51 protein-coding genes and 1 pseudogene (2 of these 52 running past the window's edge) are annotated in these 57082 nt (G+C 71.2%); 22 read left to right on the forward strand and 30 right to left on the reverse strand.

What is annotated here, in order from left to right; genetic code table 11:
• Both JKJ07_RS03270 and JKJ07_RS03275 read right to left on the reverse strand, forming a co-directional pair.
• Positions 1-77 carry the beginning of a sugar porter family MFS transporter gene (locus JKJ07_RS03270; RefSeq protein ID WP_202989686.1) on the reverse strand. It extends 1348 nt beyond the left edge of the window, so 77 of the gene's 1425 nt are visible here — the first part of the coding sequence; its start codon is at positions 75-77; its stop codon lies off the left edge, out of view.
• Between the two features lie 42 nt (positions 78-119).
• Entirely contained in the window at positions 120-3122 is a 3003-nt protein-coding gene (locus JKJ07_RS03275) for an AfsR/SARP family transcriptional regulator (protein WP_202989687.1), read from the reverse strand.
• Positions 3123-3318: 196 nt separating this feature from the next.
• Between JKJ07_RS03275 and JKJ07_RS03280 the strand changes: the two genes are divergently transcribed.
• The 5 genes from JKJ07_RS03280 to JKJ07_RS03300 all read left to right on the forward strand — a co-directional run bounded on the left by JKJ07_RS03280 (position 3319) and on the right by JKJ07_RS03300 (position 7917).
• Complete coding sequence (locus JKJ07_RS03280; protein WP_202989688.1) at positions 3319-3834, forward strand: peptidase M23; 516 nt, start codon at positions 3319-3321, stop codon at positions 3832-3834.
• 197 nt (positions 3835-4031) lie between these two features.
• The gene (locus JKJ07_RS03285; protein WP_307834102.1) at positions 4032-5003 is read left to right on the forward strand and encodes a glycosyltransferase family 2 protein; all 972 of its coding nucleotides are present in this window, start codon (positions 4032-4034) and stop codon (positions 5001-5003) included.
• On the forward strand, positions 5000-6163 hold the full coding sequence (locus JKJ07_RS03290; protein ID WP_202989689.1) for a mannosyltransferase family protein: 1164 nt from the start codon (positions 5000-5002) through the stop codon (positions 6161-6163). The genes JKJ07_RS03285 and JKJ07_RS03290 overlap by 4 nt, the downstream gene beginning before the upstream one ends.
• Positions 6164-6211: 48 nt before the next feature.
• Entirely contained in the window at positions 6212-6874 is a 663-nt protein-coding gene (locus JKJ07_RS03295) for a response regulator transcription factor (protein ID WP_202989690.1), read from the forward strand.
• On the forward strand, positions 6874-7917 hold the full coding sequence (locus tag JKJ07_RS03300) for a sensor histidine kinase (protein ID WP_202989691.1): 1044 nt from the start codon (positions 6874-6876) through the stop codon (positions 7915-7917). Before JKJ07_RS03295 ends, JKJ07_RS03300 begins: the two co-directional genes overlap by 1 nt.
• Positions 7918-7921: 4 nt before the next feature.
• Here the strand turns inward: JKJ07_RS03300 and JKJ07_RS03305 are convergent, their stop codons facing one another.
• Both JKJ07_RS03305 and JKJ07_RS03310 read right to left on the reverse strand, forming a co-directional pair.
• Positions 7922-8059, reverse strand: a complete 138-nt coding sequence (locus JKJ07_RS03305; RefSeq protein ID WP_202989692.1) for a hypothetical protein — start codon at positions 8057-8059, stop codon at positions 7922-7924.
• Between the two features lie 81 nt (positions 8060-8140).
• Positions 8141-8641 carry a DUF2510 domain-containing protein gene (locus JKJ07_RS03310; protein ID WP_307834103.1) on the reverse strand — a complete coding sequence of 167 codons (501 nt, stop codon included), beginning with the start codon at positions 8639-8641 and terminating at the stop codon, positions 8141-8143.
• A 126-nt stretch (positions 8642-8767) separates the two neighbouring features.
• On the opposite strand from JKJ07_RS03310, the gene JKJ07_RS03315 reads away from it, so the two are divergent.
• Entirely contained in the window at positions 8768-9574 is an 807-nt protein-coding gene (locus JKJ07_RS03315) for a hypothetical protein (RefSeq protein ID WP_202989694.1), read from the forward strand.
• Positions 9575-9698: 124 nt separating this feature from the next.
• Here JKJ07_RS03315 and JKJ07_RS03320 read toward each other — a convergent pair whose 3' ends face one another.
• Entirely contained in the window at positions 9699-10205 is a 507-nt protein-coding gene (locus JKJ07_RS03320; protein ID WP_202989695.1) for a DinB family protein, read from the reverse strand.
• Positions 10206-10288: 83 nt separating this feature from the next.
• Entirely contained in the window at positions 10289-10756 is a 468-nt protein-coding gene (locus JKJ07_RS03325; protein WP_202989696.1) for a winged helix-turn-helix transcriptional regulator, read from the reverse strand.
• Positions 10757-10841: 85 nt separating this feature from the next.
• Between JKJ07_RS03325 and JKJ07_RS03330 the strand changes: the two genes are divergently transcribed.
• The gene (locus tag JKJ07_RS03330) at positions 10842-11717 is read left to right on the forward strand and encodes an aldo/keto reductase family oxidoreductase (protein ID WP_202989697.1); all 876 of its coding nucleotides are present in this window, start codon (positions 10842-10844) and stop codon (positions 11715-11717) included.
• A 79-nt stretch (positions 11718-11796) separates the two neighbouring features.
• On the opposite strand, the gene JKJ07_RS03335 is transcribed toward JKJ07_RS03330, so the two are convergent.
• Together JKJ07_RS03335 and JKJ07_RS03340 are read right to left on the reverse strand one after the other, a co-directional pair.
• A complete protein-coding gene (locus tag JKJ07_RS03335; RefSeq protein ID WP_202989698.1) occupies positions 11797-13317 on the reverse strand; it encodes a M1 family metallopeptidase in 1521 nt (506 codons plus the stop codon).
• Positions 13318-13353: 36 nt separating this feature from the next.
• On the reverse strand, positions 13354-15570 hold the full coding sequence (locus tag JKJ07_RS03340) for a bifunctional glycosyltransferase/CDP-glycerol:glycerophosphate glycerophosphotransferase (RefSeq protein WP_202989699.1): 2217 nt from the start codon (positions 15568-15570) through the stop codon (positions 13354-13356).
• A 173-nt stretch (positions 15571-15743) separates the two neighbouring features.
• Between JKJ07_RS03340 and JKJ07_RS03345 the strand changes: the two genes are divergently transcribed.
• The 7 genes from JKJ07_RS03345 (at position 15744) to JKJ07_RS51580 (ending at position 23681) form a co-directional block, all read left to right on the forward strand.
• Complete coding sequence (locus tag JKJ07_RS03345; RefSeq protein ID WP_202989700.1) at positions 15744-17285, forward strand: phenylacetate--CoA ligase family protein; 1542 nt, start codon at positions 15744-15746, stop codon at positions 17283-17285.
• On the forward strand, positions 17282-17728 hold the full coding sequence (locus JKJ07_RS03350; RefSeq protein WP_202989701.1) for a DUF4188 domain-containing protein: 447 nt from the start codon (positions 17282-17284) through the stop codon (positions 17726-17728). The genes JKJ07_RS03345 and JKJ07_RS03350 overlap by 4 nt, the downstream gene beginning before the upstream one ends.
• 53 nt (positions 17729-17781) lie before the next feature.
• The gene (locus JKJ07_RS03355) at positions 17782-18771 is read left to right on the forward strand and encodes a GNAT family N-acetyltransferase (protein WP_307834104.1); all 990 of its coding nucleotides are present in this window, start codon (positions 17782-17784) and stop codon (positions 18769-18771) included.
• Positions 18768-19688 (forward strand): nitroreductase family protein, encoded by a 921-nt coding sequence (locus JKJ07_RS03360; protein ID WP_202989703.1) that lies wholly within the window; start codon positions 18768-18770, stop codon positions 19686-19688. The genes JKJ07_RS03355 and JKJ07_RS03360 overlap by 4 nt, the downstream gene beginning before the upstream one ends.
• Before the next feature lie 191 nt (positions 19689-19879).
• Positions 19880-21265, forward strand: a complete 1386-nt coding sequence (locus tag JKJ07_RS03365; protein ID WP_202989704.1) for an alpha/beta hydrolase family protein — start codon at positions 19880-19882, stop codon at positions 21263-21265.
• A gap of 1205 nt (positions 21266-22470) precedes the next feature.
• A complete protein-coding gene (locus JKJ07_RS03370; RefSeq protein WP_202989705.1) occupies positions 22471-22977 on the forward strand; it encodes a hypothetical protein in 507 nt (168 codons plus the stop codon).
• A 194-nt stretch (positions 22978-23171) separates the two neighbouring features.
• On the forward strand, positions 23172-23681 hold the full coding sequence (locus JKJ07_RS51580) for a TIM barrel protein (protein ID WP_202989706.1): 510 nt from the start codon (positions 23172-23174) through the stop codon (positions 23679-23681).
• On the opposite strand, the gene JKJ07_RS03380 is transcribed toward JKJ07_RS51580, so the two are convergent.
• Together JKJ07_RS03380 and JKJ07_RS51000 are read right to left on the reverse strand one after the other, a co-directional pair.
• Positions 23656-25695, reverse strand: a complete 2040-nt coding sequence (locus JKJ07_RS03380) for an amidohydrolase family protein (RefSeq protein ID WP_202989707.1) — start codon at positions 25693-25695, stop codon at positions 23656-23658. The two genes, JKJ07_RS51580 and JKJ07_RS03380, sit on opposite strands and share 26 nt — an antisense overlap.
• Before the next feature lie 371 nt (positions 25696-26066).
• Entirely contained in the window at positions 26067-28208 is a 2142-nt protein-coding gene (locus JKJ07_RS51000; RefSeq protein ID WP_268919049.1) for a serine/threonine protein kinase, read from the reverse strand.
• Between the two features lie 246 nt (positions 28209-28454).
• On the opposite strand from JKJ07_RS51000, the gene JKJ07_RS03390 reads away from it, so the two are divergent.
• From JKJ07_RS03390 to JKJ07_RS03400, 3 genes are all read left to right on the forward strand, one after another.
• Entirely contained in the window at positions 28455-29795 is a 1341-nt protein-coding gene (locus JKJ07_RS03390) for a ricin-type beta-trefoil lectin domain protein (protein ID WP_236028210.1), read from the forward strand.
• A gap of 122 nt (positions 29796-29917) precedes the next feature.
• On the forward strand, positions 29918-30946 hold the full coding sequence (locus JKJ07_RS03395; protein WP_202989709.1) for a YncE family protein: 1029 nt from the start codon (positions 29918-29920) through the stop codon (positions 30944-30946).
• Between the two features lie 46 nt (positions 30947-30992).
• Positions 30993-31808 (forward strand): aldo/keto reductase, encoded by an 816-nt coding sequence (locus JKJ07_RS03400; RefSeq protein WP_202989710.1) that lies wholly within the window; start codon positions 30993-30995, stop codon positions 31806-31808.
• Between the two features lie 200 nt (positions 31809-32008).
• On the opposite strand, the gene JKJ07_RS03405 is transcribed toward JKJ07_RS03400, so the two are convergent.
• The 3 genes from JKJ07_RS03405 to JKJ07_RS03415 form a co-directional block, all read right to left on the reverse strand.
• Positions 32009-32581, reverse strand: a complete 573-nt coding sequence (locus JKJ07_RS03405; RefSeq protein ID WP_202989711.1) for a TIGR03086 family metal-binding protein — start codon at positions 32579-32581, stop codon at positions 32009-32011.
• Positions 32582-32661: 80 nt separating this feature from the next.
• Positions 32662-33036, reverse strand: a complete 375-nt coding sequence (locus tag JKJ07_RS03410; RefSeq protein WP_236028212.1) for an SRPBCC domain-containing protein — start codon at positions 33034-33036, stop codon at positions 32662-32664.
• Positions 33033-33371 carry an ArsR/SmtB family transcription factor gene (locus tag JKJ07_RS03415; RefSeq protein WP_202989712.1) on the reverse strand — a complete coding sequence of 113 codons (339 nt, stop codon included), beginning with the start codon at positions 33369-33371 and terminating at the stop codon, positions 33033-33035. Before JKJ07_RS03415 ends, JKJ07_RS03410 begins: the two co-directional genes overlap by 4 nt.
• Positions 33372-33456: 85 nt before the next feature.
• Here JKJ07_RS03415 and JKJ07_RS03420 point away from each other — a divergent pair, with 85 nt between their 5' ends.
• Positions 33457-35073, forward strand: coding sequence for a phospholipase D-like domain-containing protein (locus JKJ07_RS03420; RefSeq protein WP_202989713.1), 1617 nt, complete (start codon positions 33457-33459; stop codon positions 35071-35073).
• Here JKJ07_RS03420 and JKJ07_RS03425 read toward each other — a convergent pair.
• Entirely contained in the window at positions 35028-35627 is a 600-nt protein-coding gene (locus tag JKJ07_RS03425) for a dihydrofolate reductase family protein (RefSeq protein WP_202989714.1), read from the reverse strand. The genes JKJ07_RS03420 and JKJ07_RS03425 overlap by 46 nt on opposite strands.
• A gap of 66 nt (positions 35628-35693) precedes the next feature.
• The gene (locus JKJ07_RS03430) at positions 35694-36533 is read right to left on the reverse strand and encodes a helix-turn-helix domain-containing protein (protein ID WP_202989715.1); all 840 of its coding nucleotides are present in this window, start codon (positions 36531-36533) and stop codon (positions 35694-35696) included.
• A 29-nt stretch (positions 36534-36562) separates the two neighbouring features.
• Here JKJ07_RS03430 and JKJ07_RS03435 point away from each other — a divergent pair, with 29 nt between their 5' ends.
• A complete protein-coding gene (locus JKJ07_RS03435) occupies positions 36563-36727 on the forward strand; it encodes a hypothetical protein (RefSeq protein WP_202989716.1) in 165 nt (54 codons plus the stop codon).
• On the opposite strand, the gene bla is transcribed toward JKJ07_RS03435, so the two are convergent.
• The 15 genes from bla to JKJ07_RS03510 all read right to left on the reverse strand — a co-directional run bounded on the left by bla (position 36687) and on the right by JKJ07_RS03510 (position 54300).
• Entirely contained in the window at positions 36687-37619 is a 933-nt protein-coding gene (bla, locus tag JKJ07_RS03440) for a class A beta-lactamase (protein WP_202989717.1), read from the reverse strand. The genes JKJ07_RS03435 and bla overlap by 41 nt on opposite strands.
• A 379-nt stretch (positions 37620-37998) precedes the next feature.
• A complete protein-coding gene (locus tag JKJ07_RS49560; protein ID WP_307834118.1) occupies positions 37999-38199 on the reverse strand; it encodes a DoxX family protein in 201 nt (66 codons plus the stop codon).
• 35 nt (positions 38200-38234) lie between these two features.
• The gene (locus JKJ07_RS03450) at positions 38235-39149 is read right to left on the reverse strand and encodes a cation diffusion facilitator family transporter (protein WP_202989718.1); all 915 of its coding nucleotides are present in this window, start codon (positions 39147-39149) and stop codon (positions 38235-38237) included.
• An 80-nt stretch (positions 39150-39229) separates the two neighbouring features.
• The gene (locus tag JKJ07_RS03455) at positions 39230-39724 is read right to left on the reverse strand and encodes a flavin reductase family protein (protein WP_202989719.1); all 495 of its coding nucleotides are present in this window, start codon (positions 39722-39724) and stop codon (positions 39230-39232) included.
• 26 nt (positions 39725-39750) lie between these two features.
• Positions 39751-41496, reverse strand: coding sequence for an ABC transporter ATP-binding protein (locus JKJ07_RS03460; protein ID WP_202989720.1), 1746 nt, complete (start codon positions 41494-41496; stop codon positions 39751-39753).
• The gene (locus JKJ07_RS03465; RefSeq protein WP_202989721.1) at positions 41493-43376 is read right to left on the reverse strand and encodes an ABC transporter ATP-binding protein; all 1884 of its coding nucleotides are present in this window, start codon (positions 43374-43376) and stop codon (positions 41493-41495) included. The genes JKJ07_RS03460 and JKJ07_RS03465 overlap by 4 nt, the downstream gene beginning before the upstream one ends.
• An 88-nt stretch (positions 43377-43464) precedes the next feature.
• Complete coding sequence (gene nikE / locus JKJ07_RS03470) at positions 43465-45474, reverse strand: nickel ABC transporter ATP-binding protein NikE (RefSeq protein WP_202989722.1); 2010 nt, start codon at positions 45472-45474, stop codon at positions 43465-43467.
• Positions 45475-45649: 175 nt separating this feature from the next.
• Positions 45650-46519, reverse strand: coding sequence for an ABC transporter permease (locus tag JKJ07_RS49565; protein WP_307834106.1), 870 nt, complete (start codon positions 46517-46519; stop codon positions 45650-45652).
• Positions 46516-47481 (reverse strand): ABC transporter permease, encoded by a 966-nt coding sequence (locus tag JKJ07_RS03480; protein ID WP_202989723.1) that lies wholly within the window; start codon positions 47479-47481, stop codon positions 46516-46518. The genes JKJ07_RS49565 and JKJ07_RS03480 overlap by 4 nt, the downstream gene beginning before the upstream one ends.
• Entirely contained in the window at positions 47478-49103 is a 1626-nt protein-coding gene (locus JKJ07_RS03485) for an ABC transporter substrate-binding protein (RefSeq protein ID WP_202989724.1), read from the reverse strand. Before JKJ07_RS03485 ends, JKJ07_RS03480 begins: the two co-directional genes overlap by 4 nt.
• Positions 49100-50251: an acyl-CoA dehydrogenase family protein gene (locus JKJ07_RS03490; protein ID WP_202989725.1), complete on the reverse strand. Its 1152-nt coding sequence runs from the start codon at positions 50249-50251 to the stop codon at positions 49100-49102. Before JKJ07_RS03490 ends, JKJ07_RS03485 begins: the two co-directional genes overlap by 4 nt.
• Entirely contained in the window at positions 50248-51420 is a 1173-nt protein-coding gene (locus JKJ07_RS03495; RefSeq protein WP_202989726.1) for an LLM class flavin-dependent oxidoreductase, read from the reverse strand. The genes JKJ07_RS03490 and JKJ07_RS03495 overlap by 4 nt, the downstream gene beginning before the upstream one ends.
• A complete protein-coding gene (locus JKJ07_RS03500; protein WP_202989727.1) occupies positions 51417-52535 on the reverse strand; it encodes an LLM class flavin-dependent oxidoreductase in 1119 nt (372 codons plus the stop codon). The genes JKJ07_RS03495 and JKJ07_RS03500 overlap by 4 nt, the downstream gene beginning before the upstream one ends.
• Positions 52532-53275: an alpha/beta hydrolase gene (locus tag JKJ07_RS03505; protein ID WP_202989728.1), complete on the reverse strand. Its 744-nt coding sequence runs from the start codon at positions 53273-53275 to the stop codon at positions 52532-52534. Before JKJ07_RS03505 ends, JKJ07_RS03500 begins: the two co-directional genes overlap by 4 nt.
• A gap of 182 nt (positions 53276-53457) precedes the next feature.
• Positions 53458-54300, reverse strand: coding sequence for a LysR family transcriptional regulator (locus JKJ07_RS03510; protein WP_202989729.1), 843 nt, complete (start codon positions 54298-54300; stop codon positions 53458-53460).
• A gap of 130 nt (positions 54301-54430) precedes the next feature.
• On the opposite strand from JKJ07_RS03510, the pseudogene JKJ07_RS49570 reads away from it, so the two are divergent.
• From JKJ07_RS49570 to JKJ07_RS03520, 3 genes and pseudogenes are all read left to right on the forward strand, one after another.
• Positions 54431-55576, forward strand: a pseudogene (locus JKJ07_RS49570) (ketopantoate reductase family protein); the annotation flags it as partial.
• A gap of 348 nt (positions 55577-55924) precedes the next feature.
• Positions 55925-56728 (forward strand): sulfurtransferase, encoded by an 804-nt coding sequence (locus tag JKJ07_RS49575; RefSeq protein WP_236028387.1) that lies wholly within the window; start codon positions 55925-55927, stop codon positions 56726-56728.
• Positions 56729-56802: 74 nt separating this feature from the next.
• Positions 56803-57082 carry the 5' portion of an FAD-binding oxidoreductase gene (locus JKJ07_RS03520; RefSeq protein ID WP_202989731.1) on the forward strand. Its footprint extends 992 nt past the window's final position, so 280 of the gene's 1272 nt are visible here — the first part of the coding sequence; the start codon lies at positions 56803-56805; its stop codon lies off the right edge, out of view.

A 57082-nucleotide genomic window follows, 5' to 3' on the forward strand; every position in this document is an offset into this window, starting at 1 on the left:
ACCACCGAGCCGGTGAGCCGATCGCCGCTGGTCGCCTGACGCGTTCCCGCGTCGTCGTGACTGGTTCCACCCACCATGAACCAGCCTGTACCCCAATGATCGATGTCTATGCAGCCGGTTCAGCGGCCGCCGGTCTCCTCGCGCAGCCGATCGGCCTCCTGCCGGGCCAATTCCGCCTCGGCCGGGCGGCCCAGGCGGCGGTGGAGCGCCGACAGCACGGTGAAGGCGCGGGCCAGCAGCACCCGATAGCCGCCCGCGCGGGCCCGCTCCACCGCCCGGTCGACGGCCACGGCGGCCGGGGCCAGATCGCCCCGGGACAGGTGGGCGGCGGCCAGGCCGGTCGTGGCGTCGATCTCGACGTAGACGTCGGAGGCCTGCGCGGCCAGCCGCACCGCCGCCTCGTACTGGGTGATCGCGTCGTCGGTGCGGCCCAGGGCCAGATAGGCCGGGGCCAGCGCGTTGCGGGCCTGGCACTCGCCGCCGACGTCGCCGGCCGCCGAGCTCACCTCGGCCGCCTGTTCGGCGTGCCGCCGGGCCTGCTGCGGGTCGCTCGTCGCGGTGGCCAGGGACACCCGGGCCACGGTCTCCAGCAGCGGTTCGTCGAGCTCGCGGGCCAGGCGCAGCGCCTCGGTGGCCTCGGCCACGGCCTCGTCGGCGGCGCCCTGCTGACTCAGCACGAGCGCCAGGTTGCCGCGGGACAGAGCCACCGCCGTACGGGCGCCGCCCTGCTCGGCCAGGGCGATGGTCTGCCGCAGGTAGTCGTGGGCGGCGGCGAGCCGGCCCAGGCTGAAGTGGGCGCCGGCCAGCATGTTGAACGCGTCCCCGGCGGGCGCCCCACCGGTGCGGCGGGTGACGTCGAGGCTGCGCTCGATGTGCTCGACGGCCTTCTCGAAATCGCCCCGCATGAAGGCCAGCGACCCGATCGCGCTCTCGGCCACCGCCTCGGCCTCGGGCCAGCCCGCCTCCCGGCTCAGGCGCAACGTCTCCACGTACTGGACGTGGGCGGCGGGCGCGTCGTGCTGGCGCTGGTAGTAGTTGCCCAGGCTCAGCGTGGCCATCGTCCGGGCCGGCAGGTCGTCGGCGGCCGACGCCGCGGTGGCCACCGCCTGCCACTGCTCGCCGAAGCCGCGGCCCCAGAACCAGCCGCGCAACAGGTCGGCCACGTGCCAGGCGCCGGGCTGCAGGGCCACCGCGACCAGGTTGTGCAGCTCGGCGTTGAGCCATGCCACGACCTCACCGACGGGGGCCGGCTCGGGGTCGCGCGGGTGCTCCGCGGGGTAGGGCAGGCGGATCATCTGCGGATACATGGCCCTTGCGGCACTGTCGCAGCGGCGCAGGTAATACGCGTACAGGCCGGTGGCGGCGGCCTCGGTCTCGGCGGGCTCCGCGCACCCGCGGGCGTATTCACGCAGCAGGTCGTGCGGCGCGAACCGGCCGGCGCCGCGCGCCTCGACGAGGTGGGCCCGGGCCAGCCTGCGCAGCCGGCGCCCGGCCACGTCGACCGGCTCGCCGGTGGCGGCCGCGACCGATTCCGGGGTGAAGTCGTGGCACGGCAGCACCCCGAGGGTCCGGAAGGTGCGTTGCTCCGCCTCGTCGAGGCTCTCGTACGACAGGTCGAAGGTGGCCGCCACCCGCAGGTCGCGCTCGCCGTCCACCTCGAGCGCGGCGAACCGGTCGAGCCGCAGGTCGGACAGGTGGGTCGCGATGTCGCGCCGGCCGTCCTCGGCCAGGTTGGCGGCGGCGATGCAGACCGCGAGCGGCAGCCGGTCGCACGCCTCGACCAGGCCGGCCGCCGCGGCGGGCTCCTGGGCGACCCGGGTGTCGTCGAGGAACCGGCCGAGCAGGTGCACGGCCTCGGCGGGCGGCAGCGGCGGCACTGTCAGCAGGCGGGCCCCGTGCCCGGCGACCAGGCCGGTCAGCCGGTTGCGGCTGGTCACCACGGCCGTCGCCGACGGGCTGCCGGGCAGCAGGTCGCGCACCTGCTCGGTCGAGCGGGCGTTGTCGAGCACGATCAGGATGCGCCGGCCCGAGACCATCGACCGGTACAGCTTGACCGCGTCCTCGTAGTGGGCGGGCACGGCCCGGGCCTCGACGCCGAGCGAGATCAGCAGATGCCCGACCGCCTCGGCCGCCGGCATCGGCCGCTCCCGGTGGAAGCCGTGCAGGTCGATGAAGAGCGCGCCGTCCGGGAAGCCGGGCGCGGCGTCGTGCGCCCACTGCACCACCAGCGCGGTCTTGCCGACGCCAGGCGGACCGACCACCGCCACCACGGGCAGGGCGGGCCGCTCGGCCGACGACACCAGCTCGTCGAGGCGCTTGAGCTCGGTCGTGCGGCCGGTGAAGCAGGCCACGGCCGGGGGCAGCTCGGCCGGCGGGCAGGCCGCGGCGTCGGCGGGCTGGTCGCGCAGGATCGCCTGCTGCAGCTCGGTCAGCTCGGCGCCGGGTTCGATGCCCAGGTCGGTCACGAGCGTGTCGCGCAGCTCCCGGAACACCTTGAGCGCGTCGGCCTTGCGCCCGGAACCGCTCAGCGCCCGCATGAGCTGGCCGTGCAGGCGTTCCCGGTACGGGTTCTCGCTGGTCAGCACGGTCAGCTCGACCACGATGGCGGACCCGGCGCCCAGCTCGAGCTCGACGTCGAACCGGCGCTCCGACGCGGACAGCCGCAGCTCCTCGAGGCGCAGCCCGTACGTGGCGAGGGCGGGCTCGTCGGCCAGGGCGCCGAACGGGCGGCCCTTCCAGCGGGCCAACGCCGTACGGAAAAGGTCTCGGGCTTTTTCGAGCTCACCCCGCGCGGCGGCCTCGTCGGCGGCGGCGATCTCGGCCTCGAACTCGCCCGCGTCCACCGTCGACGGCTCCGCGACCAGGCAATAGGTCACGCCCTGGCGAACGACGGCGGCACGCCCGAGCGTACGGCGCAGCTGGTGCACGTAGTTGCGCAGGTTCTCCACGGCGGACGCCGGCGGCTGCTCACCCCAGACGGCATCGACCAGCTCGGGCACCGGGACCGGCTCGTTGAGCCGGCTCAGCAGCACGGCGAGCAGCAGCCTCGGCTTGCCCGGTGACAGCCCGAGGGGCCGGCCCTCGTCCTCGACCTCGAAACCGCCGAGGATCCTGAACCTCAAAACCGTCCCCTGTCGCAGGCGTCCGTTCATTCACCCGCAACGATAGAAAACGCATGCTTTCCGGGTCGCGGCGCAGCGATCGATATCACTTCACCGTGCGGGCGGAACACGGCCGTCCATCCTGATGTGCTGGGCCGTTCCACCGAGGGGCGTTCGGATCAATCGACAATCACCGCTCCCGGTAGCGTCCGCCGTCGTGCGTGCGTTGTTCGTGGTTGCCGTGGCCGTGCTGGCCGGCTTTGTCCTCAGTCCGATGTTGAAGGCCGACGCCGAGTGTGCCTCGGCGGCCGCGGCGCCGGCGCCCAAGGGCTGGAACAAGGAGCAGGTGGCCAACGCGCGCCTGATCGTCACCGTCGGCCACGACCGGCGGGTGCCCGGCGCGGCCCAGGTGATCGCGGTGGCGACCGCTATCCAGGAATCCAGCCTGCGCAACCTCAAGGGCGGCGACCGCGACTCGATCGGCCTGTTCCAGCAGCGGCCCAGCCAGGGCTGGGGCACGCCGAAGCAACTGTCCGATCCGGCCTATCAGACCAACAAGTTCTACGACAAGCTGCTGCGGATCGACGGCTGGCAGAAGATGCGGGTCACCGAGGCCGCCCAGGCCGTGCAGATCTCCGCCTTCCCCGAGGCCTACCAGAAGCACGTCCCGGCGGCCACCAGCCTCGTCGGCTCCTTCAGCGACGACCAGGAGCCCTGCACCGCGAACTCTTGAGTTTGACCTCAAGCGTGCCGCGGCCGCCGACGCCCTGCCCGGCCTGATCGACAATGTCGCCTCGCTGACCGCCGACAACGCCGCGCAGCAGCAGCGGATCGCCGACCTCCGGCCGCTCGTGCACGCCCTCTCCCGGTTTCGTGCCACCTCGTCCGGCTTTATCCGGGCCTTATCGGCGCCTGATCATCGTCTTTCTCGTGAAGTCTTACGAGGGAATCCCGCAACTGTCGGTAGTCGTGCCGGTCTTCAACGAGGAGGACGTGCTGCCGCTGTTCGCCGAGCGGCTGCGTCCCGTGCTCGACGGCCTCGAGGTGCCGTACGAGGTGCTCACGGTCGACGACGGCAGCCGGGACGCCACCCCCGCGGTGCTGGCGCGGATGCGTCAGGAGTGGCCGCAGTTACGCGTCGTCCGGTTGCGCCGCAACGCCGGGCACCAGAACGCGCTCACCGCCGGCCTGCACCGGGCCCGCGGGCGGTATGTGGTCAGCATCGATGTCGACCTGCAGGACCCGCCCGAGGTCATCGCCGACATGCTGCGGCTGGCCGAGAGCGAGGGGCTCGACGTCGTCCACGGCGTACGGACCGACCGCAGCACCGACAGCCCGTTCAAGCGCTGGACGGCCGGGCTCTACTACCGGCTGATCCGGCGGGTGGTCGGCGCCGCCGTGCCGCACAACGCCGGCGATTTCCGCCTGCTCAGCCGTACGACCGTGGACGCCCTGACCGAGTTGCCGGAGCAGCTGCCGGTCTATCGCCTGCTCGTGCCGTGGCTGGGGCTGCCCAGCGGCGAGGTGCCGTACGCCCGGCAGGTGCGCGCGGCCGGTCGCTCGAAGTATCCGCTGGCCAAGATGATCCGGCTGGCGCTGGACAGCATCACCGGGTTCTCGGCCGCGCCGCTGCGGGTGGCGACGTGGCTGGGCTGCGCGGGCATCGCCCTCTGTTTCGTGATGGCCGCGGCCGTGCTCGGGGCCTACCTGTGGGGCAGCGTGGTGCCCGGCTGGACGTCGATGTTCGTGGCGCTGGTCTTCCTCGGCGCGCTGCAGCTGCTCTGCCTGGGCCTGCTCGGCGAGTACGTGGCCCGCATCTTCACGTCGGTGCAGGGCCGCCCGCCGTACGTCGTCACGTATGACTCCGCGGTGACCCGTCGCCCGGCTGGAGTGTCGTCATGACCGCGACGCTCATCGTCGAACCCGACCTCGTCATCAGGGCTCGCAGTCCCTGGCGATCGGCGGCGCTGGCCGCCCTCGCGGTCTGGTCGGCCACGGCCGCGGTCCACCTGCTGGTCGGCGCGTTCGCGTGGCTCACCTATCGGGGCGCCGGGCCCGCCCCCGACTTCTGGTCAGGGTTCCTCGGCTGGAACAACTGGGACGCCCAGCACTACGTGCGGATCGCCGAGCACGGCTACGCCGGCCTCACCGCCGGCTACCCGGCGTTCTTCCCGCTGTATCCCCTGCTGATCAACCTCGCCGGCGGCGGCATGATCGGCGCCCTCCTCGTGGCCAACGCCGCCGCCATCGGGGCCCTGGCCGTGCTCTATCGGCTGGCCGACCACGAGTTCGGGCCGCGGGTGGCCCGGCGCGCGGCCTGGTATCTCGCCGTCTTCCCGATGGGGTTCTTCCTGTTCATCGGCTACAACGAGTCGCTGTTCCTGCTGCTGATGGTGGGTGCGCTGTACGCCGCGCGCCGCGGCCACTGGTGGCTGGCGGGCACGCTGGGCGCGTTCTCGTCGGCCACCCGGCTGTTCGGCCTGCTGCTGGTCCTCCCGCTGGCCGTCGAATACGTGCGCCAGGTCGGCTGGCGGCCCCGCCGGGACGTGCTGGCGCTGGGCCTGGTGCCGCTGGGCGTGGTGGCGTACAGCGTCTATTGCCTGATCGAGCTGGGCAACCCGCTGCAGTTCAGCATCGCCCAGGACGAGTGGGGCCGGAAATACACGTTCCCGGGCGGGGCCTGGCTGAGCTCGGTCACGCAGATCTTCGGGCACGGGCCGCTGCACAAGGACACCCTCGGCGCGCTCCTCGACGCGGGCACGATCCTGCTCGCGATCGTGCTGCTCGTCATGTGCGTCAAGGGCCCGTTCAAATTCCGGCCGGACCAGCGCTACCTGGTCGTGCAGGGCGCGATCACCCTGGTCATGCTGATGTCGACCGAGGTCGCCGGCCGCTCGATGCAGTCGGCCGCGCGCTACGCGATGGAGGCGGTGGCGATCTTCCTGGTGCTGGCCCGGATGGGCGCGAACCAGACGCTCGACCGTACGGTGCTGGTGGTCGGGGCGGGTCTGCACACGCTGCTGCTGGTGGTCTTCATGGCCGGCACCTTTCTGGTGGCCTGATCCGTGACCTTATCGTCGCCTTATCCCGATCATGGCAGCATGGCCCGCGTGCGAGTTCTGGTGGCGGACGACGAGCGGCTGCTGGCCGACACGATCGCGGTGGGTCTGCGGCGCGCGACGATGGCGGTCGACATCGCCTACACCGGCGGCCAGGCGATCGAGAAGATCCAGGTCAACCGGTACGACGTCGCGGTGCTCGACCGGGACATGCCGAACGGGACCGGCGACGACGTGTGCCGCTGGATCGCCGACCACGGGCTCGGCACCCGGGTGCTGCTGCTCACCGCGGCGGTCGGCGTCTACGACCGGGTCGAGGGGCTCGGGCTGGGCGCCGACGACTACCTGACCAAGCCGTTCGCCTTCGCCGAGCTGGTGGCCCGGGTGCAGGCCCTGGCCCGCCGTACGGCCCCCGCCCTGCCCCCGGTGCTCGAGCGCGACGGGGTCGTGCTGGACGTGGCGACCCGCACGGCCAGCCGGGACGGCCGTGCGCTCGACCTGACCAACAAGGAGTTCGGCGTCCTGCACACGCTGATGCGCGCCCAGGGGCAGGCCGTCACCACCGAGGACCTGCTCGAACAGGTCTGGGACGAGAACACCGACCCGTTCACCAACGTCGTCCGGGTGACCGTCTCGACGCTGCGCCGCAAGCTCGGCGAACCGCAGGTCGTGCAGACCGTGCCCCGGGCCGGATATCGCGTCGGGCAGTCCTGATGGGCCTGCGGGCGCGGCTGGCCGTCGCCATGTCAGTCACCGTGACCTGGGTCTTCGTCGCCCAGTTCATCGTTTCCGAGCTGCCCTGGCCGCTGCCGTCCTACTACCCCTGCTACGACAACATCGACGGCATGGGCTGCCGGATCACCCGCAAGATCCCGATCGACAACCTCGTGGAGTCGGGCGTCATCCTGGCCGCCACGCTCCTGCTGTTGCCGCTGCTGATCTGGTGGGTGCTGGTGCCCCTGCGCCGCGTGTTGCCGATCATCGCCCAGGTCGGCCCGCAAAACCTCGGCCACCGGATCCGTCCCGGTCAGGGCCGCGACGAGATCAAGCGGCTGGGCCGGGCCCTCGACACGATGATGAACGGCATCGCGGCCGGCTACGAGGGCCAGCGCACCTTCGCCGCCAACGCCTCGCACGAGTTGCGCACCCCGCTGGCCCTGCAGCGCACGCTGATCGAGGTCGGCATGGCCGAGCCGCTCACGCCGGAGCAGTCGGCCCTGCTCGCGAGCCAGTTGCTCGAGACCAACGCCCGCAACGAGCGCCTCATCGAGGGCCTGCTGGTGCTCAGCCAGGCCGACCAAGGCCTAGCCGTACGGACCCCGCAGGCGCTCGACCGCATCACCCTGGCCGTCGCCGATGCCCACGCGGGCGCCGCCGCCGAGGCCGACGTCAAAATCAAGACCGAGACCAGCCCGTACGAGGTGGAAGGCGACGGTGTGCTGCTGGAGCGCCTCGTCCGCAACCTCGTGCACAACGCCATCAAATACAACCGCCCCGGCGGCACGGTCGTCGTGACCGTCGGCGCCGCCCTGATCGTCGAGAACACCGGCCCACTCGTGCCGGCCCAGGACGTGACCCGCCTGTTCGAGCCGTTCACCCGCCTGGCCACCGACCGCATCGACCACAGCGGCGGCAGCGGCCTGGGCCTGGCCATCGCCCGCTCGATCGTGCAAGCTCACGGCGGCACGATCACCGCCACCCCGGTCGAGGGCGGCGGCCTGCGCATGGCCGTCCACCTGCCCCGAGCCACCACCTGACGGCTCAGACAAAAAAGGCGTTGATCGCCTGAACAATCGCCTCGACGATGGTGCCGAACCGCCCCCGCCGCCCGTGCAGGGCCCGGTGAGCCCGCATGTCAGACGGCCGGACGGGACGCTCGAGCTGAATATCCGAAGTCATGCCCGTCAACCTATGAGCTCACCCCGGGCGCCCGCGTGAGCTGCCGTACTCAACTGGCCTGAGCCCGTGCGCGGTCCGTCGCTAGATGAGGAATCCTTTGACCAGGATCGTCGCCAGCAGGCCGACAGCACCGAGAACGAGGCCTGCGAGGGCCTGACCCTTGCCGACAGGTCCAAGCCCCGCGGCCGTGAAGGCGCCGGAGCGTCTGATGCCGACGATCCCCCAGACGATTGCCACGATCGCCGGCAGGCAGAACGGGTTCACGACGAGCGAGATGATGCCGAGGACCAGCGCGTTACGAGCCGGCGTGTTCCGCCCACTACTCAGATCGCCCGCGGCGTCGTACGGGTTGTAACGCTTGGACTTCGACTCTGTCGACTGCGGCAGCGCGGTGGTCGCCGGCTGCTGCGCTGCCGCAGCCGAGTGCACGTGCTGAGTCCAGCCCCGGCCGTCCCACCACCGCAGATTCGCAGGACCGTTCGGGTCGCTGTACCAGCCGGGCGGAGTAATTGTGGGCGGCCTCACCGCGTTCTCCAACATTCGCGCTCCGATCCGTTCGCTCAGTTCGTGTGCCCTGACCATCGACGCGCCGCATCGCCCCCTGAGCAGAACTTTCCGTAGTTATCTACTAACCCTGAGTAGCTGAGCGCCGATCCTCCCAGTGCGGCTGACCATCAGCCCAGTCAGCCCACGACCGAGGAGCCTGGATTGTCGTACCCGCCTTCGTCCGACCCGCAGCAGCCGTCGCTCTGGCCGCAGGCTCCGGGCCAGTCGTCACCGCAGCCCACGACGCCGTGGCTGCCGGTGTCCGCTGAGCCGCAGCCGACGTTCCAGGCACCGCCGCCGCCTTACGCGCAGCCGATGGGTTACGGCCAGCCGATGCCGCAGGGTCCGAAGAAGCGCAAGAAGCTGCCGTGGGTCCTCGGCGGCGTGGGCGCCGTCCTGATGCTGTGCATGGGCGGCACCGCCATCGCCGCGATCGCCGGCAGTGACACCAGCACGAACGGGGCTGCCGCGACTGCCGAGAGCGGGGAGTCCGCCGCGCCGGCCGTCGAGGCGACGGCGAAGACCACGAAACCCGCCACCACAGCGTCGAAGAAGCCGGCCACGGCGGCACCGGCAGCCACCGCCAAACCAGTGGCCACCGCCAAACCAGTGGTCACCAAGGCCACTTCGGACACATACGCGAAGCTGTCGATCCGCCAGTGGCGCCTCATCACCAAGAACCCGGACGGTCACGCCGGCGAGAAAGTCGTGGTCTACGGCGTCGTCACCCAGTTCGACGCGGCCACCGGAACCGAATGGTTCCGGGCGAGCGCCGGCGCCACCAAGAACGAGGACGCGTCGGATACCAACACCGTTTTCGAGGGCTCGGCCGATGTGCTGGCCGATCTCGTCGAGGGTGACGTGTTCCGCGCGGAAGCGGTCGTCGTGGGCGCCGAGGACTACGACATGCAGAACGGCGGCAGCACCACCGCCCCGAAGCTGCAGGTCGTCTCGATCAAGGTCCTCTAGACCAGAGCCGCACCACTGGACCTCGCCTGTCAGCTGCGACAGGCGGGGTCCGGCTCGCGTTTCCGGCCGAAATGGCCCTAATCGATCCGCCGCCGAGCCCGGTTCAGCTCGACGACTTCGCCGGCTACTCGCCGGTTTCGCCGTCGATGCGTTCGCGGAGGAGGTCGGCGTGGCCGTTGTGGCGGGCGTATTCCTCGATCATGTGCAGGTAGATCCAGCGCAGCGTGTAGTCCTCGCCGGGGCTGCGGTCGTCGAGGCTGCGTCCGGCTACGGCGGCTCGTGAGCGGGCGACGCTGGCCTGGTAACTGGCGAGGTCGTCGGCGGCTCGGGTGATGTCGACGTTGTCGGAACGGTTCTTGGAGCCTGGGAGGTAGTCCCAGAAGAACTGGTGGTCCGGTTGTTCGTCGTAGGCGTGGAACCAGGCCTCGACCGCGGACAGGTGCCGGACCAGGCCGAGCAGTGACAGCCTCGATGGTGGCACCGACCGCAGCGCCAGTTGTTCCGGTTTCAGCCCACCGCATTTGAGCAGCAACGTCGTGCGCTGAAATTCGAGCCGATCGTCAAGGGCGGCCCGCTCGTCGACCGGGTCGACCGGCGGCTCGAGGCGGTCGGGTTTGATCCAACGCGACATGCCGACACCTTACGTATACGTCGATCCCCCTGGCCGACCAGTTAGGAGGCGAGCATGCGCGCGGCTTGGGAGGGGGCAGCTCATCAGGTAGGGCGTGCCGGCTTCGGCCCTGACGGAGTGACTCGAACCGAGGCGCGGGCGTCATGTTCGGCTCGGTGGGCGAAGACGTCATCCATGTTCTCCTGCGCCCAGGTTTTGAGGCCGCGCATCATCTCGTGCAGGGAGAGGCCCAGGCCGGTCAGCTCGTAGGTGACCGTCACGGGCACCGTGGGGGTGACTGTGCGGGTGACCAGGCCGTCGCGTTCCAGGTTGCGCAGGGTCTGGGTGAGCATCTTCTCGCTGATGCCGGCCAGCTGCCGTAAGAGCTCCGAGTAGCGCATAGGCTGAGGTTCCCCGTCGTGGTGGGGGCCCAGGCCCAGCGCGGCCAGGATCAACGTGACCCATTTGTCGGAGATCCGGTCAAGCAGCTGGCGACTGGGACATCCGGCCAGGAAGGCGTCGTATTCGGCCTTGGCCTGCGCCTTCTTCTGGGCCGCGGTCATGGTTGCCATCGCCTGCTCCTCGAACCCTCAGGTGCTCTACGAACTTGGAAGTGCGTACTTCCCGACAGTAAGTTACTCCCCGACAGTAGGGTGCATGAGTTCATCTTCACTACCCGGCGGTCTGTGGACGCTGGGCGATCTGTCCGTCACCCGGTTCGGCTACGGCGCCATGCAGCTCGCCGGGCCCGGAGTCATGGGGCCGCCGGCCGACCACGACGGCGCGCTTGCTGTGCTGCGCGAAGCGGTCGAGCTGGGCATCACGCACATCGACACGGCCGGTGTCTACGGGCCGCACATCGTCAACCGGCTCATCCGCGAGGCGTTGCACCCGTACCCGGACACGTTGCACATCGTCACCAAGGTGGGCGCGAACCGCGACGCGCAGGGCGGCTGGCCGCCGGCCCGCAAGCCCGACGAGCTGCGCCGGCAGGTGCACGAGAACCTGAAGGAACTCGGCGTCGACGTGCTCGACCTGGTCAACCTGCGCCTGGGCAACGCTCAGGGCGTCGTTCCGGGTTCCCTTGCCGAGGCGTACGAGACGCTTGTCGAGCTGCAACAACAGGGGCTGATCCGGCACCTCGGGGTCAGCAACGCGACCGCCGAGCAGGTCGCCGAGGCGCAGTCGATCGCGCCGATCGTGTGCGTGCAGAACATGTACAACCTGGCCCACCGCGACGACGACAAGCTCATCGACACACTTGCCGAGCAAGGCATCGCGTACGTGCCCTTCATCCCGCTGGGAGGCGGCTTCAGCCCGTACCAGACGTCCGCGCTGGCGGCCGTGGCGGCCCGGCTCGGTGCGACCCCGTTGTCGGTCGCGCTCAGCTGGCTCCTGCGCCGGTCGCCGAACATGCTGCTGATCCCGGGCACGTCGTCCGTGGCGCACCTGCGCGAGAACATCGCCGGCGCGGCCCTCGAACTCTCCACCGATGACCTGGCCGACCTCAACGAGATCGAGCTGACCAAGTAACCCGGAGGCCCAGCGCGAGCGGCCACAAGGCGGTGGGCGAGAGGGCGAGCCCGGGACCTGGTCCCGGGCTCGCGATCGGTTACCGGTGGGCCAGAGCCGGCGCCGGGGCGGGAGTGCCGACCGGCAGCGTGGTCCAGTCGGCGTGGCCGGGCATGGCCGGGGTCTTGGTGCCGTAGAGCCAGTCGTTCAGGAAGCCGCGCAGATTCTGGCCGGAGACTCGCGAGGCCAGGGCCACGAAGTCAGCCGTAGAGGCCGACCGGCCCTCATACACGGACACCCAAGCGCGCTCGATTCGCTGGAACGTTGCGGCGCCTACCTTCTGGCGCAGGGCGAACAGGACGAGGGCGCCGCCGTCGTAGACGTTGGGGTTGAAGACGTCCCAGATCGAGGTGGACTTGAGCGGGCGAGCCACCGGGCCGTAGCGGGCACGATACTGGTCGCCGCGGGAGTACACGCGCTTGTAGTACGCGTCGAGGTCGGCGACACCGGCGTACTGCTGCAGGTTGCCGGTCTCGTACGAGTAGAGCACCTCGTACCAGGTGGCGTGGCCCTCGTTCTGCCACACGTCGCTCCACTCGTACGGCGCGACGCTGTCGCCGAACCATTGGTGGGCCAGCTCGTGGTTCATGATCGGGTCGAGGATGTACGACGGGATGCTGAACAGGCCGGTGTCGTACAGGGAAAGGGTCTGGGTCTCGAGGGCGAAACCGAGGTCGGCGTCGATGATCAGGGAGCCGTAGTTCTCGAGTGGGTAACGCCCGACCTTGCCCTCCATCCAGGCCAGCTGCGACCGCTCGACCTCGGCCTTGGGCAGCAGCGTGGCGGCGAGCCGGCGGGGCACGACGTCGCGGATCGGCACGCCGTTGACCGGCGCCCGCTTGTGCACGACGAAGTCACCCACCGCGACCTGCACGAGCTCGCTGGCCATGGGCTCCGACTCGCGATAGGTCGACGACACGTACCCGCCGTGGGCCTTGTCGCGCAGGTGGCGGCCGTTGGCGACGCCGATCCAGCCGGTCGGCGCGGTCAGCGTGATCGTGTACGTGGCCTTGTCGCGCGGGTGGTCGTTGCTCGGGAAGAGCTGGTGGGCCGTGTTGGGCTGCGCGGCCAGCACGGTGCCGTCGGGGGTGCGCACGAAGCCGGCCGGCGAGTCGGCGTTGGGCGGCACCGGGGTCGCGGTGAAGCCGCTCACGGTCACGCGGAACTTCTTCTTCTTGGCCAGTGTCCGCTTGGGAGTGACGACCAGTTCGTCCCCCGTACGGGTGAAGGTCGCCCGGTGCCCGTCGACGGTGACCGCGCCGACCGTGCCGCCGCCGAAGTCCAGGTTGAAGCGGGACAGTGCCTGCGTGGCGCGGGCCGTGATGGTGACCTCGCCGGTGATGCTCTGGGCCGGGTCCTTCGCCGGATAGCGCAGGCTCAGGTCGTAGTTCTGGACGTCGTAGCCGCCGTTGCCCAGCAACGGATAGAGCCGGTCGCCGAGTCCGGCGGCGCCCGGCGTGCCGCTGCTGCCGGCGTAGGCGGGGGTCATGGTCCCCGCGACCATGACCAGCACCGTGCCGGCAGCCGCGGCCCATAGACGCTTACCTGTGAAAGCTGTCATGGGCCGGAGGCTACGCCCGGAACGCGTTGATCGATATCAGATAATCGCGTCGGCATTCTGTCTGACGCGTTGTCGCGGTACGACCACAGCGGCGGCGGTTGCGAGCGCCTCGTCGGAGAACACACGGCGCACCACCCGCTCGGACGCGTGGCCGTCGTCGAGGTGACAGAAGCGCTTGCGGAAGAGGGCCCGGGCGCTCGTCGCCGCCGGGCCGGTGACCGCGCCCGAGACGAACATGTCGGCCAGCTCGTTCTCGTCGTCGGTGGCGACCCCCGGGCCCTCGGTGAAGACGTCGAGGTAGGCGCCGCGGGTGGCCCGGTATTTGTCCCAATCGGCCGCGTAGATCGCGATCGGCCGGTCGAGCACCGCGTAGTCGAACATGACCGACGAGTAGTCGGTGATCAGCATGTCGGCGGCCAGATAGACGTCCTCCACCCGTGGGTGGTCGCTGACGTCGAGGATCCGCGGGTGATCGGCCGGCACGTGCGAGCGGTCGAAGTGGTGCACCCGCACCAGCAGCACCGTGCCGGCCGGGAGCCGGTCGGCAAAGCTTTCGACGTTGAGCAGGGCGTCGCGGCCGAACTCGTAGTCGCGGTAGGTCGGCAGGTAGGCCACGGCGACCTGACCGGGCTCGAGGCCGAGCCGTTCGCGGGCCGCGGCCACGTCGGCGGCGGTCGCGTTGACCAGCTCGTCGTTACGCGGGTAGCCGGTTTCGAGCGTCTCGTAGTTGCACGGGTAGGCCCGTTCCCAGATCTCGCTCGTGTAGGCGTTGGGGCTGATGCTGTAGGTCCAGCGGTCGCTCCGCCTGAGCAGCTTGTCCATGTCGAGGTCGCCCAGGCCGGCCGGGAACTTGAGCTGGTCGACGCCCATCGCCTTGGCCGGGGTGCCGTGGTTGGTCGACAGGTGGATCGCGCCGTCGCGCTTGGCCACCCAGTTGTGGAAGTTGACGTTGGTGATCAGGTATTTGGCCCGGGCCAGCGCCCGGTAGTGCGCCCTCGTGCCGATCGTCACCGTCTCGACGCCGGCCGGCACCTCGGCCTTCGCGCCCGGCTTGATCTCCCACACACCCCGTACGCCGGGTGCCAGCTCGGTCATCCTCTCGTAGACCGCGCGCGGGTTGCAGGCGTAGCCCTTGCCCCAGTACGCCGAGTAGACGGCCAGCTGCTCGTCCATCGGCCGGCGCAGCTGGAACCGGTAGTAGAGCATGTTGAGCCGGGTCCGCAGCCGGACCTGGTTGCGCAGCTCGAGCAGGCGGGGCTTGGCCGCGCCGGCCAGCTGCAGGCCGTTGTGAAGGGCGCGCCACTGCGTCCATGAGCCGCGGGCGGCGACCTGGTGCCGGACGCCCTCCCAGCCTGCGGGGAACTGGTAACCGCCGGCCGGGACGTGTCGCCGGTAGGCCCGCACGATCGCGCGGAAGAACTCCTTGCGGTCGGACCGGGCGATCCGCTCGGGGTTCTCCAGCACCAGCAGCAACTGGTAGAGCATGCGCTCGAAGACCAGGTTGCGGAACGGCGCGGCGCGCTCACCGATCGCGTCGAGCCGCTCGAAGAGCTGGTCCCACTGGTCGAGCACCTGGAAGTGCCCGCGGCCGGGGGTCGACGTGATGGCCCCGCGGCGGCGCTGGCGGTAGTACACGCAGACCCGGTCGAGGACGCTGATCCGATCGGCCAGCATCAGCACCGGGTAGCCGACCGGCACGTCCTCGTAGAGGCCGGTCGGGTAGGTGATGTCGTGCTTGAGCAGGAAGTCCCGGTTGTAGACCTTGTTCCAGGCGACGTGGAAGATCCTGATCGCCCGGGGCTGCTCGGCCAGCGTGAACGTACGCGGGAAGTTCGCCGAGGCCACCAGGGCCGAGAGCTTGCTGTGCCGGGTCGTGGTGTCCCACCACACCTTGGCGTAGTCGACCACCAGCACGTCGGGTTCGGCCGTCCGCAGCCGGTCGGCGATCGCGGCCAGCGCGCCCGGCGCGAGCCAGTCGTCACTGTCGACGAACCAGACGTACCGGCCGAACGCGTGCCCGAGGCCGGCGTTGCGGGCCTCGCCCAGGCCGACGTTGTGCTCCAGGTGCACCACCCGGACCCGGCTGTCGCGCGCGGCGTACTCGTCGAGGATCGCGCCGCTGTGGTCGGGCGAGCAGTCGTCGACCGCGATCACCTCGAAGTCGGTGAACGTCTGCTCGAGGATCGAGTCGAGGCACTCCCGGAGGTAGGCCTGCACCCGATAGACGGGAAGGACAATACTCAGCAGCGGCATGCGTCTGACCTCGCGACAGGGGGAACGGCGGCGTGACGCTACCAGGTGGATCGATGCCAGTCAGATACGCGTAATGCGTTGTTTACCTTCAGCCCGGCTGAGGTCGCGTACTCAGACAGGTTGAGTAGCTGCTGGGAAGCGCCGGCCACCTGGGAATTCATAGCGTCTAACCCGTGATCTCGACCTTCCGGCAATGGACGCTGCGGCTCGGCAGCCACGCGCTCAGCGGCATCTACGCCCTCTATCGGGCGCACCCGGCGGTGTGGCGCTTCATGGCCCGCCACTACCGGCCGCGGATGGCCGCCTTCGCCCGGCTCAACGCCTGGATGACCTGCCAGTTCGCGGCGCTCGACGTGCCCGCGTACGGGGATTTCCTGCGCCGCCACGGGTGGGAGTTCCGCTGGTTCGACCTCGGCAGCTACCCACCCACCACGAAGGCGTCCTACGTGAAGGCGTACCCGGAGCACGAGCGCTGCCGCCACGGCCGGCTCGAGATCGAGGGCAGCGTGGTCGACGAGTCGTCGGGGTCGTCGGGGCAGCCGTTCAACTGGGTCCGCAGCCGGGCCGAGCTGCAGGCCGTGCATCGCAACCTGGCCGCGTACGCCACCATGATCTTCCCGGCCGAGCGGCGGTTCGTGATCAACGCGTACTCGATGGGCGCGTGGGCGACCGGCACCAACACCGGCATCGCGATGAGCCGGATCGCCATGGTCAAGAACACCGGACCCGACATCCGCAAGATCGTCGACACGTTGCGGCATTTCGGCCCCGATTTCGAGTACGTGGTGACCGCGTATCCGCCGTTCCTCAAGCGCCTGCTCGACGAGCTGGACGCCGAACGGTTCCCGTGGGACGAATACCGCATCTCCGGCCTGGTCGGCGGCGAGGGGATGACCGAGGCGCTGCGCGACTACCTGGAGAAGCGCTTCCGCAAGGTTCGCTCCGGCTACGGCGCCAGCGACCTCACCATCGGCATGGCCGGCGAGACCGAGCTCAGCGTCTGGGTCCGCCGCCGGCTGCGCACCGACACCGAGCTGCGGGGCCGGCTGCTCGGCCCGGACGAGGAGCGGCTGCCGATGGTCTTCCAGTACAACCCGCTGGAGACGTACCTGGAAACGAACGCCGACTCGGAGCTGCTCTGTACGATCAACTCGACCTCCGTGGTCAACCCGAAGGTGCGCTACAACATCGGCGACGAGGCCCGGCTGACCACGCTGCCCGAGGTGCTCGCGGCGATCGGCGATCCGGGGGCGCGGGCCGAGGCCGAGGCGGCGATGCGGGTCGACGGGATGCGGCTGCCGCTGCTGTTCCTGTTCGGCCGCAAGGACAGCACGATCTCGTACATGGGGGCCAACATCTACCCCCAGGACATCGAATACGGGCTGTACGACGGGAACCCGTACGCGCATCTGCTCGAAGGTTTTTGTCTCGAGCTGGTGGAGGACGAGCGGTTGGAGAGCCGTCCCACGATCCACTTGCAACTGCGTTCCTCCGTACGGGTGGAGCCCGCGCAACGGGAGCTGCTGGCCGACTCGTGTCAGGCCGGCGTGCTCGCGCACCTGACCCGGGCCAGCCGGGACTTCGCCGAGTCGCTGGCCGAGGACCCGTCGGCCGCCGACGTGCGGATCGCCGTGCACGACCACGGCACCGGGCCGTTCGCCGGCGCCGCCGCCAAGCTCAAGAACGTCTACCTCGTCAAGGGAACAGCCGCATGAGGACCACCGACTTCACCGCCGCCCCGCCGCAGGGGCAGGCGACCGCCATGTTCATCGGGGCCACCAAATACACCGGGCCGCTCGCGATGCTGCACACGATCCGCACGTGGTTCCCGATGGTGCGGCAGATGAAGCGGATGTCCGGCTACCGCTGGCACACCGTGTACTACCAGTTCCCGTACACGATCGGCACCATCGCCTTCTTCGAGGACCAGGACGCGATGCTCAAGTTCGCCCGCAGCCGCCACCACCGCGACCTGATGTGCTGGCTCACCGACGAGGGCGCGAACAACGCGACCGCCGGTTTCATCCGCTTGTTCAGCGCCCAGCCGCACGGCTACAGCAACGGCTCGTGGCGCGCCGAGGACGGCAGCATGTCGCACATGCCGACGTGGACGCCGCTGTCCACCGAGAGCGCCGGCCCGCCGGTGCACCGCTCATGAAAGCCTCGCCCGTTCTGACTTCCGCGGATCTCCGTGACTTCCAGTCGTTTCCCGTGCGGCTGCATCCCCGGGACCTGTATGTGCCCCTGCCGGCCCCGGTCATCGCTCGCCACAGCAAGACCGCTTCCCTGTACGTGGTAAGAGACGGCACCGGGCACGTGGTCGGCCGCACGAGCACCTACCGATACGGCACGTGCCAGCTTTTCGGGCACACGGAGTTCACCGACGACGACGCCGTTTTCGCCGCGCTGATGGACGTCGTGACTCAAGAGGCCGAGGGCCGCCCGCTCTTCGGCCCGGTGGCGTTGCTGCCCAACCAGACCGGCGGCGTCATCACCAGCGGCTTCGAGTCGCGCGGGTTCGTCGACTCGGCGTGGAACCCGGCCTACTACCCGGCCATGTACGAGCGGCACGGCTTCACCCGCCGCTTCGAGGCCGACACCTGGGCGATCGACGTGCCCGGATCGGCCGGCGCGTACCAGTTCGACGACAGCCGGATCGCCGCCGAGCAGCTGGTCATCCGGCACGGCACCCGCCGCGGCCTGCACCACCAGCTGCCGATCCTGCGTTCGATGCTCAACGCGAGCTTCGCCCAGCTCGGCTACTACACCGAGATCTCGGCCGCGCAACTCGCCGAGCAGACCGACGGGCTGGCCTTCCTGCTCGACGAGGGTCTGCTCGTCTGGCTCGAGAGGGCGGGCCGGCCGGTGGCCTTCGTCGTGGCCGTTCCGGACATCTCCGAGTTCCTGATGCGTACGGGTGGCAAGCTCGGCCTGCTCGACCAGGTGCGGCTGCTGGCCACCCGGTCGCGCTACCGCCGGGACGCGGTGCTGGTCATCAAGGGTGTCATTCCCGAGGCGCAGGGCCAGGGTTACATGACGCTGCTGAGCCGGGAGGTGCACCGCCACCTGGAGGCGAGCGGCTATCGGACGTTGCGCAGCACCTTCGTGGAACGGTCGAACACGGCTTCGGCCGCCTCCTACCGCCGGGCCGGTGGCCGGCCCCTGCACGGGTACACCTTCTACGAGCGGGGTGCGGCATGAGCTGGGTTTCCGTTCTGCGCGAGCGCGAGTCGCTGTTCCGGCGGGCGCCCAGCGCGCACAACACGCAGCCGTGGACGATCGACTACCGGGCCGACGAGATCGTCATCGGCGCCGACCCGGCCCGGTCGCTGCCCGATTCCGACCCGACCGGCCGGGACTTGGCGCTCGGCCTGGGCGCGTTCACCGAGACCTGCCTGATCGTGGCGGCCGACGCCGGCCTGTCCGTGGGCTGCGACCTGAGCGACCCGCGGCGGATCCGGCTGGTGCCGGCGGCGCGACCCTACGAGACAATCTTCCACCGCGCCGACGTCGACGCGCGGCGGGTCGCTCGGGGATCGTACGAGGAAGGCCTTTTGGATCTGGTGATTCTGGCCGCCCTGGAACCGGGGATCACGCACGTGCGCAGCCGCGCCCTGGCCGGTGACCTGGCCGTCGCCGACCGCTGGATGTTCGGCACCCCGCCGGTGGCCCGTGAGCTGCGCGACTGGCTGCGCCTCGACCCGCGCGACCCGCGCTATCACCGCGACGGGCTGACCGACCGCGCGCTCGGCCTGGGCCGGACCGAGGCACGAGTTCTGTCCGGCGCGCTGCATGCCTACCCGCTGACCCGCCGGCTCGGTCTGCCCCACTTGCTCGCGGCGAGCGGCCGAAACCTGCTCCGGTACGACGGCAGCGTGCTCGTGCTGACCGGCTCGGAACGCGACCTGCGGCAGTCCGGCCGCCGCCTGCTGCGCACGTGGCTGCTGCTGGGCCGCTTCGGGCTGGCCGTCCACCCGCTAAGCCAGCTGCTCGACTGCCCCGCCACCGCGGCCCGCCTGGCCGACCGGGTCGGCGCTACGCCGCTCGCCGTCTTCCGGGTCGGCCACCCGGTGCACGAGCCGGACCGCTCCGCCCGACTCCCCGCCTCCGCGACTTGACGCCGCCCTCCGGCCCCCGCCGGGCCGCTTCCTCGCCTCCTGCGACTTGACGCCGCCCTCCGGCCCCCGCCGGGCCGCTCCTCGCGGCTGCGTCTTGACGCCGCCCTCCGGCCCCCGCCGGGCCGCTTCCTCGCGGCTGCGTCTTGACAACGGTCGATGCCGGGCCTTGTATGTTACCGGGAGGTAACGCCATGATCCGGTGTCGTGCCGCAGTCGTCGCCCTAGCCCTGCTCGTGTCGATCTTCGCCGCTCCCGCCGCGCACGCGGCCGTCTGTGCCGCTCCGGCCCTCAGCTCGACCCAGCCCGGCTACCTGGTCGCCGATCCCGCCTGCAACCTCGACGGCACCCCGTTCGCCGCCCTGCCCGGCGCGAAGGTCCACACCGGCATCACCGGCGGCGCCGCCTACCGCATCGAGGTCCCCGGCGCCTGGAACGGCGGCCTGGTCGTCTTCGCCCACGGCTACCGCGGCACCGGCACGACCGTCTACGTCGACGATCCCGGCCTGCGCGCCCACTACGTCGCCCGGGGCTACGCGTGGGCCGCCTCCAGCTACGCCACCAACGGCTACGACGTCGGCCAGGGCGTACGCGACTCGGTCGCCCTGATCGACGTCTTCCGCCGCGTCACCGGCACCAGGGCCCGCTCGGTCATCATGTCCGGCGCGTCGATGGGCGGCCACGTCACCGCCGTCGCCATCGAGGAACATCCCCGCGCATTCGTCGGCGCCATGCCCTACTGCGGCGTCCTCGGCGACACCGCCCTCTACGACTACTTCCTCGACGCCAACGTCACCGCGGCCGCGCTCGCCAACGTCAAAATCGAGTTCCCCCGTACGCCGGACGCCTCCTACCAGCAACGCTGGCGCGACCAGGTAGGCCGCATAGTCCCCGCCCTCGGCCTGCCCACCGGCTCCACCCCCGCCGGCCGCGCCTGGTCCGCGGTAGTCGAACGCCGCAGCGGCGGCGACCGCCCCGGCTTCGACAGCGCCTTCACCTACTGGAACGCCGCCCCCTCCCTGCCCCCACTAGCCGACCTGCCGTTCCTGTTCGGCCTCTATCCCGGCCTGCAGGGCGGCACCGCCGGCATCGCCCCCGGCAACGTCACCGACAACCGCCACACGCTCTACCGCACCACCGACCGCCTGTGGCCCACCCCCGCCGAATGGCAACTCAACCGCGACGTCCTACGCGTCCGCCGTACGGCCTCGGCCGACCCCGGCCTCTCCGGCATCCCCCGCGTCGACGGCCGCCCACCCGTGCCAGTCCTCTCCCTGCACGACATCGGCGACCTGTTCGTGCCGCTCTCGATGGAACAGAAATACGCCACCGAGGCCGCCCGCAACGGCCGCTCCCACCTCTTCGTCTCCCGAGCCATCCGCGGCGTCGGCCACTGCGACTTCACGGCCCCGGAACTAACCGAAGCCTTCGACGCCCTCACCACCTGGATCCACACCGGCCACCGCCCCGCCGGCGACGCCATCCTGAACCGCCGGGCGGTCGCCGATCCGGCCTTCGGCTGCCCCTTCACCCGAGGCACCCACCGCAACTTCGTCGCCCCGCCATGCCCGAGTACCTAGCTGGAAGCGGTTCATGACCGAAGCCTCGGCATCGGCGTCACCACGAACCGGCCCCGGACCTTGGGTGCGACCGGGCTCACCTCCCTTCATTTCCGGCGTGTTGCCACCGCTTGGTTTCAGGCGAGCACCTGTCGACTTTTGTTGAGAGCAGCAGCCGAAGCGCCTCGAGACAATCACCTCTTGTGGTGCCTGGTCAGGACCGCTAGTGCGGCTTTCGAGGCGCAGACAGAGTGATCGCTAGGGAGTTCGTTCGATACCGTTAGAGCCGCATTTGGCGCCAACGTTGCAGGTCGAGGACCACTTCGACCGTTTAGGCGTGATCGAATGGTGCTCGACTCCGGTGCGCCATCTGAACTGTGAGCACGTGGCCACGCGGCTTGTACAACGCACTTGGTCAACACCTGGAGTCGGCACGGCTGACAGTGCGATCTGCGACTGCGCTCGGGTGCCGACGGTGGCGCCAGGGGCACAGAACGTGAAGACATCCGCCACCCCGCGGCTTGGCGGGGGGGCACGCAGTATGGCGCGCGTATCGACTCGGTCGGCTGGTCACGTCTGGACATCACAGCTAGCCGACTCCCGTACCGTCGCTCCTCGGACGAGGCCGCGCCTCGAGACCGTTGACGGCCTTTGCGGGTCTGCTCGGTCACCAGCATCGATGATGAGCGAGGTGTGCCGTCCAGGCTAAGTTTGCCCCGACGGCCAGGGTGTCGCCGGCGGCGTCCGTCGAGCACCTGGTCCAAGAGCCTGCCGGGTGCGATCGGTCGGCAAACACTCCCCGACGGGCACCTGAAACACGGCCCATGGCGCGCCGAGCCGGCCACTCCGAGAACTGCCTCTCCGCCTGACACGTGGCGGCGGGCACGCAGGGTGGACGTCGCGGATGTCAGCGGTCTTGGCGCCGATGAACAGGTTCGGCAGTGACCAGAGGACAGGTGAGTCAGGGCCAAGTGGGCGACACTCGCTGTCGGGATGGTGTTTGTGGGTGACCACCGGGAACATCCCGGTCGCGCGCTACGGCCTTGACGCCCGTGGTGGCCGCGGGAGACTCCCGGTTCTGTCCTATTGCGGTTGGGGGCTCGACGTGGCGTACGGAAATCCGGGTTTGACCGTTACGATTCCGTGACCTGATCACGAGAACTAAGGCGCCAGGGACCGCATCGCACCAAGTAACAGAGTCACATGAGCTATGAACGGGGTTTGAGATGCGTAAGTCCTTCCTGGTCGTTGGTGCCGCCGCCGTCGTCGTGCTGAGTGGGTGTTCCGGCGGCGTCGAGCGGGTCGACGGCGTGGCGGCGCCGGTTGCCGCGCCGGCCACGTCCGCTCCAGCCGCCACCGCCACCACCACGCCGCCGGCTACCACCGCGACGAGCCCGGCGAGTGCGATCTCCGCGCCCACCCGCCGGACGTCGAAGCCGACGGCCAAGGCCTGCCCGGTGACCAACGCCCAGCTGCAGAAGGCCCTGCGAGCCAAGCCCGACGACGGCGTGTTCCCCGACTCCACCTTCACGAAGATCGTCTGCTTCGAGGGGTACGCGGCGACCACGGTGCCCGAGCGGTCCAACTCCGACGAGTCGTACGTGGTCTGGAAGCACTCCGCCGGTTCCTGGTCGGTTCTGAGCAGCGGCACCGCCGACATCTGCCCAGGCGTCCCGGCCGACGTGGTCCGGCACTTCCGCGCGGCCCGTTACGGCGCCTGCGGCCAAGGCTAGGACAGAGCGTCGATAGGTGCTGCCCGGGCGGCCCGCCGGCCGGGGAGCACCGAGGCGAGTACGCCGGCCAGCAGGGCCACCGAAGGTCATGAGCCTTGACCGGTACGGTCACCGAGCCCGACGGTCCGGTCAGGGTCACCCGGGTCCCGTCCCGGACGCCGGCGTCGGCCAGCAGGTAGGGGCCGGCCAGCACGGTGTTCCGCGACGACGGCACCGCGATCGGCGCCAACGCCAGCGCGTCCGGGCCGGGGCTGTGCACGACGACGTCGGTGGGGTGCCCGCGCAGGGCGGCCCGGGCCCGTGTCGAGGGCAGCGCCGCCACGCCTTCGACCCCGGCCACCCCGGCGACGTCTCGGATCGTGCGCTCGGGCAGCGCACCGCTGAACACGGAAACCGTCACGTCCACCGGGAACTGTTCGCTCAGGTTGCGTTCCGACGTGGCGGTCATGCTCGCCGCGCCGACTTGCAGGGTGACCGCGGTGCTGGCCGAGGCGGGCTCGCTGGTCGACTACGTGCAGATCGCCGACGTGCCGGTCCGGAGTGAACCGGGCAGCGGAAGCCTCGACTGGCCCGCACTGCTGGCGACGCTGCACGACGCGGGCTATCGCGGGCCGATCGGGCTGGAATACGTCCCCGCCACCGACACGGTCGCGTCGGTGGCGGGGATCCGTGCTGTTGTCAGGAGCGTGCCTTCTCCCACATGACCGTGTACGCCTCGGCTCCGCTGAGCAGTTGGCGGCGGAGCTGGGCGGCGTCCGGGCCGGCCTGGTTGATCAGGTCGGTGATCCAGTCGGCGTACAGGCCGTACTGGGCCACGCCGTCGGTGTTGAGGTCGAAGGTGCGGGAGCCGTAGACCTGCTTGCTGACCCGGGTGCCGTTGGTCGCGGTGAACGGGTAGACCAGCGGGCGGGAGGCGGCGTCCTGGCGCGGGGCGGCCTGCGTGCCGAGGCCGTTGACGTCGGTGCCGACCCCGTAGCCGATGATCTTCGAGCCGTTGGCCAGCCCGTTGTTGGTGCGCCACTCCTGCAGGAAGGTGGGCGTGTCCTGGCCGTCGGGGGTGGCCGAGAACGCGTAACCGGCGACGAAACCGCCGACCCCGAGCATCCGGTTGATCATCGACGGGTCGGACCAGCTGTGCACCGACGCGACGCCCGGATAGTTCGCCTGCTGGGCCATGTCGAGCACGGCCGAGGCGGCCTTCACGCTCATGTGGTCGATGTGGATGATCATGCCGCGGTCCATCATCCGCTCGACCAGGTAGCGGCCGAGGTCGGTCAGGCCGCGGACGTTGCAGATCTTGCCGCTCGGGTAGACCGGCAGGATCGCGCCGGCCGGCAGGTTCACCCCGAGCTGCAGCAGCCGGGCGAAGTCGTCGCTGACGATCGGCTGCTCGTTGTCGGAGGGGCCGGTGCACGAGGTCGCCTGCCACCAGTGACCGGTGGAGATCAGGTTGCCGACGTTGACCGCGGCGCCGGTGACGCCCTCGTCGAAGCGGGTGCCGCCGAACGCGTTGTCGAACTTGTGCACGGGATAGAGGCCGCTGACGCCGATCGCGGCCAGCTCGTCGAGGCCCGCGTCGATCTGCGCCTTGGTGCACTGCGGCACGTCGTTGACCTCGCGGCAGCCGAAGATCTCGGAGTTCTCGACGCCGATGGTGACGGCCAGCTTGCCCTGGGCGGCGATCTGGCGCACCTGGGCCGGGGTGGTGGCCAGCCGGAACCAGCCCTTGCCGGGGCCGCCGCTGCGGGCGTCCACATAGTCCTGCATCTTGCGCAGATAGTCGGCCTGGGCCCGGATCTGGTCCATCTCGTCGCACGAGGTGTGCTCGAGGGTCAGCCCGCAGATCACCCGGTTGGCCACCAGCAGCACGTTGAGCACCCGCTGGCCGGACTGCCAGGCGCGCTCGAGGCTGCGGAAGTAGGAAGCCTCGTGCAGCATCGTGTCGTACTGCGGCCAGTCGCCGAAGGTGGGCCAGCCGTCCTCGGCCGAGTTGATCGGGTCGGTGCCCGCGATGATCGCCTCGAGCAGCGCGCCCCAGCCCAGGGTCGCGTGCGACGGGCAGCCCTTGAGCGCGACGGGGGCGCCGCCCGGGGCGTACGCGTCGCCGCAGTGCAGCGAGCCGCCGAACGCCTCGCCCGCGGTGATGTGCGCGTGGGCGTCGATCCAGCCGACCAGCTTGCCGTTGGCATCGACGCCCGGGGCCGGGGTGCCGGTGACGCCGGTGGCGATGTCGGGCACTGCGGCGCAGCCGGTGGCCGGGGCCAGCGCGACGGTCGAGTTGCTGTTGCCCGCGCCCAGCCCGCCGAGATAGACGCCGAGCTGCTGATTGGTCGCGGTGGAGAGGAAGCGGTACTTGCCGTCGGCGGCGCTCACGGTCCAGTCGGCCCGATCCCCGTACGAGTCACCGGCCCAGACCCAGCCGACCACGGTCTGATAGATCGGCTTGCCCGTGGCGTCGCGCAGCATGTACCGGCCGAGCTGCGTGGCCTCGAACCGGAACGGCTCGGCGCCCGACGCGGTGCCGGTGAAGCCGTAGCCGACGGAGTCACGCTTGACGTAGCCCTTCGACGTCGTGCCGTCGAAGACCTGGAGCGTCGCGCACAGACCTTCCAGGTCCTGCGCGGGACTCCAGGCCGGGGCCGCGGAGACGGGCGCGGGCGCCGCTCCGACAAGCCCGGCCACCAGTAAGGCCGCCGCCAGTTTGCGCCATCTCGCCACCGGTAAAACCCCCTCCGATTGATCACCGTCGGGCGAGTGTAAGAAGAGTCACACGCTATTCATAGATGTAAATGTGAAATTTTCTCTCAGCCGCACTCTCAACTGCACCAAGTGGCACATCAGGCCGAGGCGGGCGGCCTCGTGCCAGCGGTGCAGGGCGACGGCGGTCGCACGCGGCTAGGCCAAGCGGCGTTGACCAAGCAGCCTCATCAGGGCGCGGTGCCGAGCGACGGCGGCGGCGCTCTCGAGCGGGCCAAGCAGCACGTCGGGACGTGTGCCGGCCGACGGCGGCCGCGCCCTCAACCGGGCCAAGCAGCACGTCACGGCGCGGCGGGCCCACCCACAACCGGGGCCGAGTGGCGTGCCAGAACCTAGGCGACGGCCCTCGCGTCGAAGGCGGACCAGCCGCCCTCCTTCAGCAGTGCGCCGTCCTCGCTGCGCAGGGCCGTGTGGGCGCCCCGCACCTCGAACAGGCCCGAGTCGCCGGCCGGGGTCAGCGTCCACGCCTGGGTGGCGTCGCCCGGGCGGCAGGGTTGCATTCGCAGGACGGTCTCGCGGATGTCGGTGAGGCAGGTCGGCGTCCCGGCCGCGGGCACCTTGGGCGTGGCCACGATCTGGACCTGGTTCTGGTTCGCCTCGGAGCGCTTGCGCACGCGGGCCGGCTTGATGGTCATCCGGGTCGACTCGGTGACCCCGGTGCCGGTCAGGTCGACCGATCCGTCGGGGTGTGAGCGCAGGTGGTGGGAGCCGCCCGAGTCGGCGGTGAGGGTGATGACGACCGGGACGCCGAGGGCGACCCCGAGGTTTTTCAGCACGGACACGTCGGCGTCGACGAGCTTGGGGCCGCTGGGGGCCACCGTCGACGGTTTCGGGGCGGCGGGCGCCGATGTGGACGCCGGGGGCTCGCCGCGGTCGACGAGGGTGTATTTGTCGGCGTACCGCGGCTCGCCGATCTCCTCGACGCTCGTGCGCCGGGCCTGCGCGTTCCACTGCAGGAACCCGTAGTCGTTGCCGATGCTGAAGGCGGGCCGCCCGGCGGCGTCGCGGCCGGCCTCGATGAGCGAGAACAGCGTGGCCTTGGTCGGGGTGCACGCCGTGCCGACCAGCGGGGCGATCGGCTCGTCAGGGTCGATCTTGACGCCGAGGCAGACCGGCGCGGCGGCGTACCCCTCGTTGGTCAGCGACTGAATCATGTAGTCGACGCCCACCGGCTCCAGCACGAACTGCGAGCGCGAGCCCGTGCCGTCGGAGAGCTCCAGCTCGGCGGGGGCGTCCTCCAGCATGAAGAACCGGTCGGACTCGCTGAGCTGCATCGAGAAGCGCCGGTTGCCGGCAAGGATCGCGGTGAGCGGGTCGACGGGGGCCGGACCCGACGACGCGGCGGGGCCGGCCGCGCCGGTCGAACCGGTCGCCCGGTTCGCGCTCAGCATGTGCCCGCCGACCAGGCCGGCGGTCAGCAGCGTGGCCAGGGCCACCCCGGCCACCGCCCACTGGCGCACCCGGCTGCCGGCTTTGCGGTGCGGCGCCGGCTCCGGGGGCAGGGCTGAGCCCGGGGGCAGGGCTGAGTCCGAAGCGTGGGCTGAGTCCGGGCCCCGGTCCGGGTACGGGTGAGGGGTCCGGGCCGAAGTCCGGGCCGGGGCCGGCACGATGTCGGCCGGTGGAGGCGGCACCGGCATCGGCCGGACCGCAGCCCGGGTCGGGCCGTCCAGCAGCAGGTCGAGCAGCTCGCGGGCGGTCGGCCGGTCCCGCGGATATTTGGCCAGCGCGGCCTCGACCACACCGCGCAGCGGCTCCGGCACACCCGAGGTGTCCGGCTGCTGGGTCAGGATGCGCATCGCCGTCACGGTCGGCGACTCCCCGGCGAACGGGGTGTGACTGGTGGCCGCGTAGGTGACCACCGCACCCCACGCGAAGACGTCGACGGCCGTGGTCACCTCGGCGCCGAACGTGGGGTCGAGCCGCTCCGGCGCCATGTAGGCCACCGTGCCGACCATCTGATCGGTGCTGGTGTGCCGGCTGGTCGCCTCGAAGGCCCGGGCGATGCCGAAGTCGATCACTTTGATGCCGCCCAGGGCGAACAGCACGTTGCCCGGCTTGAGGTCGCGGTGGATGACCCCGGCGCCGTGGATCGCGGTCAGCGCGGTGGCCACGCCGACGGCCACCCCCTGCAGGGCGGCCCCGGAGAGTGGGCCCCGCTCGTTCACGTACGCGGTCAGTGACGGGCCGTCGACGTACTCGACCACCAGGTACGGCGGGTCGTGGTCGGGGGCCGCGTCGAGCACCGCGGCGGTGGAGAACGGTGGCACCTGCCGGGCCCGGCTGACCTCGCTGCGGAAGCGGCCGCGGAACTCGGGGTCGTCGGCGAACTCGGGGCGGACCATCTTGATCGCGACCAGGCGCTCGTCGGGCGCACGGGCCAGAAAGACGCTGCCCATGCCGCCCTGGCCGAGCCGGGCGATCAGGTCGTAGACCCCGAGCCGAGTGGGGTCGCCGGGACGCAGCGGCATGCTCATGATGTGGTCAGAGCCTGTTCTGTCAGCGGACCCGGCGAAGACTACCGACGCCCCGCCACAGCAGCAAACGGACCACCCCGTCCCGGCCGCGGGGATCGGCGAGGTGCGATCGGGAAGATCGACAGTAATAATTTCCTGCAAAGTTGACCAGTGGTAAAAAAGTTTGTTCACATCCATTGACGGGCGTCGACGGGCAACCGGATGCTGTGGGCACTCCCCCATCCCCTTTCCCCGAGGATGTCCCCGATGGCCCATGCCCTGATACGCCGTACGCTCCACGCTGCCGCCGCCGCCGTCGTCGCCGCCACCGGGCTCGTCGCGGCCGGCGTCACCACGGCCGCGCCCGCCCAAGCCGCCGTCACCTGCGGCGTGCTGTTCGACGATTTCTCGTACGCCTCCGCGTCCGACCCGGCGCTGGCCCAGCGCGGCTGGCACATCCGCACCAACGCGGGCGGCCCCGGCGTGCCCGGCGCCACCTGGTCGGCCGGCAACGTCTCGTTCCCCACGGTCGACGGGCAGACGGTCGCCCGCCTGCAGGCCACCACCAACGGCACCGGCGGCGGCACGACCCACGCCGAGATGTCGCTGTCGGACCGGCGCTTCTTCGAGGGCACCTACTTCGCCCGGATCAAGTTCGCCGACACCCCCGTCTCCGGCAACGACGGCGACCTGGTCAACCAGACCTTCTACACGATCTCGCCGCTGCGCTACGCGATGGACCCGATCTACAGCGAGCTGGACTTCAGCGAATATCTGCCCAACGGCGGCTGGGGCGCGGCCGGCCCCACCAACTTCCAGACCACCTGGTACACCTACCAGCCCGACCCGTGGGTGCAGGACCGCCAGTACAGCAGCCAGAGCCGCAGCATCGCGGGCTGGCGGGACGTCATGGCGACCGTGGCCGGCGGCGAGGTCCGCTACTACATCGACGGCCAGCTGGTCGGCACTCACGGCGGCAAGTTCTACCCCCGGCAGAACATGTCGATCGACTTCAACCAGTGGTTCATCGACCTGACCGGGCACAGCGGCGCCACCAGCGTCTGGCACGAGAACATCGACTACGTCTTCCACGCCAAGAAGCAGGTGCTCACCCCGGCCCAGGCCAGCGCCCGGGTCAACGCCTTCCGCGCGGCCGGCACCCGGCACACCGACAACGTGACCGCGGACAACAGCTGCACGCCGACCGACACTCCTCCGGCGGGCGGCACGACCCGGATCGCCAGCAACTGGAACAACAAGTGCATCGACGTGCCGAACTGGAACTTCGCCGACCGGCAGCGCGTGCACGTGTGGGACTGCACCGACGGCACCAACCAGAAGTGGCAGTTCGTCGATGGCACCGTCCGCACCGAGAACAACAAATGCCTGGACGTCGCCGACGCGGCCACCAACGACGGCGCCGCCGTGCAGATTTACACCTGCAACGGCACCGGGGCCCAGCAGTTCGTCCTGAGCGCGGCCGGTGACCTGGTCAACCCGCAGGCCAACAAGTGCGTCGACATTGCCGAGTGGAACCCGAACAATGGCGCCGTCCTGCACCTGTGGACCTGCGTCGGCGGCGCCAACCAGAAGTGGCGCCGCGCCTGATTCCGTCCCGGGAACGACCCGGGAACACACTGCCCCCGATCCGACACGGTCGGGGGCAGCCCCGCGGGCACGGCCGTGTTTGCCTGGAGCGACCTGCTCATTTCGTCCACGGGGGACTCCGAATGCGCAAACCAGCACTGTTACTCACCGCCCTGGTCACCGGTCTCGGTGGCCTGCTCGTCGCGCCCGCCGCCGCCCAGGCCGCGCCGGTCGTCACCACGCTGCCGTTCGCCAATCCCGCCGACGTCGTCTCGTCCGGTGACCGCGTGTTCATCAGCGGCGGCCGCGACGAGAAGCAGATCGTCGTCACCGATGCGGCCGGCACGATCACCGCCACCGTCGACGGGCTCGACGGCCCCACCGACCTGGAGCTCAGCCACGACCGCCGCACCCTCTACGTGGCGTTGCCCCGGGCCAACGCGATCGCCGCCTTCGACACCCAGACGCTCGTGCTGTCGGCACGCTATCCGACGGGCGCCGGCACCTGCCCCGACAAGCTGGCCTTCGGCGGGCGCCACCTGTGGTTCGGCTACGGCTGCGAGGCCTGGCAGGGCGAGGTCGGCCGGGTCGATCTGGCTCGGCCGTTCTCCGTCGTGGCGACCCGGCTGACCGGCATCTCCTTCTTCACCCCGCCGCTGCCGGCCACCGCGGCGCGTAACGGGAGTGTGCTCTTCGTGGGCCAGCAGAGTCTGAGCCCCTGGACGGGATACTCGTTCGCGATCGGCGCCACCGGCGCGTTGACCAAGGTCAGCCAGACCGATCACGGCTCGGTGGGCTCCGACCTCTGGGACGCGGCCCTCGACCCGACCGGCGAGACCGTGTACACCGCGAGCAGCACGCCGTCCGCCGCGCAGTCGTTCGTGACGGCCGCCCTGACCAAGGCCGGCCGCACGTACGACACCGGCGCCGGGCCGAACGCGATCGAGCTGAACCCCGGCGGCTCACGCCTCGCCGTGGGCAGCGATGCCCCGTACGGGCCCGATGTCTTCGTCTTCGGCGTGGGCGGCACCGCTGTGGCGCGGTTCGAGCTCGGCACCATCCTGCGGCCGGGCGGCCTGGCCTGGGCTCCGGACGGCCGCCGGCTGTACGCGATCGGCACCGCCCAGCTTCACGTGCTCCCCGTCCCGGCCGGCGTTAGCGTGGGCGCATGACAGTAGGCCACGTGCTCCCCGTCTCCGGCGACGTTAGCGTGGGCGCATGACAGTAGGCACGGAAACGAAGACTCTCGCCGACGGCACCGCGATCCCCGTGCTCGGGCTCGGCGTCTGGCAGGTGCGCGACGGCCGCGATTGTGAGGACGCGGTGCGGTGGGCGCTGGAGGCGGGCTACCGCCACATCGACACCGCCCAGGCGTACGGGAACGAGGGCAGCGTCGGCCGGGCCGTGCGCGACAGCGGCCTGGCCCGCGACGAGGTCTACGTCACGACCAAGTTCAACCCGAGCCGGCGCGATCCGGTGGCCGAGCTGGAGCGCAGCCTCGAGCGGCTCGGCCTCGACGCGGTCGACCTCTATCTGGTGCACTGGCCGGCGGGCGGCCCGACGTGGGCCTGGAAGGGCATGCAGCGGGCGCACGAGCTCGGCCTGGCCCGGTCGATCGGCGTCTCCAACTTCAGCGCGGACGACATGGCGGCCGTGCTGGCCGGGGCGGACGTCGCGCCGGTGGTCAACCAGGTGCAGTTCAGCCCGTTCGAGTTCCGGCGGGGTCTGCAGGAGGTCTGCGCGAGCCGGGGCGTGGCGCTGGAGGCATACAGCCCGCTGGGCACCGGGCGGCACCTCGACGACCCGCAGATCGCCGGCATCGCCCAGCGGCTCGGCCGCAGCCCGGCCCAGGTGCTGATCCGCTGGTCGCTGCAGCGCGGCCTGATCGTGCTGCCGAAGTCGACCCACCGGGAGCGGATCGCCCAGAACGCCGACGTCTTCGACTTCACTCTCGCTGACGAGGACCTGGCCGTGCTGGACGGGCTCGACCGTACGGGCGGCACGGACAGCGCCCTCGAGCGGCCGTGGTGGTGATCAGCCGGCGTCGCGGCGCAGCCACTCGCGTGGGGGCATGCCGTGGGCAGCCGAGCCGGCGGGCGACGAGAGAAGGCGGGTGCCCGTACCACATCAGGACGCGCCTCGGTCATCCACGCGACCGTGGGACCCGGCCCGCGCCGGGGGCGAAGTGACGAGGCACACGAACACGGTAGGTGCCCCGCCGCGCCCGCAGGAAGTTATGCCGTCCAGAACGGGTCGCGGCCGATGAAGCCCAGCAGCCGGGTCTGCCCGTCGGCGCCGGCCGGCACGGGCACCCGGGGACCGTACTGCCCGGAGTTGCGGATCAGTTCCTCCATCGGCTCCATGCCGGTCACGAGCAGCTCGGCGTAGTCCGCGTCGAGCCGGTCGTCCTGGCCGGTGGCGCGGGCCAGATCCCACGTGTGCATGAAGACGTCGGTCGTGTAGAAGCGGTCGATCGCCTGGTCCAGCGGCAGTTCGCCGGTGTGCGGGTTGGTGAACTGCCGCGTCGGCGTCGCCGGATCGTCCAGCACCGCCTGCACCCCGTCGGCGTGGACCTGCCAGGCGGCCACCGGATCCTCGTCCACGCCCGGGCCGCGGGGCAGCTCGATGCCGGTGCCGCCGGCCAGGAAGCCGGGGAACCACTCGACGAGGTGGCGCACCACGTCGCGGGCGGTCCAGCCGGGCACCGGCGCGGGGGCGTCCCACACCTTGGTGGCGCGGACCCGCTCGGTGAACGTGCCCGCGATCGTGCGGTGCCGCTCGGCGGCGGTCAGGTCAGCCAGCGTCATTGCTCAGCATCCTCTCCAGTTTGCGATATCCGTCCTGCACGCCGATCTCCATGCCGCTCTTCAGCCAGCTGTCACGCGACTCAAAGCTGTCGACCAGCGACTGCGTGCGGAGCCGGGTGCGGCCGTCGCCGAGCTCGTCGAACCACAGCGTGTTGAGCGCCACCCCCGTCGGGATCGCCCTCGTAGGTGAAGGTCTGCACCAGGCGGTCGGGCCGGATCTCGTGGAAGCACCCGCGGAAGGCCCACTCCTCGCCGTCGCGCTCCGAGACATACCGAAAGCTTCCCCCCGTACGGGCGTCCCAGTGCTCGATGCGGGTCCGCAGGCTGTCGGGGCCGATCCAGCGGGCGAACAAATCGGGCTCGGTGTGTGCCCGCAGCAGCCGCGCCGGGGTGGCTTGGAACTCGCGGGTGATCCGGATGATCGGCAACGCCGGATCCGCCTCGATGTGGGTCATGGGCCGGGCTCCTCGTCGTCCATCTCGGCCAGCACCCGGTCGAGGCGCTGGTAACGCTCCTCGGCCCGGCGCCGGGCCTGCTCGAGCCACCCGTCCAGCTGATCGAGCGAGCCGGGCTCGAGGCGCACCGGACGCGGCTGGCGTCCCGGGGGCCGGCTCACCACACCCGCCTCCTCCAGCACCCGCAGGTGTTTGTAGACGGCCTGCAGGCTCATCGCGTACGGCTCGGCGAGCTGGTTGACCGTGGCGTCGCCCCCGGACAGGCGGGCCACGATGTCGCGCCGGGTCGGGTCGGCCAGCGCCGCGAACGTCCTGGACAGCGTGTCGGCGGGCATCGGCGACCCTTTCAACTCATCGGTTGAAAGACAAGCTAGCCGTACCGGGGTGACGGCGCAACCGGTTACCGGCTTTAATCTGCGCATGCCGCACGCACCATCGCTGACCGAGCTGATCTGCCGCTACCTGCCCGCGGCGACCGAGGCGTGCCCGACCTTCACCGAGAATTCGCTGTTCGAGCCGATCATCGACGGCGTCACCTACTTCACCGAGCTGGCCGGGCACATGGCGGCCCTCGGCCCCGACGACGCCGTCTACATCGCCAGCTATCAGGCCGACCCGCAGCTCGACCTGACCGGCCGGATCGCCGGCGAGGCGGGCTACCGGCCGTTCACCGACGTGCTCGCGGAGAAGGCGGCCACCGGCACCGACGTACGGATCGTGTTGAGCGCGGCCGAGTTCTCCGGCGGCATCCCGTGGCTGCCGTTCGGGCCGTTCCGAGCGAACACCCTGGCCGCGCGGGTGATCCGGGCCTGGAAGCCGTCGACCGCCGACGACGCCGTGACGCCGCTGGAGAACCGGGTGCTGCTCGACTGGTCGGGTCCGATCCTCGGCTCCAACCACCAGAAGCTGGTCGTCTTCCGGCACGAGGGCGTCCTCACGGCGTACGTGGGCGGTCTTGATCTGTCGCCGACCCGGTTCGACCACTCGCCGCACCACCGGCTGAAGCTCGGCGCCCACCGGTGGGGCTGGCACGACGCGGCGGCCCGGCTGCACGGACCGGCCGCCGTACGGGTCTGGGAGACTTTTCAATTCCGCTGGCAGAACAGCGCCGCCCTGCCGCCGCGGCGGATCGCCAAGAACCTGCCGCCGGAGTATTTCCACCTGCCCAGCGGCGAGCTGACCGAGCTCAACCCGATCGACCCGCCGCTGGTCGTGCCGCCCGTTCCCGAGCAGCCGGAGCACCCGGCGGAGGGCACCGCGGTGCAGGTGGTGCGGTCGTATCGGCCGTGGAGCCTGTATCGCCACCGCGGGCTGCGCCGGCTGCGCCCGGCCAACGTCGTGCGGGCCGGCATCCAGGAGATCTTCCACTCGATGACCACCGCGATCGGCGCCGCGGAACGCTACATCTACCTCGAGGACCAGTATTTCCACGAGGCGCCCGGCGGCGACCCCCGCTTCCAGCTGTACGGCCAGTTGCGAGCGGCGGCCCGGCGCGGCGTGAAGATCATCCTGGTCGGCTCGGGCCGCAAGGACCCGGCCGACGGCGGCGACAGCACGGTCCACCCGGTGATCACCCACGACCTGCGGTGGCGGGTGCTGGCCCGGCTGCCGGTGGCCGCCCGGCGCAACGTGGTCATGTATCGGGTCGACAACCTGACCGTGCACACGAAGCTGATGCTGATCGACGACGTGTTCGCCAGCATCGGGTCGGCCAACTTCTTCAGCCGCTCGATGGTCGGCACCGACAGCGAGATCACGTCGACCTTCGTCACCACCGGCCCGCTGGTGCGCGACCTACGCGTACGGCTGTGGGCGGAGCACCTGCGGACGCCCCTGGACGCGGCGCTCACCCCGGCCCTGGCCGACCTCGACACCGCGCTGGGCATCTGGCGCCGCGAGTGGCTGCCGGCGGGGCATCCACCGGAGACCTGGCGCCGGCCCGGGTCGCCGACCGGTTTCGCCCCGGCCGAGTGGGCCCTGACCCCGGCCCGCTACTCGTCGTCGGTGTTGCGCCGGGAGACGCGCCAGCGCAGGTGAAGCACGCGGTCGCCCTGGATCACCACGTCGGGGTCGTCCAGGAGGTGCTGCCGGTCGACCGGTCCGAAGAAGCGCTTGCCGGCGCCGAAAACGACGGGGGCGACGTCCATGCGCACCTCGTCGACCAGGCCCGCGGCCAGCGCCTGACCCCCGACGTCACCGGCGGCGACCTCGACGATGCGGTCACCCGCCAGCTCCTGCGCCTTGGCCACGGCGGCCTCGACGCCGCCGACGAAATGGAACGGCGCCTCGGCGTCCCAGCCCTCGGGCGGCGGCCGGTGGGTCACGACGACGACGTGCTCGACCCCACTCGGCGGCTTGCCGTCCCAGCCGTCGGTCAGGTCGAAGACGTGGCGGCCGGCGATCGTCACCCCGATCTGATCCCAGTACGACCGGGTGTAGTCGTAGGACGGCTGTGCCACCTTGAGCCCGCTGCTCTCGTCCAGCGGGACGTCACCGCTGGTCAGCCAGTCGAACAACGGCCCGGGCTGGTCGTTCGCGTCGGCGATGAAGCCGTCGACCGACACCGAGCCGTACATGACCACCTTGCCCACGGGGCGCTCCTCTTGCGTTGGGTGCACCCAAATTAGCGTGTCGCGAGCGGCCGCTCTTGTAAGAAATCAATCGGCCGGCAGCGGCCAGCCGTCCAGCATGTGACCGGGATGTTCGCGCAGGAAGCGGCGCCGGACCTCGACGTACCGGGTCGGCGTGAGCCCGGTGAACGCGCGGAACTCGTGGCCGAAATGGGCCTGGTCGAAGTAGCCCGCTCGGCAGGCGACGGCACCCCAGTCGACCGGTTCGGTGGGGTCGATCGCGAACACCGTGGCGGTAAAACGGTGCGTGCGAGCCAGCCGCTTCGGGGTGACGCCGACGAGCTCCTTGAACCGCTTGGCCAGATGAGTGCTGCTGACCCCGGCGGCCTCGCTCAGGTCACCGATCGCCACGCCGCCGCCGGTCGCCGCGAGGACGCTGCTCGTGTGGCGGACCAGCCTTAGACCCGCGGTCTCGCTCAGCCGCCGGATCAGCTCGTCCTCCAGCAGCGTCAACATCTCGTCCGGGCCGGGCGCCGAGGCCAGCCTGTCCCGCAGCTCGGCCACGGCGGGCCGGCCCCACACCTGCTCCACCGTTACCGGCCGGTCACACAGCTCGGCCGCGGGCATCGGCAGGAACGGCGCCGGGCCCCACGGCTTGAAGTGCACCCCCACAGACCGCGTACGGGGTGGGTAGCCGAACTCGTACGCCCGCGTGGGCATGGTGATCACGCAGCCGTCGGCATACTCGGCCGTCGCGAGGTCGGCGCCGCCACGGATCCGGAACGGCGCCCCGAGGTTGATTTTGAGCAACGCCGTCGGCGCGGGCGGCAACGTCAGCCGCGCGTACGGCGGCGCCCCCTCCAGGTAGTAGAGGTCGTCAATCAGCCCGTCCAGCGGCGGCCGCGGCTTCCGGGACACGTACTCCATGCGTACAGCATGGCTGGTGGCGTTCCCCGGTGCGCTATGTCCTCGGGGCGGTGATCGCGGTTGTCGTGGTGGCGGTGCTGCGCGCCATCTGGAAGGGCACGCTTTTCCTGCAGGCCGCCCTGCCGGTGCCGGAGCGGACGGCCCGGCGCATCGTCACCGACCTGCTGGGGATCGTCCTTCCGCAGGTGTCGTGACACTCCTCAAAGCGGCGAGGACGAGCCTGGTCGCCTCGGCGATCAGCGCGTCGTCCGACTTCGCGTCCGGCGTGCCGCGGTCCGACTGGACGGCGATGACGAGCGGTGCGCCGGTGGCCGGCCAGACGACGGCTATGTCGTTGCGGGTGCCGTAGCCGCCGCTGCCCGTCTTGTCGCCGACCCGCCACCCGGACGGCACGCCCGCCCGGACGTACGGGTCGCCGGTGGTGTTGCCGACCAGCAGCTCGGCCATCTTCTGCCGCCGGGCCGCGGGAAGCGCATCGCCGAGCACGAACCGGCGCAGGTCGGTGCCGAGCGCCCGCGGCGTGGTGGTGTCCCGCCTGTCCCCCGGCACGGCCTCGTTCAAGGCCGGCTCGGTGCGGCTCAGGTCGGTGGTGGCGTCGCCGAGTTCGCGCAGTTCGCGCTGCAGACCCTCCGGGCCGCCGACCTCCTTCAGCAGCAGGTTGGCGGCCGTGTTGTCGCTGTGCTGCACGGCGGCGGCGATCAGGGCGTCGACCGTCATCCCGCGGGCCACGTGCCGCTTCGTGACGGGCGCCCACTCCAACAGGTCACCCTCGCCGTACTGCACGACCCGGCGCAGGTCAGCATCGGACAGGCGAGCCAGCAGGACCCCGGCCAGCAGCGCCTTGAAGGTCGACGCGTGCGCGAACCGCTCGTCCGCCCGAAAGGCCACCGTACGGTCGGTGCCCGTGTCGACGGCGTGCACCCCCAGCCGCGCCCCGAACCGCCGCTCAAGCTGCTCAAAGGGCCGGGTGTCGACGGCCGCCCTCGAAACGGCAGCCGACGGGGCCGCCGCCTCCTCCAACTCGCCGCCGCAGCCACCCAGCAGCGCGCCGACCAGGAGAACCCCAACGATCCTCATGTATCTCATGCCCCGAGGATGCTATCCGCCACTCGCAGGTCCCAACCCGGGCAGCCCACACCCTCGTACGGCGTAGGGGTTGGCGCGTAGCGAGAAGCGCCGGGCCGCCCCGCCCGTCGAGCCACCCTCTAAGCGCCGCAAGAGACGGTGACCCGGCGCGGTCAGCGACGGCGTCGACGGTTGTCAAAGCGGTTGTCCAGCCTCCCGGAGTAGTGCCCACGGGCGACGGTAACGGACGAGCGAGCGTGAGTAGTGCCGCGCCGCCGTCGGTTGTCAGGGCGGGGAGGCCGTGCTGGTCGCGGGCAACGGTCGACATTTCCGGCGGGATCATCACGTAGCTGAGGCCCTGGGTGAGGTTGGAGCGGCCTGGTCCACGGTCCTTCGGTCATCAGGCGGACCGGCCGATCGCGACCGTCGCCGCCAGGGCCAGGAACAACAGGTTGACGATGATCGGCTTGGACTCGCCGCGGCGCAGATGGACGATCGCGGCCCCGGCCATCAGGAGCACCAGGCCGACGGCGGCCAGCGGGACCAGCACGGGCACGATGTCGAGCGCGGCCGGCAGCACGAGCCCGACCGCGGCCAGCACCCCCGACAAGCTCCGCCTGTGGCGCTGAATCCCCGTCAGCGGTGGGTCGGGTGCTCGTGGTCGGCGTGCCCGGCCGGTTCGAGCTGGAACGTCGAGTGTTCGACGTCGAAGTGGCCGGCCAGGCAGGTCTGCAGCGAGTCGAGCAACTGCGGGGCGTGGCCGTCGTGGAAGCAGGAGTCGTCGACCACCACGTGCGCGCTGAGCACCGGCAGCCCCGAGGTGACCGTGAGCACGTGCAGGTCGTGGATGTCCTTGACGTGGTCGAGACCGGTGATGTGGGCCCGGATCTGGTCGAGGTCGATGTCGGCCGGCGCCGTCTCGAGCAGGATGCTGACCGCCTCGCGCAGCAGCTTGACCGCGCGCGGCACGATGATCAGGCCGATCAGCACCGAGACCATCGGGTCGGCCCGGGTGAAGCCGGTCCAGGCGATCACGGCGGCCGCGATGAGCACCCCGACCGAGGTGGCCGTGTCGGTCGCGACCTCCAGGAACGCGCCCTTCATGTTCAGGCTGGCCGAACGGGCCCGATAGAGCAGCGCGACCCCGATCAGGTTGCCGACCAGGCCGATCACGCCGAACAGGGCCATGCCGCCGGGCTCGACGTCGGCCGGGTCGACCAGGCGGCGGATGCCCTCGATGAACACGTACACACCGATGCCGGACAGGATCAGGCCGTTGACCGCCGCGGCCAGGATCTCGGCGCGGGCCCACCCGAACGTGCGGCGCCCCGAGGCCGGCCGGGCCGCGAGCAGGGTGGCGCCCAGGGCCAGCGCGACACCACCGGCGTCGGCCAGCACGTGACCCGCGTCGGCCAGCAGCGCGAGGCTGCCGGTGACGATCGCGCCGACCACCTCGACGGCGAAGATGCCGACGGAGATGGCCAGCACCCCGGCCAGCAGCCCGCGGTGGCTGCCCGTAGCGGTGTGCCCGTGGTCGTGCCCGTGACCCATCAGTTCGGCCCGCAGCCGTGCGGAAGCATGTTCACATGCGCACTCTACTATGTGTCAGGGGCCGGCGGCAAAGGACCCGCTCAGTCGCCGGAGTGCAGGCGGCGGTAGCGGCTGCCGTGGAAGACCAGCGGCGCGGTCAGCGGGTCGGCGTCGAGGTCGTGCACGCGCAGCAGCACGATGTCGTGGTCGCCGGCCGGGATCTCCTGCTCGATCGCGCAGTCGAGCCACGCGCTGGCCTCCTCGATCACGATCGCGCCGTCCGGGCTGGTGCGCCGGGTCAGCCCGGCGAACCGGTCGGCGCCGCGGGCGCTGACCCGGCGGCAGATCTGCTCCTGGTGCGCGCCGAGCACGCTGACCCCGACCCGGGCCGCCTGCCGCAGCCGCGGCCACGTGCCCGAGGTGTGGGCCACGCACACCGACACCAGCGGCGGGTCGAGCGACACGGACACGAACGAGCTGGCCGCCAGGCCGAGGGGCACGCCGTCGACCTCGGCCGCGACCACGGTGACCCCGGTCGGGAACGAGCCGAACACTTGGCGCAGACGGGTCGGTTCGAGGGCTGACTGCATGGTCATCCTGCGCTCCTTCGTCGGTGTGACTGTCATCGGTGCCAGGCTTCGATCAGGGCCGCGTACGGGCCGGGCCGGCGTACGAGGTCGTCGTGCCGCCCGGTCTGCACGACGCGGCCGTCGTCGAAGACCAGCACCCGGTCGGCCGCCTCGGCGGTGAGCATGCGGTGCGCGATCGACACCGTGGTGCGGCCGCGGGTCAGCACGGCCAGGGCCCGCTGCACGGCGACGTCGGTGGCCGGGTCGACGCCCGAGGTGGCCTCGTCGTAGACGACCAGGTCGGGGTCGGCCAGGGCGGTGCGGGCCAGCGCGACCAGCTGCCGCTCGCCGGCCGACAGGCGCTCGCCGCGCAGCCCGACCTCGGTGTCGAGGCCGTCGGGCAGGGTGGCGAACCAGTCGTGCAGGCCGAGCTCCTCGAGGATCTGCGGCACGTTGCCGCCGGGCGAGCCGAGCCGCACGTTCTCGGCGAGGGTGCCGTCGAACAGGAACGGGTCCTGCGGCACGATGACCACCCGCCCGGCCGTCGGCGCGAGCCGGTCGAGCGGCACCCCGCCGAGCAGCACCGTGCCGCCGGCCGGATCGAGGCGCCGGGTGAGCAGCTTGGCGAAGGTGGACTTGCCCGAACCGGTACGCCCGACCACCGCCACGTGCTCACCGGCCGCGATGTCGACCGTCACGTCGCGCAGCACCAGCGGCCCGTCCCCATAACGGGCCGAGACGTCACGCAGCCGCACCTCGACCGGCCCGCCCGGCAGCCGTACGCCACCGGGCCGCTCGGCGCTCGGGGTGCCGGCCAGCTCGAGGGCGCGGCGCCAGCCGGTCAGCGCGTTCTGGGCCTCGCCCAGGCTCTGCACCAGGAACTGCAGCGGCCGCACGAAGAAGGTGACCAGGAAGACCATGGCCACGACCTGACCCGCGGTGAGCCGGGGCGGGTCGCCGCCGAGCGACCACCAGACGCCGCCCAGCAGCACGGTGACCGTCATGGCCGAGATGGTGAGCTCGCCCAGCGACGTGTTGCCGTGCAGCGGGGGCAGCGTCCGCAGCAGGCTGTCGCGGGCCCGGTCGACCGCGTCGTCGAGCTTGGCCCGGGCCCGTTCCTCGGTGCCGGTCGACCGGATCACGGCGCCGCCGGTGACCGACTCGGCCACCACGCTCTGCAGCCGCGACAGATCCCGACGGGCCACGTCGTAGCGGCGGGCGATCACCCGCTGCATCCCCATCATGACCGCGATCAGCAGCGCGGCCAGCACGAGCACGGGCAGGGCGAGCTGCCAGCTGTAGACCAGCAGGATCACGGTCGCGATGACCAGCTGGGCCGCGTTGGTGACGAACTGGATGCCGCCGCCCTGCAGAAACGTCGTCACCTGATCGACGTCGCTGGTCAGCCGGGCCACCAGGTCGGCGCTGGGCGTACGGTCCACGGTCGCGGCCGGCATCTCGTGCACCCGACGCAGCCCCGTACGCCGCAGGGCGGCCAGGTGCCGTTCGATCCGCTCCTGCAGGCGCCGGTTCAGCAGCATCGACGAGGCGCCCGCCACCACCACCGCCCCGGCCCCGACCGCAACGGCCGGCCCGACGGAGTGCGCGGTGAGCCCGGCATCGATCGTCCGCTGCACAGTCAGCGGCGCCACGATTCGCCCCCCACCGGCCAGCAGCGCCAGCACCGCCGTCACCACAAGCCCCTGCCGCAGCTCCGGCGGCACCAGGTCAAGACCCTTCCCCCGTACGGGTGTGCCTGCCCCACCAATCCCCCGGCGCTCACGAACGGGCGCGCTCATGACCGCTCACCCCAGCCTGATGCGGCCGCGCCGTGGGTCGTCGCATCTCTCCCACTGTCGCCGTCCCCGTCGCCGGTGACCACCCGTGAAGTCGTCACGCCGCCCCCACCGACGGCCGCCGTCTCCCAAGGCCCCAACCGGCCCAGCTCGCCACCCTCATCCCCGGCGGCCGGCCGCGAAGTTGCCGCGTCGCCGCTCGAGGCCCGCGAGTCAAGAGTCGACGCGGTCGTGTCGTAAGCCGTCACAATGCGGCGGTATTCGTCGATGGCGAGCAGGTCGGTCGGGGTTCCCGCGGCGGCGATTCGGCCGGCGCTGACGAGGACTACGCGGTCGGCCAGTTCGACGGCGCGGGGGCGGTTCGTGGCCAGCAGGACGGTGGGGCCGCCGGGGGTGGCCAGGCTGTTGAGGACCTGACGTTCGACGCGGGAGTCGAGTGCGGACGTGGCATCGTCGAGGATCAGCAGGCGAGGTTCGCGCAGGACCGCGCGGGCGATGCACAGGCGTTGGCGTTGGCCGCCGGAGAGGGTGGCGCCGCGTTCCCCGACCACCGTGTCGAGGCCGTCCGGCAGCTCGCGGACGAAGTCGTCGGCCGCCGCGACCCGTAGGGCGTCCCAGATTTTGGAGTCGTCGTAGGAGCGGTCGAGCACCAGGTTGTCGCGGATCGGTTCGGCGAAGAGGAACGGCGTCTGCGAGACGACCGCTACCGTCGCGGGCACCACGCCGGCGGCCAGGTCGCGTACGTCGATGCCGTCGAACAGCACCGAGCCGCCGGACGGGTGGCCCTGACCGCCGGCCAGGTCGAGCAGCGTGGACTTACCCGAGCCGACGGCGCCGACCACCACCGTCACCGTGCCCGGTTCGAGGGTGAGATCGGCGTCGCGCAGCAATCGGCGGCCGGAACGGGTGACGCCGGCGCCGCGCAGTTCGACCCGCAGCGGGCGATCACCGGTGAGCCTTTCTCCGCCGTACGGGGAAAGGTCTTGACTCTGGAGCACCGACTGCACGCGCTCGTGGCCGGCCGCCGACATGGGGAGCATCGACAGGAACCGGCTGATCACGTTGAGCGGGATGGCCACGGTGATCAGCAGGTAGACCACGCCGACCAGATCGCCGACGCTGAGCGTGCCGGCCTGCACGCGCGGGGTTCCGGCGGCCAGCACCACCAGAACGGCCGCGGTCGGCAGCAATTCGAGCACGGGGTCGAAAACGGAGCTGATGCCTGCCATGCGCAGGTCGGCCCGGCGCAGCCGCTCGACACCAGGGGCGAAACGCGCGTCCTCGACGTCGGTCAGGCCGAGGCTGCGGACCACGGGGTCGCCCTCGATGGACTCGTGCGCGACTCCGCCGACGATGCCGCGGGCCTGTTGGGCCTCCCGGGCGCGCGGGGCGAGCAGACGCTGGTAGACGACGTTGAGGCCGAGAACCAGCGTCACCAGGGCCAGGCCGATCAGGCCGAGGGCGAAGTCGCGGAGGAACAGCTCGGTCAGCGCGAGCAACAGCATGAAGACCATGCCGAACGCGAAGTAGGCGAACTGCATGGGCGACCACAGCGCGTCCACATCGGAGATGGCGTGGGCCAGGAGGCGGCCGGGTGGACGGTCTCGGTGCCACTGGCGGTCGAGCACCAGGAAGCGGCGGACTACGGCTCTGCGGGTTTCGGCCTGCGCCCGATATTGCACATGGCCGGTGGCCAGGCCGCGTAGGAAGATCGTGCTCCAGCGGACGGCGGAGATGCCCAGGATGAGGGCGGCCGCGGTCCACCAGGCGCTGGGCGGCACGGGGTCGGCTCTCAGGGCCGGCACTACTACGTGGTCGGTGGCCCAGCCGATGGCCAGCGCGCCGGCGACCATGGTGGCGCCGTTGATCAGGCCGGTGATCATGGCGAGCAGGGCGGGGGCGGGGTGGGCTCGGGCGCCTGTGAACTGAGCTATGAGCGCGGAGAGGGTGGGTGCCGGGTTCGGCGGAGTTTCAAGCGGCATTGGCGCGCCGGCCTGGGATGGCTTCGACCAGTTCCCTCGTACGGGGGCTGCTCGGGTTGGTGAAGACGTCGGCGACCCGGCCCTGTTCGACGATGCGGCCGTCGCTCATCACCGACACCGTGTGCGAGATGCGGGCGACGACGGCCAGATCGTGCGAGACGAAGAGGTAGGACAGGCCGAGTTCGCGTTGCAGCTCGGCCAGCAGCTGCAGGATCTGCTCCTGGACGAGCACGTCGAGGGCGGACACCGGCTCGTCCAGCATGATCAGGTCGGGCTGCAGGGCCAGCGCGCGGGCGATGGCAACCCGTTGGCGTTGACCGCCGGAGAGCTCGCGCGGGCGCCGGTCCAAGTAGGACACCGGCAGGGCGACCTGGTCGAGCAACTCCCGGGCGCGGGCCTCGCGGCTGCGGCGGTCGCCGACCCGGAACGAGACCAGGGGTTCGACTATCGACTGGCGTACGGAGAACTTGGGGTCGAGCGTGGCGAATGGGTCCTGATGGACGAGCTGGGCCTTGCGCCGCAACGGTCGCATGCGGTTCCACGACAGGCCGGCGATCTCGTGCCCGTCGAGGCGGACGGAACCGCTGGTCGCGGACTCGAGGCCGAGGGCGATGCGCAGGGTGGTCGTCTTGCCGCAACCCGACTCCCCGACCAGCGCGTGGGTGCGGCCGCGGGGGACCTCGAAGGTGACTTTGTCGAGCGCGTTGAAGCCACGGCGGCCGCGCCTGGGGTCGCTGACCGGGAAGATCTTGCTTACCTCGTTCAGGGCCAGAACCGGGGTGGGGCTTGTCTCGGTTTTGCCCTGTGGATAAGCCAGAATCGCCGCCCCGTTCAAGCTAGGGTCACCCACATCTTCCCTGGGTGGGCGGGGGAGGACGGTGGCTGCTCCGCCTGCAAAACTGGACAAATCGGGTGGCGGAGTCGGGGAGCCGGGTGGAACGGCTTTGGCCTGCGGAAATGCGGGCGAGGCGGGTGCTGGGTCCGAAGTGGGGCGCGATACCGTTGCGGGGCCAGGGACATCGGGCGCCGCGGGGCCGGAGAGTGGAGCCGCGGGCGATCCGAGTTCGGCGTGCGCCGCCGGCTCGGGACTTGGGGCTGCGGGCTGCTCGGCTTCGAGACGCGGCACAGCGGGCGACGCCGGCTCAAAGCGCGAGAGGGGCTCGGCTCGCGGGCCTGCGGGCGATGCCGGGGTAGAGCGCGGGACTGCGGGCGATGCCGGGGTGGGGCGCGGGATTGCGGGTGTTGCGGCTTCGACCAGGCGGCGGGTGTAGGGCTCGGCCGGGAAGTGCAGGATCTGGCCGGGGTTGCCCTCCTCGACCTTGCGGCCGTCGCGCATCACCGCGATGCGGTCGGCCCGGTCGGCTGCTACTGCCAGGTCGTGGGTGATGATGAGCAGCGCGATGCCCTGGCCGCGGACCAGGCCTTCGAGGTGGTCGAGGATGCGTTTCTGGACGGTGACGTCGAGGGCGCTGGTCGGCTCGTCGGCGATGATCAGCTTGGGTTTGCCGGCCAGGGCGATGGCGATCAGCACGCGTTGGCGCAGGCCGCCGGAGAGTTCGTGCGGGTATTGGCGGGCGCGCATTTCGGGGTCGGGTACGCCGGCCTCCTCGAGGAAGGCCAGCGCCTCGGTGTGGGAGCCGCCGCGCAGGCGTACGGCCTCGGCGACCTGGGCTCCGACGCGCTGGGTGGGGTTGAGGCCGACCATCGGGTCCTGCGGGATGAGCCCGACGACCGAGCCGCGCAGGCCGCGGAGCACACGTTCCTTCGCGCCGGCGGTTTCGACCCCATCGACTACGGCCGAGCCGGCGGTGATGCGGCCGTTGGCGGGCAGCAGACCGATGAGCGCGTTGGCCGTGGTGGTCTTGCCGGAGCCGGATTCGCCGACGATCGCTACTACCTCCCCCTGGGCGACGGTCAGGTCCAGCCCGGTGACGGCAGGCGAGATGGTTCGGTGCCGGGCGTAGCCGACGTCGAGCCCTTGGATGTGGACCAGCGTCATCGAACCGGCTCCAGAGTCGGAGAAAGCGCAGAAAAGAGCGGCGTCAGAGTCGGAGAAAGCGCAGAAAAGAGCGGCGTCAGAGTCGGAGAAAGCGCAGAAAAGAGCGGCGTCAGAGTCGGAGAAAGCGCAGAAAAGAGCGGCGTCAGAGTTGGAGAAACCGCAGGAAAGGCCAGCGTCATCGGGTCAGCTCCTGCAGGGTCTTGGAGATGTGGTTGAGGCTGAGCACCAGCAACGCCACGAACAGGCCGGGCAGCAAAGACAGCCACCAGGACGTGATGAGGTAGTTGCGGCCGTCGGCGATGAGGGTTCCCCATTCGGCGGCGGGTGGGGCGGCGCCAAAGCCCAGGAAGCTCAGCGAGGCGATCGCGATGATGGCCACGCCGGCGTCCAGCACGGCCAGCACGGCCACCGGGCCCCACGAGTTGGGCAGGATGTGCCGCAGCAGCACGCGGGTCCACGACGCTCCCCCGGCGCGCGCGGCCTCGACGTACGGGAGGGTTTTGACCCTGAGCACCTCGGCCCGGGTGGTGCGGGCGAAGCCGGGGACGATGCCGACGCCGACCGCGACCGCCACGGGGACGGTGCCGTAGCCGAGCGCGGTCACGATGGACAGGGCGAGCAGCAGGCCGGGGATGGCCAGCAGCACGTCGACGAAGCGCATCAGGATCGAGTCGGTGTAGCTGCCGAAGAAGCCGGCGACGATGCCGAGCGTGAGCCCGGCCACCACGGCGATGCCGAGCGCGATCAGTGTGGCCTGGATCGTCAGCGCGGACCCGTGCAGGACGCGACTCCACAGGTCGCGACCGTAGATGTCGGTGCCGAAGAAGTGGTCGAGGCTGGGTGGCAGGGTGACCGCGCCGGGGTCGGTGTCGATCGGCCCGTACGAGGTGAACAGGCTGGGCCAGAACGCCGAGACCACGATGAAAGCCACGTAGAGCAGCGCCACCAGAAACAGCGGGCGGCGGACCAGCACGGAAGTCAGCCGACCGCCGGACGGCGCGGGCGCGGCCTCAACAAGAGGTGCTTCCAGGAGAGTGGCGGTCACAGCGCAGCTCCCTCGGTAGAAACGCGAACATGAGTGATCCGCGGATCCAGCAACGGATAGAGCAGATCAACCACCAGATTCACCAGTACGAACATGGCCGCGGCCACGGTCACGACGGCCAGCACCACCGGCACGTCCTGGGCCAGCACCGCCTCCTGGGCCAGCTTGCCCACGCCCTCGCGGGTGAACACCGTCTCGGTGACGATCGAGCTGGTCACGGTGAGCCCGACGATGACCCCCAAAATCGTCATGGCCGGCAACGCCGCATTGCGAAAGGCGTGCCGCAGATGCACCGCCGACCGCGACAACCCCTTGGCCCGCGCCGTAGTGATGTAGGGCTGCGCCAGCGTCTCGTCGAAGCTCTTGATCAGCACCTGGGCCAGCACCGCCGACGCCAGCACCGAGATGGTCAGCACCGGCATCACCAGCGACGAGAACCCGGTGGTGCCGGTGGCCGGGAACCAGCCGAGCTGGAACGAGAAGAACTGGATGAGGAACAGCGCCACGAAGAACTGCGGGAACGAGGCGCCCAGCGCGGGCAGGCGGCTGAGCAGCGTACGCAGCCAGGGCAGCGAGACGAAGGTGGCCAGATAGGCCAGGGCCGAGCCGAGCACCAGCGACACCACGGCCGCGCTCACGCTCAGCTGGAGCGTGGGCCCGATCCGCTGGGCCAGCAGGTCACCCACCGGCACCTGCTGGGTCAGCGAGGTGCCGAAGTCGCCCTGGAGCAGCCCGGTCAGATGATGCCAGTACTGCGCCCAGATCGACTGGTCGAGCCCGAACTGCTGCTTGATCGCGTCCACCTGAGCCGCGGTGAGGCTGTCCGTCTGCACCCCGGCCGCGGCCAGCTGCAGCTCCATCGGGTCGCTGGGCAGCAGGTAGAGGATGGCGAAGGTCAGCGTGTACGCGGCCCACAGCACGGCCACCGCCTGCCCCACCCGGCCCAGCACATACCGAGTCATGACCGGGTCACATCGTTGAGGCGCAGGAAGCTCTCCGAGGTGAACGCGAAGCCCTTGACCTTGTCGCTGACCCCGGCGTACTGCAGCCGCTCGAACAGCGGGAACACCACGCCCTGGTCGAGCAGGTAGTCCTGCAGCTCGGCGTACGCCTGCGCCGTCTGCTTCTCGTCGGTGGTGGTGAGCGCCTTGGCGAACAGGTCCTGGATGCCCTTGATGACCTCGGGCGAGGCCGAGCGCTGGGCCAGGGCCTTGGAGTTGGCGACCTCGGGGTTGAGGATGAACTGCAGCGCGCCCGGGTCGGCCCGGGTGAAGTAGGTCTGGGCCAGGTCGTAGGCGCCCTCCTTGGTGTAGGTGGCCTGCTGGGCGGTGGTCAGCGTGCGCAGTTCGAGGTTGATGCCGACCTTCTTGAGCTGGGCCTGCAGCAGCTCGGCGCCCGCGCTGCCCACGGTGATCGGGTATTCGAGGCTGAGCGCGGCGCCGTTCTTGGCCCGGATCCCGTCGGCGCCTGCGGTCCAGCCGGCGTCCTCGAGAATCTTCTGGGCGCCCTCGGGGTCGTACGCGAGCTTGTCGGTCTCGGCCTTGAAGTAGGGCGTGGTCGAGTTGAAGGCCCCCTGCACCACGGGGTAGTCAGGGCCAAAAACCGTTCCCGCGTACGTCTTGAGGTCGATCGCCTTGTACAGCGCCTTGCGCACCGCGGCGTCGGCCAGCGGCTTGCCCGCCGTCGTGTTGGCGTAGAGGGCGTACGCGGGCCCGGGCAGTGCCCGCTTCTCGACCGTGTCGCCGCTCTTCTCGATCAGCTGCCGGTCCTGCGGCGTGAACGGGTTGCGCGGCCAGGCGATGTCGGTGGCCCCGCTGATCAGGTTGCCGGTGCGCACGCTGTCCTCGGCCACGTAGTTGAAGACGACCCGGTCGACCTTCGCCTCGCCCTTGTTCTGCACCAGCTCGGAGCCCCACGAGTAGCCGGCCCGCTTGGTCAGCACGGTCTCGACCTTCGGCGTGTAGTGGTCGAGCTGGAACAGCCCGGAGCCGACCACGCCCTTGCCCGTGCACCGTTCGGCCGGGGTCAGCGCGAACTCGGCCGGGTCGGTGATGGCCAGGTTGGTGGTCGAGGTGGCCTGCAGGAACGACGAGTTCGGCCGGGACAGCTCGAGCTCGACGGTCAGCGGGTCGACCGCCTTGGCCCCGGTCAGCCCCTGCACGTAGGAGGACCCGTACGCGGCGCCGTTGGTGGCTTTGACGGTGGCGATCCAGCCCGTCGCGTTGTCGGCGACGGCCTGCGCGTCGAGCTTCTTGCCGTTGGCGAAGGTGACGCCGTCGCGCAGCTTGAACGTGTACTTCTTGCCGTCCGGGCTGATCTCCCAGCTCTGGGCCAGCCAGGGCACGATCTTGCCGGTCTCCGGGTCCTGGTCGGTCAGCGAGTCGGCGAAGTTGCGGATGATCGAGCGGTGTTCGATCCAGTAGACCTGGAACGGGTCGATGCACGGGAACGCCGCGTTGTCGGGCCAGAACGAGACCTTGAGCGTGCCGCTGCCGGCGCCCGCCTGGTCGTCGCCGCCGCTGCCGCAGCCGGTCAGCGCCAGCGCTGCGACGGCCGCGACGGCAAGGGGTTTCACAAGCTTCATCGGGGAGTGTCCTTACTAAGAACTCGGCGGCCCGCGGCCAGCAGGACGGCGTCCTCCTGGGGCGGGTGCACACGGATGCAGAGGGCGTCGCGCAGGTGTCGTTCGAGGCAGTGGTGGCGGGACAGGCCGGGGTTGCCGAGGGCGGCCACCGCGGTCTGCGTCGCGGCGATGACCGAGCGGGCGATGGCCACCTTGATCGCGGAGAAGTCGGGCTTCTCCCCCGCCTCCGCGCGCAGCAGGGCGCCGTGCAGCAGGGTCTCGGCCTGGGTGATCTGCAGGTCGATCTCGCCCGCCACGGACTGGATCCGCTCGGTCTCGGCGATCGGCTTGCCGAGCGCGGCGGGCACCCGGTCGCGGGCGAACTCGGCGAACGCCGTACGGGCCGCGCGGGCCACGCCGATGTAGAGCGCGGGGTGGCCGAAGCTGCCGGGGCCGGCCACCGCCGCCGGGTCGCGGTAGACGCCGTCGGGGCCGCGCGGGATCTCGACGAACGCCTCGGCCGGCACCGCGACGTCGGCGTAGACCACGTCGTGGGTGTTGGAGGCGCGCAGCCCGAGGTGGTCCCAGGTGTCGATCCAGGTGATGCCGGGCGCGTCACCGGGCACGAGCACGTGGCCGACCCGGTCGCCGGCCACCGCCCAGACGACGTGATAGGCCAGGCCGGCTCCGCCGGTCCCGTACGCCTTCCGGCCGTTGAGCAGCCAGCCGTCGCCGCTCGCGGTGAGCGTCGTCCTGGGCAGGCCGCCACGGGCCGGGGCGCCCAGCTCGGGTTCGGCCCGGATCGCGTTGACCAGGGCCGGGCCCGACCGCGAGCGGCGCAGCAGGTCGTCGTACAGCGCGGCGGGCCAGCTGCCGGTGGCGGCCTGGGCGGCGTGCGTGTTGAGCGAGTTGGCGGCGAGCAGGCCGACCGAGGCGTCGCCCTCGCCGATGGCGGTGAGGATGCGAGCCGTCGCGCGGGGGCCGAGGCCCGGTCCGCCGTACTGCGGGCCGACGGTGGCGGTGAGCAGTCCGGCGCGGTGGGCGGCCTCGATGCCGGCCCAGGGCAACTCGGCGCTGCGGTCGTACTCCCCCGCGGTCTTGGCGATCTCGGCGGTGACCGCGGCCAGGGCGGCGTCGGAGAGATCGGGCGCCGGGAACGCGTACGTCACGGGGTGCTCGCGAACTGCGCGTACTCGGGGCGATAGTTGCCCAGGTGCTCGGCCTGCAACCGGCCCCGCCGCCCGGTCGCCTTGCGGTGCGCGATCTCCTCCCGTACGAGGGGAAGGACGTACCGGCCGTAGTCCACCGCGTCGGCGAGCGTGTCGTAGCCGCGGATCGAGACCAGCGACGCGCCCTGGTCGACGTAGTCGAGGATCGCCGCGGCCACCGTCTCGGGCGAGCCGACCAGCGCGGTCGAGGCGCCGGCGGCGTTGGTCACGGCGGCCGTACGGGTCCACAACGCCCGGTCGTACAGCTCGGACTTGTTGGCAAAAGCGAGCGCGCGCTGCGAGCCGACGTTCTGGGGCGTGCCCTGAAGGGCAGGCCGCGCGATCCGCTCCACGTAGTCCTTGGCCTTGCGCCAGGCCAGCTCGTCGGTCTGCGCGATGATCGGCCGGAACGTGACCCAGATCCGGGGCAGCGTGGTGCGGCCGGCGTCGCGGGCGATCCCGTTGACCCGGTCGATCTCGCTGCGCAGGTCGGCCAGCGGCTCGCCCCAGAAGCTGAAGATGTCGGCCTTGGCCCCGCCCACGGCGAAGGCCTCGTCGGACTGGCCGCCGATCGAGATCGGGATTGGGCTCTCGTACGGCGCGAAGCCCGGCCCGAAATCGTCGAACTTGTAGAACTCGCCCTGGTGGCTGAACGCGGCGGGCTCGGTCCACGAACGGCGCATCACGTCGATGTATTCCGACGTACGGGCGTACCGCTTGTGCTTGGGCAGGTAGTCGCCCTGCCGGGCCTGCTCGGCGTCGCTGCCCCCGCTGATCAGGTGGACCACCGCCCGGCCCTCGGTGAGCTGGTCGAGGGTGGCCAGCTTCTGCGCGGCGACGCTCGGTGGGGTGGTGTTGGGCCGCAGCGCGACGATCGGCTTGATCCGCTCGGTCAGCTGCCCGACCGCGCTGGCCACGACGAACGAGTCGGCGCTGCCCGCCCCGTACGGGAGAAGGGTGTAATCGAAACCGCCCTCCTCGAGGGAGCGCACGTAACGCCGGAAGTACTTCAGGTCGATGCCGCGCGACGGCACCGGGTCGAGCTCGGTCGACGGGTTGAGGTGGGAGAGGCTGATGAACTCCACCTCGGGCGTGGCCGTCGGCGGGATGGTGGGATCGAAGTCGGTCATGCGGGCGTCCTCTCTGCGAATGCCCCGGGGTGTTCGTCCTGCAGGGGGCCGCGCTGCCCCGTGGCCTCCCGATGGGCCAGCTCCTGGCGGACCAGCGGCAGGATGTGCCGGCCGTAGTCGATGAGGTCGTTGAGGTTGTCGTAGCCGCGGATCGAGATGAGGTCGGCGCCCAGGTCGACGTAGTCGAGGATCGCCGCAGCCACCGTCTCGGGCGTGCCGACCAGGGCGGTCGAGGCGCCGGCGGCCCCGGTGGCCGTGGCGGTCGGCGTCCACAGGGCGCGGTCGTGCACGTCCTGGCGGCCGGCGATCTCGAGCAGGCGCTGCGAGCCGACGTTCTGGGGCTCCACCCGGGGACCGCCGCTCTGCAACACGGCCAGCGTGCGCTCGGCCTTCTCCCAGGCCAGCTCCTCGGTGGCCGCGATGATCGGGCGGAAGGTGACCCAGATGCGCGGGCGGTCGGTGCGTCCGGCCGCCGCGGCCTGCGCGTTGACGGCGTCGATCTGGGCCCGGGTGTCGGCCAGCGGCTCGCCCCACAGCCCGAAGATGTCGCCGCGCGAGCCGCCGACCCGGTACGCCTCGGCCGATGACCCGCCGACCGAGACCGGGATGGTGCCGCGGGTGGGCCGGACCAGGCTCAGGAAGTTCTCGAACTTGTAGAACTCGCCCTCGTGATCGAACGGCTCGGTGCTGGTCCAGACCTTGCGGACGACGTCGATGTATTCCGCCGTACGGGCGTAGCGCTGCTCCTTGGTCAGGTAGTCGCCCTCGCGGGCCTGCTCGGCGTCGCTGCCGCCCGAGATGAAGTGCACCACCGCCCGGCCCGCGCCGAACTGGTCGAGCGTGGCCAGGGCCTTGGCCGCGACCGTGGGATAGATCGTGTTGGGGCGCAGGGCCACGATCGGCGCCACCCGCTCGCTGCGGGCCACGATCTGGTTGGCGATCGCGAACTGGTCCTGGAACGACGACGCGTACGCGCACAGCGTGTAGTCGAAGCCGGCGTCCTCCAGCGCGTTGACGTAGCGGGTGAAGAACGGCAGGTCGATGCCGGCCCGGCCGAGCCGGTTGAGCTCGTTGCTCGGGTTGACGTTGACGGCGCTGATGAACTCGACGGTCATCGGGTCACCGGCACGGCGATCGGGGCCAGGTCGCCGCCGTTGCGCAGCCGCTCGAGGAACAGCACGATCGTCGCGGCCACGGTGCGGTGGGTCTGGTCGTTGAGCACGTCGTGCGGGCCGCCGGCGATGCTGACGAGCTCGGCCCGGGGCGCGGCGGCGTAGAAGGCGGCGGCCTCGGCCAGAGGGCTGACCGTGTCGTCGCGGCCGTGCAGGCCCAGCACGGGGAGGGCGACGGTCGCGGCCGCGCCGGGCGAGAACCAGTCGGCGGGCAGGTCGGTGAAGAGCTCCCCCGGGCGTACGAGGGAAACGGTGTTGATCTTCCCCCGGTGGGTCGGGCAGAAGCTGCGCGCGTCGAGCTCGTCGTCCCAGTCGCGGCTCGCGCCCGCCGTTGCGGTGGTCGGCAGCCCGGCCAGCACCAGGGCGTTCACGCCGGGCAGGGCACCCTCGGCGGCCAGGTGGGCCGCGAAGGCCGCGCCACCGTCCGAGCCGGCCACGATGCGCGGCTTCTCGGGGTCGGCCTCGGCCAGCAGACCGTCGAGCTGCTCACGGGCCTGCTCGGCGGAGTCGCTGGGCGAGGCGACGACGTGCACCCGATAGGCGTCGGCGGCCAGGCGCTTGCCGAAGCGCTCGTAGACCTGAGGCGACTCGCCACGCCCGGGGAACAGGATGAACGTGCCGCGCAGGGGGACGGGGTCGGGCTCGTTCCAGGTGCGGACCACGGTCTCGTGGGCGAGCGTCATGACGGACCTTCCGGCTGATCGGATTACCTATAACACCTACCAAGCTAGTAGGGCTTTGGGAAGGGCGTCCAACGCCGATTCGCGATCGAACCGATCACATCCGCTTATCTTTTCCGCGGCGCCCGCTTGATCGCTCCGGCGGCGCCGTTTGATCGCTTCTGTCGGCGCCGCTTGATCGACTTCTACCGGCGGCCCTGGGCCAGCACCGTGTGCAGGGCGTCGGTGACCGCTGTCACGACCTGCGGATCGGCCCCGGAACGGGCGCGCAGGCTCATGGCGGCCGGCTGCACCGCGGGCAGGTCATCGCGGACGCGCAGACCGTCGGGCGTCGTCGCCGCGGTGGCCATCAGGGCGACCCCCAGCCCGCTGCGCACCGCCTCGAGCACGCCCGCGACATAGCCGCTGTCGCAGACCACGTACGGCTCCAGGCCGCGCGCGGTCAGGGCGGTGAGCGCGCGGCGGCGCAGCACGCAGGGCTCCTCGATGGCGACCACGGGCCAGGGGCCGGGCGGCGCGGCCCAGCCGGTGGCCGCATACCAGGTCAGGGGCAGTGAGCCGACCGGCACGCCGTCGGCCGCGGACGCCTCGGCCAGATGCACGGCGACGTCGATCGCGCCCCGATCGACCGCGGCGTCGAGCCGTCGGGTGCGGTCGATGCGAAAACGCACCTGGTGACCCGGCAGCGCGGCGGTGATCGCGGGCAGCAGCAGGTCGGCCGCGTGCTCGGTGGTGCCGACGGTGACGGCCGGACGCTCCGGCCCGACCAGCAGCCGGCGCAGCGCGTCGTCGTGCGCCGCGAGGATGCGCCGGGCCTCCCCCAGCAGCGCCTGACCGTCCGGGGTGAACACCGTGGCCCGCCCCTGCCGCTCGACGACCGGCCTTCCGATCACCTTCTCGAGGCGCCGGACGTGCTGACTGACCGCCGACTGGCTGACCTTGAGCGCGGCCGCGGCCCGGTGAAAGCCGCCACAGTCGGCCACCGCGATCAGGCTGCGCAGCGCGAGAATGTCCAGCACAGGTCCCATGTCGCCGGACGCTAACAGCCGATTGATAAGAAGTTGTGTTCGATCCGATCGGGTTTTCGCGCTGGACAGCGACCACCAGTCACGGCCATGCTGCTAATTCCTAGTGAGTCCATAGGTGGGAAGGTATTTGATGAGCCGTTACGTGGTGATCGGGGCCGGCGCGGTCGGCGCGTCGATCGCGGCCGAACTGCACCGGGCCGGCATCGAAACCCTGCTGATCGCCCGCGGCGCCCAACTGGCCGCCCTGCGCGCCCACGGCCTGCACTACCTACGCCCCGACGGCGCCCATGACGTGCGGCTGCCGGTCGCCGCAGGCCCGGCCGAGATACAACTAACCGCCGACGACGTGCTGCTGCTCGCCACGAAGAGCACCGACACGGCAGCAGCCGTCCGCGAATGGGCGTGGCGCCCGGTCAAACGGTCCGACGGCGGCACCGGCGTCGCAGCCACCGACCTGCCCGTAGTCACCCTGCAAAACGGCCTCGACAACGAACGCACGGCCCTACGCTCGTTCGCCCAGGTGATCGGCGCCGTGGTCTGGATCCCGGCCACGTTCGTCACCCCCGGCGAGGTCGTCAACCACGGCTGGCCCGCCCCGGCCGTGCTGTGGCTGGGCCCCTACCCGGCCGCGCCCGTCGCCACGCCTGCGCCCACCTCTCTCGCGCCCGCTTCTCCCGCGTCTGCCTCTCCCACTCCCGCGCCCACCCCTCTCGCGCCCGCCTCTCCCGCGCCCACCCCTCTCGCGCCCGCCTCTCCCGCCTCCGCCTCTCCCGCGCCCGCCTTTCCTCCGTCCACCACTCCCTCACCCGCCGCTTCCTTGGCGCACAACCCCGCCGCTGTGCCTGGTGTCGCCGACGTGTCCGGCACCACGAGCTCGCTCGACGACACGGTCGGGCGGATCGCCGCCGATTTGCGCCGGGCCGGATTCGTCGCACACGAGACGGCCGACATCGTGGGGCACAAGGCGGCCAAACTGCTCGGCAACCTCGTCAACACGCTCGACGCCCTTTACCCGCCGAGCGAGCTCCGCGACGCCGCCTTGGCCCTGCTCAAGACCGAGGCCCGCGCGGTCTACGCCGCCGCCGGCATCACCCCGGCCACCCCGGTCACCGGTGACTTCCGGGTGGCCGACGTGCCCGATCGGCCCCGCGCCGGCAACTCGACCCGGCAGAGCCTGGCCCGGGCCGGCGCCCCCGAGACCGACTACCTCGACGGCGAGATCGTGCTGCTCGGCCGGCTGCACGAGGTGCCGACTCCGACCGCCGCCGCGGTGCAGGCCCGCATTCACCGGGCGGTCGCCGAGGGCACGACCCCGGTCTCGCTGGACGACGCCGACCTGGCGGCCACCCTGCCCGGCCTGACCGCCACCCCCGCAGCCCAACCCGGCCCCGCCGCCACCACCCCCGCGGCCCAGCCCGGCCCCGCCACCATCGCTCAGCCCAGCACCGCCCCTACGGCCCAGTCCACCCGGGCGGCCGGGCGGGACGGGACGGCCGGGCGGGACGGGACGGCCGGGCGGGACGGGACGGCCGGGCGGGACGGGACGGCCGGGCGGGACGGGACGGCCGGGCGGGACGGGACGGCCGGGCGGGACGGGGCGACCTCGACGACCGATCGACCGGTCCTGATCAGCGTCGACGAGCTCTATCACCGGGTCGCGCAGCCCGAGCCGCCGCTGTTGCTCGATGTGCGGTGGGCGCTCGGCGACCCCGACGGGCTCGCCCACTACCGCGAGGGCCACCTGCCCGGCGCCGTCTTCGTCGACCTCGACACCGAACTGGCCGGGCCGCACGCCCCGGGCGCGGGCCGCCACCCGCTGCCGTCGATCGACCGGCTGCAGACCGCCGCCCGCGGCTGGGGTCTGATCCAGGGCCGCTCGGTGGTCGTCTACGACAACACCGGCGGGCTCGCCGCGGCCCGTGCCTGGTGGCTGCTGCGCTGGGCCGGGGTGGCCGACGTACGCCTGCTCGACGGTGGCTTGGCCGCCTGGCGGGCCGCCGGGCACACGGAGGCGACCGGAGAGCCCCGCCCCCGCCCGGCCGGCAATGTGGTGCTCAGCCCCGGCCACCTGCCCACGATCACCGCCGACGAGGCCGCCGACCTGCCCTCGTACGGGACGCTCCTCGACGCCCGCGCGGCCGAGCGCTACCGCGGCGAGGTCGAACCGATCGACCCGCGAGCCGGGCACATCCCCGGCGCCGAGAGCGCCCCCACCACCGGCAACCTCGACGCTGACAAGCTCTTCCTCCCGGCCGCTCAGCTGCGGGAACGGTTCGCCGACGTGACCGGCCCGGTCGGCGTCTACTGCGGATCCGGCGTCACCGCGGCCCACGAGATCGTGGCACTGGCTGTCGCCGGCATCGACGCGGCTCTCTATCCCGGCTCCTGGTCAGCCTGGTCCTCCGACCCCGCCCGACCCGTGGCATGACCGGCCTGCAAGCGCCGCCCACAACAACCGGCCGGCAAACGCCGCCCGGAGTGGAATGGTCGACCGAGGCCGACGTGAGGGCCGAGCGCCGACTTGACCGCTCCGGCTGGGAACCCGACGGCATTCCCGAAGCAGTGGCCTTCCCCCGTACGCCCGAGGAAGTCCAGCAAATCCTCCGAGAAGCCACCCTCTCCCGTACGCCGGTTGTCCCCCGCGGAGCCGGAACCGCCCTGACCGGAGCGAGCGCCGCCGGCACCGGCACGATCGTGTTAGACCTGAGCCGGATGGACCGAATCGTCGAGATCCGCCCGGCCGACGGCGTCGCCATCGTGGAACCCGGTGTGGTCACGGCCG

This window comes from Paractinoplanes lichenicola (assembly GCF_016785085.1).
Classification (GTDB): domain Bacteria; phylum Actinomycetota; class Actinomycetes; order Mycobacteriales; family Micromonosporaceae; genus Actinoplanes; species Actinoplanes lichenicola.

Coding starts and splice junctions, on each gene's coding strand:
- JKJ07_RS03290 (WP_202989689.1), top strand. CDS start 5,000: ATGACCGCGACGCTCATCGTCGAACCCGACCTCGTCATCAGGGCTCGC.
- JKJ07_RS03300 (WP_202989691.1), top strand. CDS start 6,874: ATGGGCCTGCGGGCGCGGCTGGCCGTCGCCATGTCAGTCACCGTGACC.
- JKJ07_RS03305 (WP_202989692.1), bottom strand. CDS start 8,059: ATGACTTCGGATATTCAGCTCGAGCGTCCCGTCCGGCCGTCTGACATG.
- JKJ07_RS03310 (WP_307834103.1), bottom strand. CDS start 8,641: ATGGTCAGGGCACACGAACTGAGCGAACGGATCGGAGCGCGAATGTTG.
- JKJ07_RS03320 (WP_202989695.1), bottom strand. CDS start 10,205: ATGTCGCGTTGGATCAAACCCGACCGCCTCGAGCCGCCGGTCGACCCG.
- JKJ07_RS03325 (WP_202989696.1), bottom strand. CDS start 10,756: ATGGCAACCATGACCGCGGCCCAGAAGAAGGCGCAGGCCAAGGCCGAA.
- JKJ07_RS03330 (WP_202989697.1), top strand. CDS start 10,842: ATGAGTTCATCTTCACTACCCGGCGGTCTGTGGACGCTGGGCGATCTG.
- JKJ07_RS03335 (WP_202989698.1), bottom strand. CDS start 13,317: ATGACAGCTTTCACAGGTAAGCGTCTATGGGCCGCGGCTGCCGGCACG.
- JKJ07_RS03340 (WP_202989699.1), bottom strand. CDS start 15,570: ATGCCGCTGCTGAGTATTGTCCTTCCCGTCTATCGGGTGCAGGCCTAC.
- JKJ07_RS03350 (WP_202989701.1), top strand. CDS start 17,282: ATGAGGACCACCGACTTCACCGCCGCCCCGCCGCAGGGGCAGGCGACC.
- JKJ07_RS03360 (WP_202989703.1), top strand. CDS start 18,768: ATGAGCTGGGTTTCCGTTCTGCGCGAGCGCGAGTCGCTGTTCCGGCGG.
- JKJ07_RS03365 (WP_202989704.1), top strand. CDS start 19,880: ATGATCCGGTGTCGTGCCGCAGTCGTCGCCCTAGCCCTGCTCGTGTCG.
- JKJ07_RS03370 (WP_202989705.1), top strand. CDS start 22,471: ATGCGTAAGTCCTTCCTGGTCGTTGGTGCCGCCGCCGTCGTCGTGCTG.
- JKJ07_RS51000 (WP_268919049.1), bottom strand. CDS start 28,208: ATGAGCATGCCGCTGCGTCCCGGCGACCCCACTCGGCTCGGGGTCTAC.
- JKJ07_RS03390 (WP_236028210.1), top strand. CDS start 28,455: ATGGCCCATGCCCTGATACGCCGTACGCTCCACGCTGCCGCCGCCGCC.
- JKJ07_RS03395 (WP_202989709.1), top strand. CDS start 29,918: ATGCGCAAACCAGCACTGTTACTCACCGCCCTGGTCACCGGTCTCGGT.
- JKJ07_RS03400 (WP_202989710.1), top strand. CDS start 30,993: ATGACAGTAGGCACGGAAACGAAGACTCTCGCCGACGGCACCGCGATC.
- JKJ07_RS03405 (WP_202989711.1), bottom strand. CDS start 32,581: ATGACGCTGGCTGACCTGACCGCCGCCGAGCGGCACCGCACGATCGCG.
- JKJ07_RS03410 (WP_236028212.1), bottom strand. CDS start 33,036: ATGACCCACATCGAGGCGGATCCGGCGTTGCCGATCATCCGGATCACC.
- JKJ07_RS03415 (WP_202989712.1), bottom strand. CDS start 33,371: ATGCCCGCCGACACGCTGTCCAGGACGTTCGCGGCGCTGGCCGACCCG.
- JKJ07_RS03420 (WP_202989713.1), top strand. CDS start 33,457: ATGCCGCACGCACCATCGCTGACCGAGCTGATCTGCCGCTACCTGCCC.
- JKJ07_RS03430 (WP_202989715.1), bottom strand. CDS start 36,533: ATGGAGTACGTGTCCCGGAAGCCGCGGCCGCCGCTGGACGGGCTGATT.
- bla (WP_202989717.1), bottom strand. CDS start 37,619: ATGAGATACATGAGGATCGTTGGGGTTCTCCTGGTCGGCGCGCTGCTG.
- JKJ07_RS03450 (WP_202989718.1), bottom strand. CDS start 39,149: ATGGGTCACGGGCACGACCACGGGCACACCGCTACGGGCAGCCACCGC.
- JKJ07_RS03455 (WP_202989719.1), bottom strand. CDS start 39,724: ATGACCATGCAGTCAGCCCTCGAACCGACCCGTCTGCGCCAAGTGTTC.
- JKJ07_RS03460 (WP_202989720.1), bottom strand. CDS start 41,496: ATGAGCGCGCCCGTTCGTGAGCGCCGGGGGATTGGTGGGGCAGGCACA.
- JKJ07_RS03465 (WP_202989721.1), bottom strand. CDS start 43,376: ATGATCACCGGCCTGATCAACGGCGCCACCATGGTCGCCGGCGCGCTG.
- nikE (WP_202989722.1), bottom strand. CDS start 45,474: ATGACGCTGGTCCACATCCAAGGGCTCGACGTCGGCTACGCCCGGCAC.
- JKJ07_RS03480 (WP_202989723.1), bottom strand. CDS start 47,481: ATGACTCGGTATGTGCTGGGCCGGGTGGGGCAGGCGGTGGCCGTGCTG.
- JKJ07_RS03485 (WP_202989724.1), bottom strand. CDS start 49,103: ATGAAGCTTGTGAAACCCCTTGCCGTCGCGGCCGTCGCAGCGCTGGCG.
- JKJ07_RS03495 (WP_202989726.1), bottom strand. CDS start 51,420: ATGACCGACTTCGATCCCACCATCCCGCCGACGGCCACGCCCGAGGTG.
- JKJ07_RS03500 (WP_202989727.1), bottom strand. CDS start 52,535: ATGACCGTCGAGTTCATCAGCGCCGTCAACGTCAACCCGAGCAACGAG.
- JKJ07_RS03505 (WP_202989728.1), bottom strand. CDS start 53,275: ATGACGCTCGCCCACGAGACCGTGGTCCGCACCTGGAACGAGCCCGAC.
- JKJ07_RS03510 (WP_202989729.1), bottom strand. CDS start 54,300: ATGGGACCTGTGCTGGACATTCTCGCGCTGCGCAGCCTGATCGCGGTG.